Origin of the sequence: Citreicella sp. C3M06 (assembly GCF_018860705.1) — a bacterium.
Lineage (GTDB): Bacteria > Pseudomonadota > Alphaproteobacteria > Rhodobacterales > Rhodobacteraceae > Salipiger.
The window spans coordinates 1-56,088 of record NZ_JAHKQA010000045.1 but is presented as its reverse complement, the minus strand read 5'-3'; the positions used below and the strand labels follow the sequence as shown (position 1 = coordinate 56,088).

Annotated in this window: 55 protein-coding genes, 2 tRNA genes and 1 pseudogene (1 of these 58 only partly in view); 31 read left to right on the top strand and 27 right to left on the bottom strand. The window is 63.9% G+C overall.

Annotation, left to right across the window (positions count from 1 at the left end):
- The 3 genes from KO516_RS10245 to KO516_RS10235 all read left to right on the top strand — a co-directional run.
- Positions 1 to 1,407, top strand: partial view of a hypothetical protein gene (locus KO516_RS10245; RefSeq protein ID WP_216003688.1) — the 3' portion only. The gene continues 30 nt to the left of window position 1, outside the view; the window shows 1,407 of its 1,437 coding nt (coding positions 31-1,437); its start codon lies off the left edge, out of view; its stop codon occupies positions 1,405 to 1,407.
- Positions 1,408 to 1,793: 386 nt separating this feature from the next.
- On the top strand, positions 1,794 to 2,225 hold the full coding sequence (locus tag KO516_RS10240) for a hypothetical protein (protein WP_216003687.1): 432 nt from the start codon (positions 1,794 to 1,796) through the stop codon (positions 2,223 to 2,225).
- Positions 2,226 to 2,300: 75 nt separating this feature from the next.
- Complete coding sequence (locus KO516_RS10235; protein WP_216003686.1) at positions 2,301 to 2,741, top strand: hypothetical protein; 441 nt, start codon at positions 2,301 to 2,303, stop codon at positions 2,739 to 2,741.
- Positions 2,742 to 3,003: 262 nt separating this feature from the next.
- On the opposite strand, the gene KO516_RS10230 is transcribed toward KO516_RS10235, so the two are convergent.
- Both KO516_RS10230 and KO516_RS10225 read right to left on the bottom strand, forming a co-directional pair.
- Positions 3,004 to 3,258, bottom strand: coding sequence for a hypothetical protein (locus KO516_RS10230; protein ID WP_216003685.1), 255 nt, complete (start codon positions 3,256 to 3,258; stop codon positions 3,004 to 3,006).
- Between the two features lie 219 nt (positions 3,259 to 3,477).
- A complete protein-coding gene (locus KO516_RS10225; RefSeq protein WP_216003684.1) occupies positions 3,478 to 4,266 on the bottom strand; it encodes a hypothetical protein in 789 nt (262 codons plus the stop codon).
- Here KO516_RS10225 and KO516_RS10220 point away from each other — a divergent pair.
- Positions 4,259 to 4,486, top strand: a complete 228-nt coding sequence (locus KO516_RS10220; RefSeq protein WP_216003683.1) for a hypothetical protein — start codon at positions 4,259 to 4,261, stop codon at positions 4,484 to 4,486. The genes KO516_RS10225 and KO516_RS10220 overlap by 8 nt on opposite strands.
- Before the next feature lie 152 nt (positions 4,487 to 4,638).
- Positions 4,639 to 4,836: a hypothetical protein gene (locus KO516_RS10215; protein WP_216003682.1), complete on the top strand. Its 198-nt coding sequence runs from the start codon at positions 4,639 to 4,641 to the stop codon at positions 4,834 to 4,836.
- On the opposite strand, the gene KO516_RS10210 is transcribed toward KO516_RS10215, so the two are convergent.
- The 7 genes and pseudogenes from KO516_RS10210 to KO516_RS10185 all read right to left on the bottom strand — a co-directional run bounded on the left by KO516_RS10210 (position 4,829) and on the right by KO516_RS10185 (position 8,744).
- Positions 4,829 to 5,533 carry a hypothetical protein gene (locus KO516_RS10210; RefSeq protein WP_216003681.1) on the bottom strand — a complete coding sequence of 235 codons (705 nt, stop codon included), beginning with the start codon at positions 5,531 to 5,533 and terminating at the stop codon, positions 4,829 to 4,831. The genes KO516_RS10215 and KO516_RS10210 overlap by 8 nt on opposite strands.
- Positions 5,534 to 5,560: 27 nt before the next feature.
- Positions 5,561 to 5,848, bottom strand: a pseudogene (locus KO516_RS24735) (DUF6538 domain-containing protein); the annotation flags it as partial.
- A tRNA-Gln gene (locus KO516_RS10205) sits at positions 5,849 to 5,923 on the bottom strand.
- An 81-nt stretch (positions 5,924 to 6,004) separates the two neighbouring features.
- Positions 6,005 to 6,994, bottom strand: a complete 990-nt coding sequence (locus tag KO516_RS10200) for a diguanylate cyclase domain-containing protein (protein WP_216003680.1) — start codon at positions 6,992 to 6,994, stop codon at positions 6,005 to 6,007.
- Positions 6,991 to 7,611, bottom strand: a complete 621-nt coding sequence (locus KO516_RS10195; protein WP_216003679.1) for a heme NO-binding domain-containing protein — start codon at positions 7,609 to 7,611, stop codon at positions 6,991 to 6,993. Before KO516_RS10195 ends, KO516_RS10200 begins: the two co-directional genes overlap by 4 nt.
- Positions 7,612 to 7,767: 156 nt before the next feature.
- Positions 7,768 to 8,463 carry an HAD family hydrolase gene (locus KO516_RS10190; RefSeq protein WP_216003678.1) on the bottom strand — a complete coding sequence of 232 codons (696 nt, stop codon included), beginning with the start codon at positions 8,461 to 8,463 and terminating at the stop codon, positions 7,768 to 7,770.
- Positions 8,460 to 8,744, bottom strand: coding sequence for a DUF3572 domain-containing protein (locus KO516_RS10185; protein ID WP_216003677.1), 285 nt, complete (start codon positions 8,742 to 8,744; stop codon positions 8,460 to 8,462). The genes KO516_RS10190 and KO516_RS10185 overlap by 4 nt, the downstream gene beginning before the upstream one ends.
- A 103-nt stretch (positions 8,745 to 8,847) precedes the next feature.
- Between KO516_RS10185 and KO516_RS10180 the strand changes: the two genes are divergently transcribed.
- A complete protein-coding gene (locus KO516_RS10180) occupies positions 8,848 to 10,278 on the top strand; it encodes a diguanylate cyclase (RefSeq protein WP_216003676.1) in 1,431 nt (476 codons plus the stop codon).
- A gap of 3 nt (positions 10,279 to 10,281) precedes the next feature.
- On the opposite strand, the gene KO516_RS10175 is transcribed toward KO516_RS10180, so the two are convergent.
- The 4 genes from KO516_RS10175 to KO516_RS10160 all read right to left on the bottom strand — a co-directional run bounded on the left by KO516_RS10175 (position 10,282) and on the right by KO516_RS10160 (position 12,532).
- Positions 10,282 to 10,761 (bottom strand): periplasmic heavy metal sensor, encoded by a 480-nt coding sequence (locus tag KO516_RS10175; RefSeq protein WP_252737521.1) that lies wholly within the window; start codon positions 10,759 to 10,761, stop codon positions 10,282 to 10,284.
- 29 nt (positions 10,762 to 10,790) lie between these two features.
- The gene (locus tag KO516_RS10170; RefSeq protein ID WP_252737520.1) at positions 10,791 to 11,138 is read right to left on the bottom strand and encodes a hypothetical protein; all 348 of its coding nucleotides are present in this window, start codon (positions 11,136 to 11,138) and stop codon (positions 10,791 to 10,793) included.
- A 7-nt stretch (positions 11,139 to 11,145) separates the two neighbouring features.
- Positions 11,146 to 11,730: an RNA polymerase sigma factor gene (locus KO516_RS10165; protein ID WP_371742067.1), complete on the bottom strand. Its 585-nt coding sequence runs from the start codon at positions 11,728 to 11,730 to the stop codon at positions 11,146 to 11,148.
- Between the two features lie 82 nt (positions 11,731 to 11,812).
- The gene (locus KO516_RS10160; RefSeq protein WP_216003673.1) at positions 11,813 to 12,532 is read right to left on the bottom strand and encodes an EF-hand domain-containing protein; all 720 of its coding nucleotides are present in this window, start codon (positions 12,530 to 12,532) and stop codon (positions 11,813 to 11,815) included.
- Between the two features lie 251 nt (positions 12,533 to 12,783).
- Between KO516_RS10160 and KO516_RS10155 the strand changes: the two genes are divergently transcribed.
- Positions 12,784 to 13,242, top strand: a complete 459-nt coding sequence (locus tag KO516_RS10155) for a DUF983 domain-containing protein (protein WP_216003672.1) — start codon at positions 12,784 to 12,786, stop codon at positions 13,240 to 13,242.
- Between the two features lie 62 nt (positions 13,243 to 13,304).
- Positions 13,305 to 13,949, top strand: a complete 645-nt coding sequence (locus KO516_RS10150; protein ID WP_252737524.1) for an NUDIX domain-containing protein — start codon at positions 13,305 to 13,307, stop codon at positions 13,947 to 13,949.
- A 33-nt stretch (positions 13,950 to 13,982) separates the two neighbouring features.
- Here the strand turns inward: KO516_RS10150 and KO516_RS10145 are convergent, their stop codons facing one another.
- Positions 13,983 to 14,360 (bottom strand): hypothetical protein, encoded by a 378-nt coding sequence (locus KO516_RS10145; protein ID WP_216003670.1) that lies wholly within the window; start codon positions 14,358 to 14,360, stop codon positions 13,983 to 13,985.
- Positions 14,361 to 14,480: 120 nt separating this feature from the next.
- Between KO516_RS10145 and KO516_RS10140 the strand changes: the two genes are divergently transcribed.
- Complete coding sequence (locus KO516_RS10140; protein WP_216003669.1) at positions 14,481 to 15,248, top strand: alpha/beta fold hydrolase; 768 nt, start codon at positions 14,481 to 14,483, stop codon at positions 15,246 to 15,248.
- An 84-nt stretch (positions 15,249 to 15,332) separates the two neighbouring features.
- Here KO516_RS10140 and KO516_RS10135 read toward each other — a convergent pair whose 3' ends face one another.
- The 3 genes from KO516_RS10135 to KO516_RS10125 are packed head-to-tail and all read right to left on the bottom strand — an operon-like array spanning position 15,333 to position 16,914.
- On the bottom strand, positions 15,333 to 16,301 hold the full coding sequence (locus tag KO516_RS10135; RefSeq protein WP_216003693.1) for a LysR family transcriptional regulator: 969 nt from the start codon (positions 16,299 to 16,301) through the stop codon (positions 15,333 to 15,335).
- Between the two features lie 30 nt (positions 16,302 to 16,331).
- Positions 16,332 to 16,535 carry a hypothetical protein gene (locus KO516_RS10130; RefSeq protein WP_216003668.1) on the bottom strand — a complete coding sequence of 68 codons (204 nt, stop codon included), beginning with the start codon at positions 16,533 to 16,535 and terminating at the stop codon, positions 16,332 to 16,334.
- A gap of 43 nt (positions 16,536 to 16,578) precedes the next feature.
- A complete protein-coding gene (locus KO516_RS10125; protein WP_216003667.1) occupies positions 16,579 to 16,914 on the bottom strand; it encodes a hypothetical protein in 336 nt (111 codons plus the stop codon).
- Positions 16,915 to 17,225: 311 nt separating this feature from the next.
- Here KO516_RS10125 and KO516_RS10120 point away from each other — a divergent pair, with 311 nt between their 5' ends.
- Positions 17,226 to 18,512, top strand: a complete 1,287-nt coding sequence (locus KO516_RS10120; protein WP_216003666.1) for an NAD(P)/FAD-dependent oxidoreductase — start codon at positions 17,226 to 17,228, stop codon at positions 18,510 to 18,512.
- 149 nt (positions 18,513 to 18,661) lie between these two features.
- Here KO516_RS10120 and KO516_RS10115 read toward each other — a convergent pair whose 3' ends face one another.
- From KO516_RS10115 to KO516_RS10105, 3 genes are read right to left on the bottom strand one after another with little or no spacing between them, the layout of a single operon-like run.
- Entirely contained in the window at positions 18,662 to 20,158 is a 1,497-nt protein-coding gene (locus KO516_RS10115; RefSeq protein ID WP_216003665.1) for a UxaA family hydrolase, read from the bottom strand.
- 1 nt (position 20,159) lies between these two features.
- Positions 20,160 to 21,257, bottom strand: coding sequence for a mannitol dehydrogenase family protein (locus tag KO516_RS10110; RefSeq protein WP_216003664.1), 1,098 nt, complete (start codon positions 21,255 to 21,257; stop codon positions 20,160 to 20,162).
- A complete protein-coding gene (locus KO516_RS10105) occupies positions 21,254 to 22,249 on the bottom strand; it encodes a zinc-binding alcohol dehydrogenase family protein (protein WP_216003663.1) in 996 nt (331 codons plus the stop codon). Before KO516_RS10105 ends, KO516_RS10110 begins: the two co-directional genes overlap by 4 nt.
- 107 nt (positions 22,250 to 22,356) lie before the next feature.
- Here KO516_RS10105 and KO516_RS10100 point away from each other — a divergent pair, with 107 nt between their 5' ends.
- The 6 genes from KO516_RS10100 to KO516_RS10075 all read left to right on the top strand — a co-directional run bounded on the left by KO516_RS10100 (position 22,357) and on the right by KO516_RS10075 (position 27,443).
- The gene (locus tag KO516_RS10100; protein ID WP_216003662.1) at positions 22,357 to 23,241 is read left to right on the top strand and encodes a GntR family transcriptional regulator; all 885 of its coding nucleotides are present in this window, start codon (positions 22,357 to 22,359) and stop codon (positions 23,239 to 23,241) included.
- A gap of 105 nt (positions 23,242 to 23,346) precedes the next feature.
- The gene (locus KO516_RS10095; protein ID WP_216003661.1) at positions 23,347 to 24,105 is read left to right on the top strand and encodes an FCD domain-containing protein; all 759 of its coding nucleotides are present in this window, start codon (positions 23,347 to 23,349) and stop codon (positions 24,103 to 24,105) included.
- Complete coding sequence (locus KO516_RS10090) at positions 24,102 to 25,076, top strand: C4-dicarboxylate TRAP transporter substrate-binding protein (RefSeq protein WP_216003660.1); 975 nt, start codon at positions 24,102 to 24,104, stop codon at positions 25,074 to 25,076. The genes KO516_RS10095 and KO516_RS10090 overlap by 4 nt, the downstream gene beginning before the upstream one ends.
- 82 nt (positions 25,077 to 25,158) lie before the next feature.
- A complete protein-coding gene (locus tag KO516_RS10085) occupies positions 25,159 to 25,653 on the top strand; it encodes a TRAP transporter small permease (protein ID WP_216003659.1) in 495 nt (164 codons plus the stop codon).
- A gap of 12 nt (positions 25,654 to 25,665) precedes the next feature.
- Positions 25,666 to 26,937 (top strand): TRAP transporter large permease, encoded by a 1,272-nt coding sequence (locus KO516_RS10080; RefSeq protein WP_216003658.1) that lies wholly within the window; start codon positions 25,666 to 25,668, stop codon positions 26,935 to 26,937.
- Positions 26,938 to 27,167: 230 nt separating this feature from the next.
- The gene (locus KO516_RS10075) at positions 27,168 to 27,443 is read left to right on the top strand and encodes a hypothetical protein (protein WP_216003657.1); all 276 of its coding nucleotides are present in this window, start codon (positions 27,168 to 27,170) and stop codon (positions 27,441 to 27,443) included.
- A gap of 1 nt (position 27,444) precedes the next feature.
- On the opposite strand, the gene KO516_RS10070 is transcribed toward KO516_RS10075, so the two are convergent.
- A complete protein-coding gene (locus tag KO516_RS10070) occupies positions 27,445 to 29,481 on the bottom strand; it encodes an NADH:flavin oxidoreductase (RefSeq protein WP_216003656.1) in 2,037 nt (678 codons plus the stop codon).
- Positions 29,482 to 29,605: 124 nt separating this feature from the next.
- Here KO516_RS10070 and KO516_RS10065 point away from each other — a divergent pair, with 124 nt between their 5' ends.
- On the top strand, positions 29,606 to 30,226 hold the full coding sequence (locus tag KO516_RS10065; protein ID WP_216003655.1) for a TetR/AcrR family transcriptional regulator: 621 nt from the start codon (positions 29,606 to 29,608) through the stop codon (positions 30,224 to 30,226).
- Positions 30,227 to 30,229: 3 nt separating this feature from the next.
- On the opposite strand, the gene KO516_RS10060 is transcribed toward KO516_RS10065, so the two are convergent.
- The 5 genes from KO516_RS10060 to KO516_RS10040 form a co-directional block, all read right to left on the bottom strand.
- Positions 30,230 to 31,879, bottom strand: coding sequence for a thiamine pyrophosphate-dependent enzyme (locus tag KO516_RS10060; RefSeq protein ID WP_216003654.1), 1,650 nt, complete (start codon positions 31,877 to 31,879; stop codon positions 30,230 to 30,232).
- A 485-nt stretch (positions 31,880 to 32,364) separates the two neighbouring features.
- Positions 32,365 to 33,087, bottom strand: a complete 723-nt coding sequence (locus KO516_RS10055) for a peptidase (protein WP_216003653.1) — start codon at positions 33,085 to 33,087, stop codon at positions 32,365 to 32,367.
- 86 nt (positions 33,088 to 33,173) lie between these two features.
- The gene (locus KO516_RS10050; RefSeq protein WP_216003652.1) at positions 33,174 to 34,004 is read right to left on the bottom strand and encodes a transglutaminase family protein; all 831 of its coding nucleotides are present in this window, start codon (positions 34,002 to 34,004) and stop codon (positions 33,174 to 33,176) included.
- Positions 34,001 to 34,954 (bottom strand): alpha-E domain-containing protein, encoded by a 954-nt coding sequence (locus KO516_RS10045; RefSeq protein WP_216003651.1) that lies wholly within the window; start codon positions 34,952 to 34,954, stop codon positions 34,001 to 34,003. The genes KO516_RS10050 and KO516_RS10045 overlap by 4 nt, the downstream gene beginning before the upstream one ends.
- Positions 34,955 to 34,972: 18 nt before the next feature.
- Complete coding sequence (locus tag KO516_RS10040; RefSeq protein WP_216003650.1) at positions 34,973 to 36,397, bottom strand: circularly permuted type 2 ATP-grasp protein; 1,425 nt, start codon at positions 36,395 to 36,397, stop codon at positions 34,973 to 34,975.
- Positions 36,398 to 36,859: 462 nt separating this feature from the next.
- Between KO516_RS10040 and urtA the strand changes: the two genes are divergently transcribed.
- The 10 genes from urtA to selD all read left to right on the top strand — a co-directional run bounded on the left by urtA (position 36,860) and on the right by selD (position 50,562).
- The gene (gene urtA, locus KO516_RS10035; protein WP_216003649.1) at positions 36,860 to 38,149 is read left to right on the top strand and encodes an urea ABC transporter substrate-binding protein; all 1,290 of its coding nucleotides are present in this window, start codon (positions 36,860 to 36,862) and stop codon (positions 38,147 to 38,149) included.
- A gap of 79 nt (positions 38,150 to 38,228) precedes the next feature.
- Entirely contained in the window at positions 38,229 to 40,172 is a 1,944-nt protein-coding gene (urtB, locus tag KO516_RS10030) for an urea ABC transporter permease subunit UrtB (protein ID WP_216003648.1), read from the top strand.
- 184 nt (positions 40,173 to 40,356) lie between these two features.
- A complete protein-coding gene (gene urtC / locus KO516_RS10025; protein ID WP_216003647.1) occupies positions 40,357 to 41,601 on the top strand; it encodes an urea ABC transporter permease subunit UrtC in 1,245 nt (414 codons plus the stop codon).
- Entirely contained in the window at positions 41,598 to 42,338 is a 741-nt protein-coding gene (gene urtD / locus KO516_RS10020; protein ID WP_216003646.1) for an urea ABC transporter ATP-binding protein UrtD, read from the top strand. The genes urtC and urtD overlap by 4 nt, the downstream gene beginning before the upstream one ends.
- A 15-nt stretch (positions 42,339 to 42,353) precedes the next feature.
- A complete protein-coding gene (gene urtE, locus KO516_RS10015) occupies positions 42,354 to 43,049 on the top strand; it encodes an urea ABC transporter ATP-binding subunit UrtE (protein ID WP_216003645.1) in 696 nt (231 codons plus the stop codon).
- Between the two features lie 256 nt (positions 43,050 to 43,305).
- Positions 43,306 to 44,655, top strand: coding sequence for an ABC transporter substrate-binding protein (locus tag KO516_RS10010; RefSeq protein ID WP_216003644.1), 1,350 nt, complete (start codon positions 43,306 to 43,308; stop codon positions 44,653 to 44,655).
- Positions 44,656 to 44,708: 53 nt separating this feature from the next.
- Positions 44,709 to 45,950, top strand: coding sequence for a carbohydrate ABC transporter permease (locus KO516_RS10005; protein ID WP_216003643.1), 1,242 nt, complete (start codon positions 44,709 to 44,711; stop codon positions 45,948 to 45,950).
- 88 nt (positions 45,951 to 46,038) lie between these two features.
- Complete coding sequence (locus tag KO516_RS10000) at positions 46,039 to 47,238, top strand: carbohydrate ABC transporter permease (RefSeq protein WP_216003692.1); 1,200 nt, start codon at positions 46,039 to 46,041, stop codon at positions 47,236 to 47,238.
- A 4-nt stretch (positions 47,239 to 47,242) separates the two neighbouring features.
- Entirely contained in the window at positions 47,243 to 48,271 is a 1,029-nt protein-coding gene (locus tag KO516_RS09995) for an ABC transporter ATP-binding protein (protein ID WP_216003642.1), read from the top strand.
- 137 nt (positions 48,272 to 48,408) lie between these two features.
- Positions 48,409 to 50,562: a selenide, water dikinase SelD gene (gene selD, locus KO516_RS09990; protein WP_371742066.1), complete on the top strand. Its 2,154-nt coding sequence runs from the start codon at positions 48,409 to 48,411 to the stop codon at positions 50,560 to 50,562.
- On the opposite strand, the gene mnmH is transcribed toward selD, so the two are convergent.
- The gene (gene mnmH / locus KO516_RS09985) at positions 50,544 to 51,602 is read right to left on the bottom strand and encodes a tRNA 2-selenouridine(34) synthase MnmH (RefSeq protein WP_216003641.1); all 1,059 of its coding nucleotides are present in this window, start codon (positions 51,600 to 51,602) and stop codon (positions 50,544 to 50,546) included. The two genes, selD and mnmH, sit on opposite strands and share 19 nt — an antisense overlap.
- 151 nt (positions 51,603 to 51,753) lie before the next feature.
- On the opposite strand from mnmH, the gene KO516_RS09980 reads away from it, so the two are divergent.
- From KO516_RS09980 to KO516_RS09965, 4 genes are all read left to right on the top strand, one after another.
- Positions 51,754 to 51,828, top strand: a tRNA-Phe gene (locus KO516_RS09980).
- A gap of 151 nt (positions 51,829 to 51,979) precedes the next feature.
- Positions 51,980 to 53,200, top strand: coding sequence for an integrase arm-type DNA-binding domain-containing protein (locus KO516_RS09975; RefSeq protein WP_216003640.1), 1,221 nt, complete (start codon positions 51,980 to 51,982; stop codon positions 53,198 to 53,200).
- A 181-nt stretch (positions 53,201 to 53,381) separates the two neighbouring features.
- Positions 53,382 to 55,469, top strand: coding sequence for an AAA family ATPase (locus KO516_RS09970; RefSeq protein ID WP_216003639.1), 2,088 nt, complete (start codon positions 53,382 to 53,384; stop codon positions 55,467 to 55,469).
- Positions 55,462 to 56,004 carry a hypothetical protein gene (locus tag KO516_RS09965; protein WP_216003638.1) on the top strand — a complete coding sequence of 181 codons (543 nt, stop codon included), beginning with the start codon at positions 55,462 to 55,464 and terminating at the stop codon, positions 56,002 to 56,004. The genes KO516_RS09970 and KO516_RS09965 overlap by 8 nt, the downstream gene beginning before the upstream one ends.
- Positions 56,005 to 56,088: the final 84 nt, after the last annotated feature.

Below are 56,088 nucleotides of genomic sequence, written 5' to 3'. Positions count from 1 at the left end.
GACGCCTGGCCGGACGTCCTGCGCGTCCGGTTCGATGCGCTTTCGCTTACGGAACATCAAAGACACCGCCTCGGCCAAGCACTTGGGCGGTGGGTCCTGCTCGCGCCGGACCCTCTCGAGGTGACGCGGCAGACGTGCGAAGCCGTAATCGCACCAATCCAGCGGGCGCGGAGGGATGTGGCAGCGAGCATGCGGCAGGTCCTCGGGCTCGTCTTCCCCGAGGCCGCGCCCATGCTCTATTCCCTGCGCGAACCGAGGCGTCGCAACCCGCGCGACCCGCGGGCCGATTTCGCGGAGCATCTGAAACGACATCTGAGACGATGCCCGCAGGAGTGGCAGGATCGCGCCGCGCCGATGTTGATCATCGACCCGGACGGTCTCGAAGATGGGCTGCTGGTTCAGGCATGGGCTGCCTCGACGCTGAAGAGGTGCGTGGAAGCGGCTGGCAGATACTTCGACTGCTGTCGCGAATCCAGCCTGCCATGCGTCCTTCATTCTGCCGGGGTGAAGGCCCGTCTGAGAAAAATGCAGGAAGCTGGTAGCAGACCGGCAGCCGCAACTATTGAGATCGCGAGCCTGCTTGCGTTCTCGAGTGCCCTGTTCCCGGAAAAGGATCATGGCTGGCTCGAAAGGACCCATCGGAGCCTGAAGAAAATCGCTGCGGCCTCCCCGTCACGCAATGCCGGCCGGGCTCTTCCCACCGACGATCTCAGGCATTTTGGCCTGGAGATCTTTGAGCTGGCAGATCGAAAATTCGACGAGGCACGCCTTCGACGCGACTTCGAAGAGGCCCACATGTTGGCGCGGACAGCCCTGGCACTCGTGTTGCTGACGGAAGCTCCGATGCGCGTCGGTGCGCTCGCCTCGGTCGATGTCACACCCGGCCTTCTGTCACGTCTTGTCCTGATACATGTGGAGGGGTGCGACACGAAAACAGGCGAGGCGGAGACCAGGCTCTTCAGCAGCGAGGCCGTACGGTGCCTGTCCTTCTACATTTCCCGGCTCCGCGCCGCGATGGCACTACCCACGGAGAACAAGCTCTTCGTCGGCGACAACGGTCTCGCCGTTCTCGGTGCTACGCTCTCGGAAAACATCGGACGCCTGACCGAAGATCGGCTCGGCCGCCGTGTCACGGCGCACCCGATCCGCCATTCGGCCGCGAATTTCATCGTCGCACGCGCGCCGGAGGAGGCCGCCCTCGCGTCGGTCATTCTCGGTCACCGCACGCGCGGTGTGACACCGGTCTACACGCGCCGGGCCGGTCAGGTCCTGGCGAGCAAGACCCATGCGGAGGCGGCAAGGCGCACCGCCGAGCGGCTCGGCGCGGATACGGAGGTATTTCGTCGAAAAGGGGCGAAAAACCCGCGCAGAAAGCGGCACGACCGGGCTCTCCGAAAGAAGCGGTAGAATGCATCCGAAGCGGCGCCGCGGTTGTCCGTGCCCGGGTTGATCAACGTGCATGCGGCCACGCGGCGTTGGAGGGGAATTCGATACCCGCGTCGGGGTGGTAGTCAGGACAAGGCGACCCGCCGGCACGGCCCTGGGCGCGAAGGCTTACCAGTCCGAAGCCAGATTGCTGCGGGAGCGCCCAGTCGGACCCAATGGTGAGGCATTCGGAACGGGAAGTTGGGAAGCTGCTGCCGGCGATCTCGGCGCGCCCCTTCTCGCGAGGGCGCACCGGTCTCAGCCGGACAGCGCGGAATGAAACGAGGGTCGGCCAATGAAATTCCTTCGGCTGCTACCGGGAACGCCTACCTGAAACCCCGTCCAAGGAAAGGAGGTGAGGACGCTTGATGCGGTCACGACTGTCCGTGCAAGGAACGCCAACATCAGATGGCAAGCACAGCGAAGCCGCGGTGCGAGCCGCCGAACAGTTCGTCACGCGAAAATATCAGGTGCTCGTCCATGGGGCGGGACTCCTAGGAGGCGTCGGCGCGCAGGGCCGGTGCGTGAGGTTGACCGCGCGCTTGCGGCGGGCCGATCGCATGGACCGACATTGCTGGCGCGAACTGCGGTGGCTGCGCGATCTATTCTGTCTGCAGATCGGCGATGATCCCGAAGCACCTGGCGCGGCGCATTTCTGTGCGCTCTCTCCGGACGACCCGGCGGTGCATGATCTGTGCCTGCTGGCGGAAGCGCTTGGCGACCTGCTCGCCGAAATCGACATCGCGCAGACGCAAGTCGTTTCGGAGGAGACCGCCAATGCGGGCCGCGACGCGGCCTGACCTCTCCGCCGGCGTGCGCGCCGGCGACTTGAATGGCGGTCGCATGGTGCGCCGCCGGAAAACCAAGGAGTGGTCATGCGCAATACATATCTTCAGATTTCGCTGGAGGAACTCTTTACACATATCCTGCTGGAAACCCGGCAGATCAGTGACGGCCTCCGGTATGCCGACATCTTTTCCTCCGCAGTCGAAAGGGCATGCTATCTGCGCGACCTCGCGATGCTTTCCGGCAATAGATGGATCGATACCGATGCGGTCAGGAACCTCGAGCCACTCATCCGTCGTCTCGACGCGGAACTGGAAGACGAGACGATCGTCATCGTGCAGGTGTTACACGGCCACAACGATCCCGAGCACGGTGCCGTGGGATCTGTAGAGAAGCGACGGGATCTGACCGAGAAGGGGAAGACCGTTCTATCGCTGCTGCAGGGCCTCCGGCGGCTGCGATGGATGCTCGAGGTCGCGGATGCGCGGATCAATGCGGAAAGGCTCGTGAATCGGCGCCTGCACGTCTGATTCCATCTCGGGAGCTGCGGAGACCCGCCCTCGGAAGGGTGGGTCTCGGCTTCTGTCTTTCTGTCGTTCTGTCTTTGACCTGTCCCCGCCGCGCGCAGGGCGCGTGTGATCATGCATCCAGTTTCCTGATGCCCTTTCGTGCCAATGGCGCTTCCTGTCCGGTCGCGGCCAGCCACGCACGAGATTTTCCGATCGGTGCCGGGACAGCACTGGGCCGGGCACGATCCGCGCAGCGAGAACTTCGACGACAAAGCTCTGACAGCTATCGCGGACAAGGTGGCCGCACGCTCTTGCTGCGCTTCCTTTCCACCACCAGTGGACGCGGCTTCCTGAGCGGTTCCTCGACCGGCTCCGGAGAGACGTCACCGGCGTGGACGAGGGTTTCCCTGAGCCTTGCTTCGGCGCTCCTGCCGATGCGCCCCAAGCGACGATGCAGCCTGGCTGTATCCGCCTCGGGCACGAGGAAGCGCCGCCGCAAATTGAAGCGCGTCGGAAAGTCGAGCTTGGCTTCGGCCATCTCGACGGCCTGCGCAATCGCGAGCTCATGCGGTGCCGGACCCCCAGTCTCGATCGGGCAACCCCAGGCGATATCGAGAAATTTCCGGCCAGCCATTGTCCGGGTGTGCACGACAATTCCCGGACGCGCAGTCGACTTGGTGAGGCCAGCGCGCCGGCTCGGAAGAGCGCACACCACAAGATCCCCCGCCACGAGATCGACAGGCCGACAGCCTGGCTCCTAGACCACCGGCTCAGCAGCAGCCACAGGCGCGTTTTCGATTTCCTCCGATTCCTTGGTGACGCTGTGCTTCGCGGCGGGAGCGTAGAATGGTTTGTCATCGACCAGGAACAGCAGATGTTCGACCGCTGCCGTGGCCTCTTCGCTGGCCGGCATCGTGAGCGAATACTGTCGCCTGAGCGTGATGATCTGGGACGCGACCTCTTTCTCATCGAGTGCGCTGCATTCATTCCACGGATAAGCCGACGGCGCCTTGCGGCCGGAGATGGCGGCTTCGAACACGATCTCGTCCGTTTCCGCGTCCCGGAGTTGAACGGCGGAAACCTCGCGCCGATCGGTCAAGGCCACCTCGACATCGAGAGCCGACTGCATTGCGGTGCGATTGCCCACGATGATCGGAAAGCCAAACCGCCTATCGTTGCCGACTTCGATGCCGTAGTCGACGGCATCGAGCATGTCTTTTAACTCCAGAAGGCCATGATCCGAATAATGCCGGTCAATGGTCTTTCCCTCGAGGTGGCCGAGGATCCGCTGACGCGTGCCGGTATCGATGCCGAGACCCATCAGCTTGGAGGACAGGGTGCGCCGCATGGCGTAGATATCTTCACGGGCGTCTTGAAGCTTCAGCGTCTTCAGGGGTTTCCGCAACCGATCGCCGAAGATCTGTGAGCGCCGTCCATGACTCTTGTCTGGCTGAACTTCAGGGAAAAGCCAGGTTTCACCACTCTTCCTTTTCGCGACGACCCATTCCCGGAAGCCCAGATCGAGAAGGGTTTGCGGGATGGGCAAGGACGCGTCGAGATTGTTCGTTCTTCAGCATGGCGTCCTCCTCGTCTCCGACGAAGAGGCAGAGGATCCCGTCCCGGCGGACTACGTCCGGGATCGCGGCCTGAAGGATTTCCTCTGGGCGGACGCCCATGGTGATCATGACGAGCGGGACCCAATAGATCGCGTCGCGGATGATGATGCATTTGCGCGCGGTGGCTTTCCGGCCGCGCTGCTTCGGTGACGATGTGCCGAGATAGATCGGCGAGCGCAGGAGCCTCAACACATGCTCGAGCGACCAAGACATCCGCCGCTTTGGCGCGACACGCGTTTCGGAAGCTTGCAGGGTGTCTTCTGAGACTTGTGCCACGCGCGCAACCGGTTCTTCAGTTGCACATGGGAGGGTACGAGGCGATCATCGTCATCGACATCCCTTCCGACACGTTTCCGCCCGAGCGCGGCGCGAAATATGCGATTGAGCATGTCGCGCTGGACGAAAAGGTATCCGTCGGTGAGCCGCGGTATCAGTTCCTGCACAAGCCGGCGGCGCTTATCAGGCACCGACAGCGTGTCGAGATTCAGGATTTCATATAGAAGTTGAGCGTCTCTCGCATCGGCGTCGCGGATCTCCTGCAAAGGGGCACAAGTCTTTGCCGATCTTCTCATGCCTGTTCCGGCCGTGGCCTTTTCCCCAGCCTTTCGGCAGCATCCATACCTTGAAGAGGAACTCGAAAGACCGCTCGAGCACGATCGATGCCACGGGCACGTCGCCGAAATACGCCAAGGCGAGTTTTCCGATGACCCGGATCTTGGTCTCCACGTCTTGCGGGGCCTCTTCGCAGGCCTTCTCGATCGCCTCCGACAGCAGCATGGGCGGCTTCATAGCCTCCCGGTTCGGCGACAGACCATGATCGATCAGCAGATCCCGCCCGACATCGAGCGGGTCATCGAAGTCCCGCTCGACTCGCGCGCGCAAATCGTTGAGGCGGCGTAGAAGGGAGAGCACTTGCCGGGCAACTGCGGGTGCCTCGAGGGCCGCTGGGTCGAGGCCATTCTGCCGAGCGATCTCACCGGCGAACGTGGACGCAACAGACCAGTCCCTTGTCCGCTGAGCGTCCCGGATGTGGCCAGCCTCTGTATCGATCCGGTCCAGATAGGACTCGGAAATCTCGGTCACAGACTCGCTCTCCTGCCGGGCGATCATGCCAGCCACAGCCCGCCGCACAATCTCTTTCAGCATCGCCTGGACCCGGGCCTCGCTGACGGGGCTGTCCTGTAGTTCTTCGAGCACGTGCTTCTCTCCTGCCTCGACCGCGGAGAGCAAGTCGGCCGACCGCTTTACCGCTTCGGCGAGGAGGTGGGTGCGGAGCGAAACCGACAGAAACGCGGGCGCGCCGAGACACCGGATTTTTTCGGGCCAGCGCCGCCGGAAGTAGAAGATCCCGTTTCTGCGAACGAGGTGAAGCCCCCATTTTCTCGACGGTTCGCGCGTCCTGCACCGCGCACGATGTGAACCAGTTTGTGAACCACCACGACGTGGAAACGGGAGGCTGGCCGCTTGATCAACGGCTATCCCATTGGGAAGTACGCAATTTTTCGAGGACATTGGCTGGGGTGGTAGGATTCGAACCTACGGTACACGGTACCAAAAACCGATGCCTTACCACTTGGCCACACCCCAACCGTGCGGCGGGGTTTACGATACGCATACGCTATGCGCAAGACCCCTATTTCGAAAAAATTGCGAATTTCTGAGACTGCTTCAGCGATCCTCTTTCTCGGGTTCCGAGACCGAAAACGCGTGTTGCGCTCTGCCATGGCGTTTGGCGGAATACAGTGCCTCATCAGCCCGTTCGAGCAGTTCTTCGGCCGTTTCCAAGGGGGTTGCATCCGGATGATTGAAGGCAATTCCGATGCTCGCGGACACTTGGCACAGATCGCCATCGACCTCGATCGGTTGCTCGATCCGCCCGATCAGACGATCCGCAAGGTCGGCGAGCCGAGTTCGATCTCGCAGCCCGGACAGGATCAGCACAAATTCATCGCCCCCGACCCGCGCGACCAGGTCGCTCTTGCGAGTCAGCTCCAGCATGATCTTCGCCACTACCCGCAGGACGTGATCTCCGGCCGCATGCCCCTTGGTGTCATTGACCTGCTTGAAAAAGTCGAGATCGAGATGCAACAGGGCAAAACACTCACCGCCGCGGATCAGCCGTTTGAGCGCCTCGTCCATTGCCCGGCGGTTCCGCAACCCGGTGAGAGCATCGGTAAACGAACGCTGCTCGGCAACAAGCATCGCGCCCTGAAGCCTCCGGTTCAGCGTGCGTGACGCTTCCATTGCGGCGGATTTTGCCTCGACCAGATAAAGCATGTCGATCGCAAGATCCGTCACGGCGAAATCGGTGCTGGTCAGAGTGTGCATCCGCACCGCGTCGACCACGCCGATCCCGAAGGACAGATTCACGATCGCCCCGCCGTCGCCATCGGGCACCACAAGACCCTTGAGCGTGGCCTTCGCACGACAGCGCAACCGGGTCTGCAACCGGCGACCCGCAAGGTCCAGCAGCATCGGCACTGTCTCGGCCCGCTTCGGGCGGTACACCTCGAGAACATCGGTGAAATGTCTGCCCTCGCTACAGACGTGGTGCATCAGCTTGAGCAACGTCGGCCCGACGTGCCGCACCTTGCCGTCGGCGGAAATCGACAGATGCATCGGCATCAGGGCATCAAGCGCATCGGACGACAGTTTCACGATGCTTTCTCCCGCCGGACCGGTGGAGGCGCCGCGGCCAGTTCGAAACTGCGCCCTTCGGCGAAATCGGTTTCGACGACGGTGATGTCGATCACCTCGGCCTGCCCGAGCGCGCCGCGATGATCAAGAATCACCAGCGCGCCGTAATCATCCGCCATCGCGCGCAACACGCCGACCAAAACATGGCCAAAACCCGGCATCTCGGACAGGCTTCCATGACAGGACAGCAGGAATTGCCCCGGCACGGAATCGGTCAACTCGAGCTCGGGCAGTTGCAGATCGGCCACCGCCAGCCGCGTGCGCCCCGGCAGATCCTCGAGCGAATGCAGGAAGTCAAAGAAATCGACGCCGCCATAGCGCATCAGACGCCGCAACCCTTCGTTGTTGGGATGCGTGATCAGATAGGTACCAATGTCTTCGAGCAGCGCATCACGCGGTTTCTCGAGGCACATGCTGGCCGCCTCCAGCACCTGTTCGACGGTGCGGATGTCGTAGTCGAGCATGGCTTCGAAATCGTCGAAGTCGAGCTTTGCAAGCTCGGCGATCTTCTGCCAGATGCTCAAACCGTAGGTGTCTTGCAGGAAGCACTGCAAAGTCCTGGCGATCAAGCCGTGCATGTTTCTGTTCCGCCTATGCGTTCAAAGACTCTGTTCATGTGAAGAGTCGTCTAATCTTGAGAGCCCAAATCGGTTGTCGTGCCCAAACTAGGCCCGACCCTGCCGATCCCGGATTAAGAAGACCGCAAAGAAGCGAATTTTACCGAAATATTCGGCTCAGGCCGCAAGCCATGACGGCAGGTGCCCGATGTCGGGCAGCACCACATCGGCGTGCGGCGCAAGGCGATCCTCGCGGATCGGCCCGGTCAGGACGGCGACGGTCTGCATCCCTGCCCCGCGCCCCGCGACCAGATCATGTTCGCTGTCACCGACCATCACGATCCGCGCGGGCGCGATCCCCGTCGCCGTAGAAAAGGCCAGCAAAGGCGCCGGATCGGGCTTGGCACCGTGGCCGCTGTCGAACCCGGCGATGAAGGCGAATTGCTGCTCGACACCGGCTTTGCGCAGATGGATGCGCGCCGCGGCCTCGGCATCATTGGTCATGACACCAAGCGCCAGCCCCAGCGCCCGCAGATCCGACAGCAAGGGCAGAAGCGGCACCGCTTGCACCAGCGGCGCATCGTCGGCCGTGCCCAGAAGATGCGCTTCCACCTCGTCGGCACTGCGGTGCGGCAGCGCCGAAGCAAGGCATTCGGCGGCCTGCCGATTGGTGCCAGCGATCACCGGGCTGTCGGCGGTAAAGTGTTGATTTACGAGATCGAAGCCCGAGGCCTGCGCCAGCGCTGTCATCAGCGCCGCATCGCCCCCCGAGAGCGCCATCAGCGTCTTGCGGCCCCATGCATCCCAAGTGGCGCCGAATTCGAACAGCGTGCCATCCTTGTCGAACAGCACCGCATCGGCGCGCAGGCTCATGTCCAGTGCACCTCGCCGCCGCCCGGAAGATGGGCGCGGGCCGCGCGCGGCGTATCATAAGGCAGGCCCTGCGCGTCGCAGAATCGCGCCACCCATGCATCGTCCATCAGGATGAAATCCAGTACAGCACCCTGAAAGCCCGGATCTTCGAGCGCGTCCCGGAAATCCTGCTCGGATGCGCCGGTCGCACCAAGAAACACCGGCAGGAGATCGTCCTGCCCTGCCATCCAGGCCACCGCCTGAAGCCCGACCAAGTCGGCAAGTTCTCGCGATACCGTCATTTTCACCAGACGTATGAAAGAGTTTGTTAACCAGTTTATCCGAAGAGTAAACGCAGAGGATGCAACACCTGCATCTGCCTAACCGAACGTTGAGGCGCGCGCAATGACAGGTCGGATTCTGATCGCGGACGGGGTTCCCACCAACCGGATCGTGCTGCGAGTGAAGCTCACCGCAGCTTATTACGAAGTGCTGCAAGCGGGCAGCGGCGCGGATGCGTTGCGCCTTGTTGCGCGCGACAAGCCGGACCTTGTGATCGTCGCGGCGGATCTCGCCGACATGAGCGGTGCGGAATTCTGCCGCCGTCTGCGTTCCAGGCCCGAAGCGGTGGAGACACCGGTCATTGTGGTGCCCCCCGACAGCGACCGCGCCGACCGGCTGACCCTGCTGGCCGCTGGCGCCGACGAGGTGTTGCCCCGCCCTGTCGATGAACTTGTGCTGCTGGCACGGCTGCGCAGCCTGCTGCGCGCCCGCAACGCCGAAGACGAGCTGCGCATGCGCGAAGTCACGCAAAAGGCGCTTGGCATGGCCGAGGACACCGCCGGATTCGAAGCCCCGGCGCGGGTGACGGTGGTGCCGGTGCAACCCGAGATCCCCGTGCGCAGCGCCGTCGCCACCTTGCGCACCCGCCTGCGGGACCGGATCGAAGCGGTGACGCCCGACATGGCGCTGCGCCACGATTGCGCCGGGACCGATGTCTTTGTCATCGTCGATACCGGCACGCGGGCCGGGTCCGGCCTGTCGCTGCTGACCCAGCTGCGCGCCTCGCCGCTGTTCCGGCAGGCGGCGATCGTCTATGTCAGCCGCCCGGAGTGTCGGCGCGAAGCGGCCAGTGCGCTGGATCTTGGCGCCGGCGATCTGCTCTCGCAGGGCTTTGACGCCGAAGAGCTGGTGCTGCGCCTGCCGCGGCAGATCGCCCGCAAGCGCACCGAGGACCGGCTGCGCGACACCATGCGCAACAGTCTGCGCGCCGCGGTGACCGACCCGCTGACCGGACTTTACAACCGGCGCTATGCATTGCCCTACCTGTCGCGCCTCGCCGAACGGGCGGCGGCGCATACCCGCCCCTATGCGCTGCTTCTGGCCGACATCGACTATTTCAAGCGCATCAACGACACCCACGGCCATGCCTCCGGCGACGTCGTTCTGGTCGAGGTTGCACAGCGCATCTCGCAGAACCTGCGGGCGGCGGATCTTGTCGCGCGGATCGGCGGAGAGGAATTCCTCATCGCCATTCCCGATGCGGCCCCCGGCGTTGCCAGCCGCACCGCAGAGCGGTTGCGCCATGTCATCGGAAGCGTCCCCTTCAGCCTGCCCGGGCCGGGGACAAAGGCGATTGACGTCACGCTCAGCATCGGCGTCGCGGTGGCGATGCCCGGAAGCGGCGAGATGCCCGAAACCCTGCTGGATCATGCCGATCGGGCGCTTTATGCCGCCAAGGGTGCCGGGCGCAATCAGGTGATGCTCGCGCCCGGTGCGCCGCCAAAGCTCATCAGCCCCGAAGCCTCGCTGCGCGCCGTTTCCGGCGGGCGCTGAGGCTCAGGGCCTCGGGCCGTCGTGCTTGCGGATGCGCTGCGCCATGTCGGTGATCCGGGCCTCGAGCCGGTCGGCATAGGCAGCCCGCTCTGCCGGTGGCAGTTCGGCGATGAAGGCCACCATCATCTCGCGGCCCAGCGCCTGGCGCGCCTCGGCCTTCTGGTCCTGGCGCCCGACCGCCGCCCCGAAGGCCACCGGATCGAACGGGTCGTCACGCAGCAAACCAAGCGCTTCGTGGTAATTGGCCAGCATGTCGGGCGGCCCGCCACGCTCAGGCCGTTTGTCGAACGTCCCGCGCAGCTTGCGGCCGAAATCCTGCCTTTGCTGGTCGGAAAACGCCCCGGTGTAAGCGAAAGCATAATCGCGCCCGCGCGGTGCGCGGTGGTCATCGGGGCGCAGCAGCACCGCGCCAAGCCCGACCCCAAGCACCGCGACGTTCAGCGCGAGCGAGCCAAAGAGCAACGCCCGCATCCCTTTCGACATCCCCGCCATTTTCCTGTCATCGCCCATCATCAAAGCCCCAGCATCGCGTAATCATAGGCACTGGCCGGTTCAGCCGCGCTGATCAAACTGTCCGTTGTTCCCATTCCTGTCCAGTCAGACGGCGCAACCGCCCCGAGCCAGACCCCTGCCACGCAGGCTGCCGCCAACCCCGCCATCGCGGGCCAGCCGCCAAGCTGTCCAAGCGCCTCGCGCAGCCAACCGGACCGTCGTTCCGGCACGGGCCGGGATACGGCGCGCGGTACAGGCTGCTCGGCCAGCGCCATCGCCTCCATCCGGGCCAGCCAGTCGCCCGAAGCAAGGGGCGCGTCATCGCGGGCAGCGTCAAACCAGGGGGCGAGCGGCCCGTCGTCACTCATCTTTCTGTCAGTCATCATCATACCCCAGCTCATCGCGCCGCGGAGCCAGAAGCCCCTCAAGCGCCTTTCGGCCGCGCGCGGTAAGGCTTTCGACAGCACGCACCCCGATGTCCATGATCTCGGCGATCTCGGGGTTCGAAAGCCCCTCGAGATGCCGCAGCACAACCGCCTGTTTCTGCCGCTCTGGCAGCGCATCAAGCGCAGCCTCAAGCGCCTGCCCGCGCGCCGTGTCTTGCAAGGCGCTGGCCGCCGAAGGCGCGGGATCCTCGGGTTCGGCCACAGACTCAAGATCGGCAAACCCGCCGCGCCGCCGTCGCATCCGGTCGATGCACAGGTTCGACACCACGCGGTAGAGCCATGTCGACACCTGCGCCTCGCCCGTGCGCCAACCGGGGGCCGCTCGCCACAAGCGCAGCAGCGCCTCCTGCGCCACGTCTTCGGCCTCGGCACGATCCTTCAGCATCCGCATCGCGACGCTGAACGCCTTCGGAGCAAGCCGAAGCGTCAGGGCACGCGCCGCCGCAGGCTCGCCAGCCGCATAGGCCGCAAGCAGGGCCTCGTCGTTTTGATCGCTCATCGCGTCATATGGCATTCGGTCCATCCCGATGCGCTAGCCCGAAGCTGCGCCCGAAGCAATGGCCGGGGCAGCGCAAGGCCGCCCCGGCATGGTCCTGTCACTCCGCCGGCTGGGCGGGCGGCATCGGAGCGTCACCTTCCGGCATCGGCGGACGGTGCATGTCCCTTGGCCCGTGCTCGCCGCGCGGGCCGTGCTCACCATGCATCCGTGCCTCGCGGTCGCCCTTGTGACCATGGCGCGGGCCGTGGTCGCCGTCGCGACGGCCATGCTCACCGTGACGCGGGCCATGATCGCCGTGGCGCATGCGCTCGCCGTCCTTGCCTTCGCCGCGCATCCGCGGCTGCATCTGCTCGAGCGCCGCCAGCTCTTCGGCACTGACCGTGCCGTCCTCGTCCACGTCAAGCCGCGTGAACAGACGCTCGGGGCCGCGGCGATCACCGGCCGTGAGCTCTTCAAGGCTCAGCTTGCCATCCTTGTCGGCATCGAACCGTTGCAGCATCTGCTGCTGGCGGCGCGCCTCGCGGGCGGCCTCCTGTGCCTGACGAAAGGCGGTCAGTTCGTCCGCTTCCAGCGCGCCATCGCCGTTGGCATCGGCCTCGGCAAAGGCGCCGGCCGGCCCGGCAGCCGTGAGCTCATCCTGCGTGATGGTGCCATCACCGTCAGCGTCGAGCGATTTGAACATCTCGACCATCATCGGCGCTCCGCCGGCGCGGGGGCCTTGCCCCTGCTGCTGATCTCCGGGAGCGGCGATCACGAAGCCGCTGGTCCCGATCACCGTCAGAGCGGCGCCGATAAGAAGCTTTGCCTTGCGTGTCATTGCTGCGATCTCCTGTTTCTCGCATCCTGTCGGCACCCTGTCCGGCCGCCGATCTGTAGCTTCCACGCCGGGGCCACGCGGTTCCGTCGCAACGGAGCGGAAAAGTTTGCACGACGTAACGTCAGGCGCTGTGAGCAGCGCAACGATGCCTTCTTTTCGCGACAAGGCGCCGCAAGGGGCAACTGCCCCCTTCCCTTGTGCGCCGTCCTGCCCCACCTTGGCGCCGGACGATGGGGAGGATCGTTTCCGACATGACAGACCAACCAATGACATCAAGCGATGACCCCGCCGAAGCGCCGCTGGACGGCGCACCGCGGCTTTACACCCCGGACGCCCTGACAGAGCGCCCGACGTGGCCCTCGGTCTGGAAAGGCCTGCGCAAGCGCTGCCCGAACTGTGGCAATGGCCCGCTTCTGCGCGGCTATCTCAAGGTGCGCGACCATTGCCCGGTGTGCCGCGAGCCGCTGCACCATCACCGCGCCGATGACGGGCCCGCTTACCTGACGATCCTGCTGGTCGGTCATGCGATGGCCCCCGCGCTGCATATCGGCTTTGTGGTCTGGAGACCGGAGCCACTGATCCTGCTCACCGTGCTGGGAACCGGTGCAACCGCGCTGACGCTTTTTCTTCTGCCCCGGCTCAAGGGCGCGATCATCGCGTTTCAATGGGCGCGGCGCATGCACGGCTTTTCGCAGACGGAGACAACGTGACTGAGGATACGACACCCCCCATCGACAAGACGGCGATCCGGGATGCGGCCACGGTGATCGTGATGCGCAACAGGGGCGGCAGCCCTCGGGTGCTGATGGGGCAGCGCGGCGCGAGTGCCGCCTTCATGCCCAACAAGTTCGTCTTTCCGGGCGGCGCAGTCGATGCGGGCGATGCGGACATTCCCTTGCCCAAGGCGCTCAGCTCGGCCTGCCGAGACCGCATCGAGGAACAGTCCCGCCCCGGTCTGTCGGGGGCGCTGGCCGCAGCGGCGGTGCGCGAACTGTGGGAAGAGACCGGCCAGATCCTCGGCACGCGGGGCAACTGGGCCGCGCCCCCGCCCGACTGGCGGGGCTTTGCCGACACCGGGCATGTGCCCGACGCATCGAACCTGCGATTCGTGTTCCGCGCGATCACCCCGCCCGGCAGGCCGCGCCGCTTTGATGCGCGATTCTTTCTGGTCGACGCCGAGGCGCTTGCTTCGGACCCCGACGATTTCTCTGCCGCGTCGGACGAGTTGAGCCACCTGCAATGGATCGCGCTGGACGAGATCCGGCATTTCGACCTGCCCTTCATCACCGAAGTTGTGCTGGCCGAGGTTGCTGCCCGCGCCGGTCAGGACAACACCCCCGAGTCGGTGCCGTTCTTTCGCAATGACGATGAAGAGAGCCTGTTCCTGCGGCTTCACGGGCGCGCCATGCGCGAGTGACGCCCGAAATCCGGCCTTGAGAGCCGGGCTCTCTCAGACGAATCGGCGCCAGACCAGCAGGCCGAGCACCACCGCGATCACCAACAGCGCATCAAACATCAGGCTGGCCAGCAGCGCCAGAAGCCTGCCCTTGCGGCGATCGGCAAGGTCGAGCCGCTTCAGATGGGTTTCGATCCGCTCTGCCGAGCGCAGCACTTCGGGGCCATCAAGCACACGCGCCTGTTTGGGGTGCCCGACCATGCGCCGCGCTTCGATCACCCTTGCAAGATCGGCGCGCAAGCCGCGTGGCAACATCCGGCGCGCCTGCCGCGCACGCTGTTCGAACCCGCCGCGCCGCAGCCTCAGCTTGTCTTCGAAGACCTGCTCAAGACGCGCCACCGCGTCCCCGATATCGTGTTCTGCCATCATCATGCCGACCCGTAGATGTGCCCAGATGCCGCCCCGATGCAAGGCGCCCCGCACAATCGGTTTCGAAACATCGCACAATTGTCGGCATTCCCTTTGGCGCCCAGCTGTCTTAGATCTTCGGACATGCTGAACACTCTTTCCCACGGTGCTGCCACCGACCTGCCGCCCCTCGTCATCGTCCATGGTCTTTTCGGCTCGGCGCGCAATTGGGGCGTCATCGCCAAACGCCTGTCGGATGTGCGGCAGGTGATCGCCGTCGACCAGCGCAACCACGGCGATTCGCCATGGACGCAGACCCACGGCTACGAAGACATGGCCGCCGATCTGGCCGAGGTGATCGAAGCCAACGGCGGGCGGGCCGATGTGCTTGGCCATTCCATGGGCGGCAAGGCGGCGATGATGCTGGCGCTCAGCCGGCCCGAACTGGTGAACCGCCTCATCGTCGCCGACATCGCGCCTGTGACCTATAATCACACCCAGACCCAAAACATCGAGGCGATGCGCGCCGTCGATCTGTCGCGGGTCGAGCGGCGCTCGGATGCGGCGCAGCAGCTCGAAGCTGTGTTGCCCGATGCGGGGCTGCGCGCCTTTTTCCTGCAATCTCTCGACATCAAAGAGCGCCGCTGGAAGCTGAATCTGGATCTGCTGGCCAGCGAGATGCCAAAGATTCTGGCGTTTCCCGACCCCGGATCGGCGCTGTTCGACGGGCCGACGCTTTTTCTGTCCGGCGCCGACAGCGATTACGTGCAGCGCGGCCACCGAGATCGCATCCGGGCGCTGTTCCCGCAGGCCCGCTTTGCCAAGATTCCCGGCACCGGCCACTGGCTACATGCCGAAAAACCGCGTGAATTCGAGGCGGCGGTGCGCACCTATCTGGCAGCCACGGGCTGACAGTTTCGATTTTTTCGAATCTGTCGCGGCGGGATCTGCACCCCGCCCACCATGGCTTGCAAACCTTATGGCCCGGCTATCGCGTCAGTCCGCCGCCAGCACGCGCAGCTCGGGCTCGAGCCATGGCAGCAGGCGCAATGCCGGGGTGATGACGAGGCCTGTCACCAGCTTGCGCATGCTGCGCGCCACGTCACGCGGCACCCTGTCAGACCAGTCCGATGCGGCAAACAGCGAGATGGTGCGTGAAAAGGCCTGCATCGGCAACGGATGCGCTTCGAGCCGGTCGTGCAACCGCCCCGCGCGCATGTAGCCCAGCGGCGTGGTGATGCCCCAGCCAACACCGCGCGCCACCAGCGTCATCAGCGCCAGATGCGCGCCGATCTCGAACCGCTCGGGATACTCCAGTTTCAGGCGGGCCAGATGCGTCTCGATCTGGCGTCCGATCAGCTGGTCGCGATCATAGCGCAACATCGGCAGGCCACGCATCAAGGCCTCGGCCCCGCCAGCCTCGGCCAACGCGCCGCGCGCGCAGACCAGCATGAACGGATCGCGCACCAGCGGGTATTCGATCACCCCGTCCATCACCGCGCCGGAACTTGCCGCGATGGCGATGTGTAACCGCCGCTCGCACATCGCCTGCGCAATCTCGTGGCTCGGCGCGGTGACCAGCTTGAATCGGCAGCGGGTCATGTTCTCGGCAAGGATGGTCACCAGCTGCGGCGTCAGATCGTTGTCGAAATCGTCAATCACCCCAAGGTTGAGCGTCGACAGATGCGTCAGGTCCATCACCGTCAGCTCGTTCTGCGCCAGTCGCAGCTGGCCCAGCACGCTTTGCGTGCGCAGCAGGAACGAGCGCCCGGCCTGAGTCAGCTGCATCGGGCGCCGTCCGTGATCGACCAGATCCGCGCCAAGCGCCGCTTCGAGATTGCGCATCTGCTGGCTGACAGCCGGCTGGCTGAGGCCGGTCTTCTCGGCGGCCTGCGCCACCGATCCGCTTGCCGCAAGCGCTTCGAACACCTCGAGCCCGCGCAGGGTGACCCCCTTCATCAGCATCATCCGCCCTCTCTCTGCCGCACGGCACATTCAACTTTTCCGAAACTCCTCCTTGCAGGTCAAGCATTGTTCCGCGGACCGTCCCCCATCGGAAAACCGCCCCTGCCCTTCCAGCGTCACAGACATCGCGATCCGGTTCGCATCGGGATTGCGCAGCGGGGCCACGACCGCGAAAAGGATGCGCCTGCCGCGCAGCGCGAGGGCGCCCATGCCATGCCAGAACTCACCGCCCATCGCCGGCGCCAAAGCGGCGCTGCGGCCCGGATCGCGTTCGGGCTTATAGCCCTTTGCACATCCGTTCGGACCGGTCGACATAGGCCGAATAGCGTTTCCAGAAGTCTTCGTCGCGCTTGCGGTCCGATTGGCGAACCTCCTGTGCGCTGTGCGGGTCCCTGTAAAAAGCCACCGCGCGGCTCTGATCAGAGCTCGACAGCTCGACATTCGCCGCAGCCTGAATGCAGCCGCACAGGCTCGGATTGCTTGCCCGCCGCTCGCTGGCATTGCAGGCGTTGCTGATCGGCCCGACAGCGTAACGCACAGATGTCGTCTCGCGCTGGCCGCCTCCACAACCGGCGACCACGCTCAGCGCCAGAACGCAGCTCAAAGCTCTCATGGGTGTCTTCCTTCCGCTCGAACGCTCCGTACGGGGCTTTGCGCCCTCCTCATGCAGGAGCTTTCGGACAGAATGCCTCAAGTGGCAGCAGGATACAATTCACCTGAGCGTCAGGTTATCCCGATATCTTGTGCTGCATACAACGGCATCCAGCACATTGAATTACCGCATGATTATGAGAAAAGCTCAATGCGACGCTCACGTTTTGCTGAGCAATGCTGCCATGCGGCGAACCCCTCTGGCCTTTCGCGCGGCTCTGCCCTAGCCCAGCGCCAGGGGAGGTGGCAGCAGTATCGGAGCATTGGGTCAACATGGACAAGAAGCATCATGTCGTGGTGGTTGGTGGCGGTTTTGGCGGGCTTGCCTGCGTACGCGACCTGAAGGGTGACAACCTGCGCATCACGCTGGTGGACAGCCGCAATCACCATCTTTTCCAGCCGCTGCTCTATCAGGTCGCCACATCGATCCTGCCCACCTCGGAAATCGCATGGCCGCTGCGCCACCTGCTGCGGGACCGCCCCGAAGTCGAAACGCTGATGGCCGAAGTGACCGGCGTCGATGCCGCAACGCAGACCCTGCGCTTTGAGGACGGCGGCTCCATCCATTACGATACGCTGGTGCTCGCCACCGGCGCGCGCCATTCCTATTTCGGCCATGACGATTGGGAGACCGCCGCACCGGGGCTGAAAACCCTTGAGGACGCAACCGCAATCCGCCGCCGCATGCTGTCGGCCTTCGAGGCCGCCGAGCGCAGCACCGACCCGCAAGAGCGCGCCGCGCTGCTGACCTTTGCAGTGGTTGGCGCCGGGCCGACCGGGGTCGAGCTGGTGGGCATCATCGCCGAGCTGGCGCAGCGCATCCTGCCGCGCGAATTCCGCCACATCGACACCCGCGAAGCCCGGGTCATGCTGGTCGAGGCCGGGCCGCGCGTGCTTGCTGCATTCCCCGAGGATCTGTCGGCCTACACCAAGCAGGCGCTGGAAAAGCTGGGGGTCGAGGTGCTGTGCGGCACCGCCGTGACCGCTTGCGACGAAGACGCCATCACCATCGGCGACGCACGCATCCCCGCCCGCACCTCGATCTGGGCCGCCGGGGTCAAGGCCAGCCGCGCGGCGCAATGGCTCAACATCGAAGGCGATCGCGCGGGCCGTGTGCCCGTCGGATCAGACCTGACGGTCGCCGGGCATCCCGAGATCTTTGTCATCGGCGACACAGCTGCGGTCACCAACGTCGACGGCAAGCCGGTGCCGGGGGTTGCGCCTGCCGCCAAACAGCAGGGCGAATACGTCGCCCGGCTTCTGGCGCATCGGATCTGTGGAAAGTCGGCGCCGGGGCCGTTCCGCTACCGGCATAAAGGCAGCCTTGCCACCATCGGCCGCAAGGCTGCGGTGGCCGATTTCGGCCGGATCAAGCTGAAGGGTACGCTGGCGTGGTGGGTCTGGGGCCTTGCCCATATCTACTTCCTGATCGGCACCCGCAACCGCGTCGCCGTGGTCTGGAGCTGGTTCTGGTCGCATACGACCGGGCAAAGCTCTGCGCGATTGATCACGCAGGGCAAGCAGGGGCTGGCGGTACCAAAAGCCCCTAGCATGGAATAAGCCCGCTGAACGTCAGGCGCGCGGCACGCCCGCGCCTGACCGCATCTGCACCAATAGATCACCGGGCGTGGGGTACAACCCGCGCTGCTTCAAAACCAAAAGGCGGCGCCTTTCAGCACCGCCCCGGTCTGTATCTTCTGGCCTGACGCTCAGAGCACCGCGCCGATCTTCCACGGCACGAATTCGTTGTCGCCGTAGCCGAATTCCTCGGAGGCGGTCTTTTGCCCCGACGCGGTGTCGAGCAGCAGATCGTAGATATGTTGCCCCATCTCGCTCAACGAGGTGCCCTCTTCGACCACCACACCGCAATCTATGTCGATATCCTCAGGCATGGAACGCGCAAGATCACTGTTCGACGCCAGCTTGATCGACGGCGCCGGCTTGGCCCCGAAGCACGAGCCGCGCCCGGTGGTAAAGGCGATCAGGTTCGCCCCAGCCGCCACCTGCCCCGTCGCCGCAACCGGATCATAGCCGGGGCTGTCCATGTAAACGAACCCGTTGGTGTCGATCTTTTCGCTATAGGCATAGGCGCCGGACAGCGGCGCCATGCCGCCCTTGGCCACCGCGCCCAGCGATTTTTCAAGGATGGTGGTCAGGCCACCCTTCTTGTTCCCCGGGCTGGGGTTGTTATCAAGCGAGGCGCCGTTCTTTTCGGCATAGTCGCGCCACCAGTCGATCATCGCCTCGATCTTCGCGCCGGTTTCGGGCGCGGCGCGGGCGATCAGCAGATGCTCTGCCCCGAAGATCTCGGGTGTTTCCGACAGAATCGAGGTGCCGCCCGCCGCGACCAGCATATCCGAGGCCACGCCAAGCGCCGGGTTGGCGGTGATGCCGGAAAACCCGTCAGAGCCGCCGCATTGCATGCCCAGCGTCAGCTTCGACACCGGCTGTTCGGTCCGCACGTCCTTTGACGCCGCCGCCGCGATGGGTTCAAGCAGTTCGACAGCGCGCCGCACCGCCGAACGCGAGCCGCCGACCTCTTGAATGTTGAAGGTATGAAAGCGCTCGCGCGTCCAGTCGCTGGGTTGGTACAGCGTCAGCTGGTTGACCTCGCAGCCCAGACCAACGATCAGCACACCGCCAAAATTGGGGTGATCGCGATAGCCCTTCAGCGTGCGCACCAGCGCATCGAAGCCTTCGCCCTTGTTGGACATGCCGCAGCCCTGATCGTGCACGATGGGGGCGAACCCGTCGATGCCGGGATATTTGGGCAGCAGCAGGCGATTGGCCTCGGCGGCGATGGCGTCGCAGACGGTGCTTGAACAGTTGACCGACGCCATGATGCCAATGAAATTGCGGGTACCCACGCGCCCATCGGGGCGGGCATAGCCCATGAAGGTCTGGCGCGACGGGGCTTGGGGCAGCCGCGCGGCGATCGCGCTATGGGCATGGCTGCCCTCGGGCAGCGCGCAATTATGCGAATGCACGTGATCGCCCGCCTTGATCGGCGCAGAGGCCACAGCCATCAGCTGCCCGTATTTCAGGATCGGCGCCCCTTGCGCGATGTCAACGCGCGCAACCTTGTGGCCGCGCGGAATGTCGGCGCCCGCGGTGATGCCCTCGCGGGTCTCACCGACTGCCATGTCGGACAGCACCACCGCAACGGTATCGGCGGGATCGAGGATCATGATCGTCGGCGCAGCCATGTCAGGCATCCTCTCTGGCGCAAAGCGCATCAAGCGTCGGCGCGGCAAAGGCAGGGTCCACCTCGCGCACCCAAGCCAAGAAGGCGCCGATGCGACGCTCCAGCTTTTGCGCGTGGTTCTGCGCGATATCCGCGATGCGGTGATCGAGGAACGGGTTGGCGAAGCGTTCCAGCGTCACGGTCATATAGGCGCGCGCTTCGTCTCCAAGGCCGCGCAGGGCGAAGCCGGGCAGCACCTCGGTTTCCATCACCGCCTTGACCTTGCCGCCAACCTCGCCCGCAAGCAGCTCGCGCACGATGGCATCAGGATCGGCATCGCCCGCCATCCAGAAGGCCGCCATGGCCGTGTGCCCAAGGTTGAGGATATGCAGTTTCAACCGCTCGATCTGTTCCAGATCCGGAACCATTTGCACCGACGGGTGATCCACCGGGGTAACCAGCCCCTCTTGCGCCTCGATGGCCCAAAGCGCGTAGGGCTCGGCCACCGCGCCCACCGGATCAATGGGTTCGGAGACGATGCGGTCCACAAGGCTGTCGACCCAGAGGCAAGCGCTCAGCCAGTCGATCAGCGTCGCGTCGGCGCCTTGCTGCGCGGCGATCTCCAGCACGCGGGCGCGCAGGATGGTGCCGTTCTCGGGGATCAGTTCCATCGGATAGATCGTCAACGGCGCTTTGCCCGCCGCAAAGCGCGCGGCAAGCAGATGGAACAGCTTGGCCGGATAGCTCATCGCCTGACTCGGGCGCGCATCAGCATCGGCGGGCTGCGCATCGAAGCCCGAGTCAGAGGTGTTCGACAGGATGATCTCGGCTTCTTCCGTAATGACGCGGGACAGCTCTGCCCAGTCAAGCGCGGTCGACAAAGTGCGCTTGACGCTGGTCACCCGGCGTTCCTCGTCGAGCACCGCGCCGTCCATCATGCCGCGCACCCGCACCGGGAAGCCCTCGGGCGCGGCCAGCGCCCCAAGCCGCGCGGCGCGGGCACTGTCGCCCGAGCTTTGCACCACGGTGATCGACCGCGCCGGCGTGCCTTCGCAGAAGAACAGATCGGCGTGGGCTTGAAGGAACCGCGAGGTTCCAAATTGCACGATGGGGGTGATCATGCGGCCACCTCGATGATCGCCTTGACCACGGTGCCCCGATCGGCCGCCCATTTCGGCAGATCACTGACCGCGCCGTCGATGCTGGTGCTGTGGGTGGCGATCTTGTCGACAGGGACTAACCCCTTGGCCATGCAATCCATCACGTGCTGGAAATCGACGTCCAGCGCGTTGCGCGAGGCGAACAGCGTGGTTTCGCGCTTGTGGAATTCGGGGTCGGCAAAGCTCAGATCACCCTTCACCACCGACAGCAGCACGTAATTGCCGCCATGGGCGAGATAGTTCAGCCCGGCGTTCATCGCGCCGATGTTGCCAGTCGCGTCAAACAGCGTGTCGTAAACGGTGTCGCTCGCCTCGGACACCAGTTCGATTTGCGCCGACTGCACGATCTCCTGCGCCAGCCGCAGCCGGTCGGGCGAGGTATCGCGCAGGGTGACGCTGGCCCCGGCGATGGCGGCGAACAGCGCCGCGCCCACGCCGATCGGGCCCGCGCCGACAATCAGCGCCGTGCCGCCCGAAACGCCGCTGCGCCGCACGCCATGCGCGCCGATGGCAAGGAATTCGACCATCGCGGCGGCCTTGGGCGACAGATCACCGGCGGGGATCAGGTTCGCCTCGGGCACGACGATTTCCTCGCACATGCCGCCATCGGTGTGCACGCCCAGCACGGCGATGTTCTCGCAGCAATTGGGCTTGCCGATCTCGCAGGCGCGACAGGTTCCGCAGGTCAGATAGGGGTTCACCACCACCAGATCGCCGGTCTTGATGCGGCCATCGGCGCTGTCGGCCATGGCGCGCGCGCTCAGCTCGTGGCCCATCACGCGGGGGTACTGAAGAAACGGCTGGTTGCCGCCATAGATGTGATAATCGGTGCCGCAGATGCCAATGGCCTGAATTGCAAGGCGCAGATGGCCCGGCTTGTCTTGCGGCCGAGGGCGGCGCACCACGGTCAGGGTTCCGGGCTCGTCGCACAGAAGAGCGGTCATCTCGGTCATCGGGGATCCTCCATAGGCACCGGGCGCAGACGGAGTCGCGCCACCTTTACGGTCTTTTATAAATAAAATACCATACCTCGCAAGATCCAATGAACAGGAGCCGAGTCATGTCGCGCGAGAACCGGACCCTCAAAGCGGCGGTGAATGCCGCACTGGACCATCTTGGCACGCGCACGCCGGGCGACGCGCTTGGCTCCGAGGCGGATCTGGCGGCGCGCCTGTCGATCAGTCGCACCACGGCGCGCGGGGTTCTGGCGCATCTTGCCGGGGCCGGTGTGATCGCGTGGGAGGGGCGCGACAAGACATTGCTGCGCGCCCCCTGCCCCGAGGATCGCTTTGCCCCCGAGGAAACCGCCCCCGCGCAGGAACGCGCCGAAGCGCGGTTTCTGGAATGGATCCTGCGCACAGACCTGGCCCCCGGCGCGCGCATCAACGAAACCGATCTCGCCCGGCAGATCAAGGTGCCCACCGCCACCGTGCGCGACCTGCTGCTGAATTTCAGGACCAGCGGGTTGATCGAGAAGAACCCGAACAAACACTGGACATTTCTGGGATTTACCCGCGACTATGCGGTCGAGATGTGTGACATGCGCGAACTGATCGAACGCGCCGCGCTGGCCTGCCTGACCGCTGATCCCGCCCACCCGTCGCTGCCCGAGATCCGCGAGATGGAACGGCTGCACATCGCGCTTCTGGCCCGCGACGATTCGGCGATGTCCGAGTTTCCCGCCCTTGACGCCCGGTTTCATCGCATCGTCTGCGAGGCCGCGAACAACCGCTTCTTCGACGAATTCTCGCATCGGATCTCGATCATCGTGCATTACCACTACCAGTGGAACAAGCGCGACGAGATCACCCGGAACCGGGCGGCGATCCGCGAACATCTGTCGGTGATTCAGGCCATCCTGCAAGGCGACAGCAACGCCGCCCGTGGCTTTTTCGACGACCATCTCACAACCGCGCGCAAGACCCTTCTCGCCTCGATGACGTGACCCCTGAGGCGGCGATGTTGGCGAAAACCGCACAAACCCCGCTTGACGCCCCATTTGACTTGGCCCTATGGTCCAACCAAAGTCACGACGCTTGAGGAGGAGCCGGTGGCACGATCGACCGTGGAGGACATTCGCGATACGCTGCGCCGCGAGATTGCCGACGGGCTCCGCCCCGGCGATCTGCTGCCCAACGAGCGCGAACTGGCAGAGCGGTTCGACGTCTCCCGCAACACCATTCGCGAAGCGACCATCCATCTGGAAGCGCTGTCGCTGATTGAACGCACCAAGCGCGGCGCCCGTGTGCGCAAACCCGATTTCGGCGTGATGTTCCAAGAGCTGACACAGTTCTTCGACACCTCGGCGCGCAGCTTTACCGATGTGCTGAACTTTCGCCGCATCAACGAGACCGGCGCCGCCCCGCTGATGGTCTGCCACGCCACCGATAGCCAGATCGCCGCGATCCGCGCCGCCAATGAACGCATCGGCACCGCGCTGACCGCCGCCGAAGCCGCGCAGGCGGACTACGATTTCCACTACGGGCTGGTGCTGGCGGCGAACAACGAGGTGCTCAAGCGCATGTACGACGTGCTGGCGACCCCGCTGCGCTACTACCTCGAGGTCGGCAAGACGCAAAAGCAGGACACCGACAAATCCATGGCCGACCATGACCGGATCATCGCCGCGCTTGTCGCCCGCGATGACAGCGCGCTCAGCGCCGCCCTGTCAGGCCATTTCCAGCATTCGGGCGAGGTGCTGGCCAGCTGGCTGGCATCGCGCGATTGCCGCCCCGAGCCGCTTTCGATCTGGCCGGTGCAGGCACGAATACCCACGACACAAGACAAAAATACCGGAGGAGAACCATGAAACATCTGACCAAATCCCTGCTGGGCGCCACCACCGCGATGCTGCTTGCCATGCCCGCGATGGCCGAGACCACCGTGCGCATCGCCTATGAGAACAACCCCGGCGAGCCCGCCGACATGGTGATGAACCACTGGAAAGATCTTGTCGCCGAAGCCTCGGACGGCGACGTGGTGCTGGAGCTCTACCCCTCCTCGCAGCTGGGCGCGAAGAAGGACGTGATCGAGCAGGCGATGCTGGGCGTCAATGTCATCACCATCGCCGATGTCGGCTTCCTGACCGATTACGACCCCGACCTTGGCATTCTGTTCGGGCCGTTCCTGACCGATGACGCCGAGAGCCTGTTCAAGATCTACGAATCCGACTGGTTCAAGCAAAAAGAGGCGGCGCTGCAAGAGCAGGGCATCCACATCGTCATCAAGAACTACCTGTATGGCACCCGCCAGCTGCTTGCGACGAAAAAGGTCGAAACCCCCGAAGATCTGCAGGGCATGAAGATCCGCACGCCCAACAACATCATGCAGATCCGCGCCATCGAGGCGATGGGCGGCACCCCCACCCCGATGGCGCTGGGCGATGTCTACCCGGCGCTGACGCAGGGCGTGATCGACGGCGTGGAAAACCCGCTGCCGGTTCTCTACGGCCAGAAGCTGCACGAGCAGGCCAAGGAACTGTCGATGATCTCTTATCTGCAGAACACCTCGCTGTGGCTTGGCGGTCAGGCCTATTTCGACACGCTCGACCCCGAAGTGATCGAGATGCTGCACGAAACCGGCCATCAGGCCGGCATCTACAGTCAGGAAGTCGCCGCCGCGCAGGATGAAAAGATCCTTGAAGAGATGACGGCAGCGGGCGTCACCGTGACCTACCCCGACACCGCGCCGTTCAAGGAAAAGGCGATGGCGGTCTACGGCATGTTCCCCGAATGGTCCGACGGCCTGTACGACCAGATTCAGGCGCAGCTCGCAGAGTAAACGCCTGAAACCGTCCGCGCGGCACAGCCATCCCCACGCCGCGCGGACACCCATCCCCCCCCCTCTGCAAGATAGGTCGGCCATGAAGCTTTCCTTCAATATCGTCTCCTGGCTTGCCGGCCTTCTGGTGCTGGCCCTGATCGGCATCACCGCCGCAGCCGTAGTGGCGCGCTACGTCCTTGGCACCCCGTTCCAGTGGGTCGAGGAAATGTCGGGATTCCTGATGATCTGGATCGTCTTCCTTGGCGCCATCGGCTGCGAGATCGAGGACAGCCATCTTCGGATCGACGTCGGCACCATGCTGCTGCCCGACAGCGTGAACCGCTGGATTGAGGCTGGGGTGGGGCTCGTCTCGGTGGGCTTGCTCGGCTACATGGCCTGGCTTGGGTATCAGCTGGCCGACAAGGCCGCCCTGAAGAAAACGCAGATCCTGCGGATCAGCTGGTTCTGGATCGACATCGCCGTCACCGTGGGCGCCATCGCGCTGGCTCTGGTGATGCTGGTGCGGGTCTGGCGCTTGCTGCGCGCAGACCCGTCCACGGGGCTGATCGCCTCTGATTCCAGCGACAAGATCTAAGGCAAGACACCCATGGAATGGTTCCTCATCATCCCCTTCATGTTCGTGCTGTTCGCACTGAACATGCGGATCTATCTCGCGATGTTCGCGGCGATCCTCGCCTATTTCACCATTTTTGCGCAGATGCCGATCCAGATCGCCGTGCAGCGGCTGATCGCGCCAACGCAGAACCCGTCGCTGCTGGCCATCCCGTTCTTCATCCTGCTCGGCACGTTGCTGGGCACCACCGGCATCGCCTCGCGGCTGCTGCGGGTTGCCGACCTGATCGTCGGGCGGCTGCCCGGTGGGCTAGGCCATACCAACGTCATGCTTTCGACGCTGATGGGCGGGCTGTCGGCGTCCAACCTTGCTGATGCGGCAATGATGTGCCGGATGCTGGTGCCCGATATGATCAAGGCTGGCTATAACCGGGGCACTGCCGCGGCGATCACCGCCGCTTCGGCGCTGATCACGCCGATCCTGCCGCCGGGCATCGCGCTGATCATCTATGGGCTCGTGGCCGATGTGTCGATCGGATCGATGTTCGTGGCGGGGATCCTTCCGGGGCTGCTCTGCGCGGCGCTGCTGATCGGGGCGGTGTATCTGGTTGCCAAAAAGGAAGGCCACAAGCCGTCGCGCACCACGCGGCCCACAGCAAAGGAAACCGGCAGCACGCTGGCGGCGGCCTGGCCGGCCTTCCTGCTGATCGTTGTGATCATCGGCGGCATTCGCCTTGCGATTTTCACCCCGACCGAGGCCGGGGCCATCGCCACCGTCGCCACGGTGATCATCGGACTGTTCGTCTACCGCGAGATGAAATTCTCGGATCTGACCAGCGCCTTTGGCCAGACCGCCCGGCAGACCTCTGCCGTGCTGCTGGTGATCATGATGTCTTCGGCGCTGGCGTGGATCTTTTCGCTGGAACAGGCCGGGGTGGCGCTGGCCGACTGGATCATGTCGCTGACGCAGAACCCGTGGCTGTTCCTGCTGATCGTCAACGTGATCCTGCTGGTCTTCGGCATGTTCATCGAAGGCAACGCGCTGCTGATCATCCTTGTGCCGCTGCTCAAGCCCGTTGTGCTGCAGCTGGGCATCGACCCGGTGCATTTCGGCATCATCATGATCCTCAATCTGGCGCTTGGCACGCTGACGCCGCCGGTGGGCACGGTGATGCTGCTGACCTGCAACCTGACAGACACGCCGTTCGGCGAGTTCATGCGCCGCGGCTGGCCCTTCATTCTGGCGGTCTTCATCGCGCTGATGCTGGTGACCTTCGTGCCATTCATCTCGCTGGCGCTGGTCTGACATCTTAGGCACCTGCGCCGCGTCCTGAACTACGCCGCGTCCCGAATGGGGCGCGGCGTTTTGCTGGGCGGGCTGGATTTTAACCTCACTTTAAGCACGTCGGCCGATGCTGCTCCCGTCATGATGCGGGAGAAGACACCATGCGATTGCGTTGCGTTCCGGCACAGGGTGCACAGTGACTGACAGCTCATGGCCTGCGCCCGCCCGACCAGCGCACGAGGCAGGCGCTGATGATCGCCCTTGCCGCGCCGCTTGCGCCTGTGCCCATGGCCATCGGGGCGGCAGCGCTGCTGCCCGGCGGCATCGCAGAACGGCTCGACCTGCTGGGCATCTGCATCCTGACCGGGCTGACCGCGGCGCTTTGCGCGGCATTGGGCGTGCTCTACGTACTGACCCTGCCCCCGCCGCAAGAGCTCGGGCGCAGCAAGCGGCGAAGCGTTGTTCAGACGCTGGACGGCAACACATCGTTCCTGCCCGACCCTGAACCCCTGCGCCGCGCCGGTTAGCTCAAAGCACCCGCACCAGCCTCAGCGCATCGAGGATCGCCGCGTGCGTGTTGCGCGACGAGACCGCATCGCCGATGCGGAACAGCTTGTAGCGCCCCTCGGGATTGCGCAGCACCGTCTGCGGCGCCAGTGCGACAAGCGCCTCGTAATCCACCTCTCCAAGATTCGCCGATCCCGGTTTCAACTCGAAATACAGATCATCCAAGGGCCGCGTGCCAAGATTGGTCACCACCTGCGTCACCCGCCGCTCGCAGCTCATGTCGCCGAAATCGCTTCCCAAGCTGGCGATCAGCGCATTACCATCGCGCCGCACCGCCTCCAGCCGCCATGTCGGCGTAAAACGCACGTCGCGCCGTTGCAGCTCGCGCAGCGACGGGGTGAGCGACATCGACATCACCTCGCTCGCGATGTTGCGGTCGCGGGTGACGATCTCGACCGACGCGCCGGTGGCGGCGATCTTCTCGGCGGCCTGCAACGCGGCAAAATCGCCCGCGTCATCCCAGATCAGCACCGAGCTTCCGGGCTGCGCGTCTCCTGACAGGATATCCCACGCGGTGACGCAAAGCTCGTTGCCCGCGCGCAGCCCCTCCTCTGCCGCCATTCCGCCGGTCGCGACGATCACCACGTCCGGCTCATGCGCCAGCACCGTCGCAGCCTCGGCATAGCTGTTGTAGTGAAACTGCACGCCGCCGCGATCGCATTCCGCCAGCCGCCAGTCGATCAGCGACATCATCTCGGCGCGGCGCGCGGTCTGCGCCGTCAGCCGCACCTGCCCGCCCGCGCCCGGCGCGGCCTCATGCACGATCACCTCATGTCCACGCAAGCTCGCCACCCGCGCCGCCTCAAGCCCCCCCGGCCCCGCGCCGATCACCACCACGCGGCGCGGCGCATCAGAGCGCGCAACCGCATGCGGCAGTTCCAGCTCGCGCCCGGTCGACGGGTTGTGCAAGCACAGCGCCGATCCGCCCATGTAGATCCGGTCGAGACAGTAGTTCGCGCCAACGCAGGGCCGGATGCGATCCTCTTCGCCGCGCCGGATCTTGGCGACGATATGCGGGTCGGCAATATGCGCCCGCGTCATCCCCACCATGTCCAGCAGACCCGACGCCACCGCATGCCGCGCCGTCGCCACGTCCTGAATCTTGGCCGCGTGAAAGGTCGGCAGCCCGGTCGCCGCTCGCACCTGCCCAGCGAAATCAAGATGCGGCGCGCTGCGCATGCCCTGCACCGGGATCACGTCGGTCAGCGCGGCATCGGTGTCGATCCGCCCGCGAATAACGTTGAGGAAATCGACCAGCCCGCTGTCATGCAATCGCCGGGTGATCTCGCGGCCCTCTTCGGCGCTCACCCCGCCGGCCTCGCATTCATCCGCCGAATAGCGGATGCCAACGATGAAATCCGAACCGACACGCGCGCGGATGGCCCCCAGCACCTCGAGCGCAAAGCGCATCCGGTTGCCCAGATCACCGCCCCAGGGCGGCTCCATCCGGTTGACCAGCGGCGTCCAGAACTGGTCCATCAGGTGGCCGTAAGCCTCCAGCTCGATACCGTCGAGCCCGGCTGCCTGCATCCGCTCCGCCGCATCGGCATAATCGCGGATCAGCCGCGCGATGTCCCAGTCTTCGGCAACCTTGGGAAAGGCACGGTGCGCCACCTCGCGATCCGGCCCCGCCGAAACCGAGGGCAGCCAGTCGCCCCGATCCCAGCGCGTGCGCCGCCCCAGATGCGTCAGCTGGATCATCACCGCGCAGCCATGGTCGTGGCATTCGTCGGTCAGCGCCTTCATCCAGCCGACTACCTCGTCCTTCCACGCAAGGATATTGTTGAACGCCGGAGGGCTGTCACGCGACACGCTTGCCGAGCCCGCCGTCATGGTCAGCGCCACGCCGCCGCGTGCCCGCTCTGCATGGTAGGCCCGGTAGCGTTCCTTGGGCATGCCATCTTCGGCATAGGCCGGTTCGTGCGAGCTGAGCATGAGGCGGTTCTTCAGCTCGAGATGCTTGAGCTTGTAGGGCTGAAAAAGCGGGTCGGCGGACATCGGGGCGCTCTCCTTGGCGGCTATCGGGATCAGGGTTGCGAGGAGTGTTCACCTATGTCAAGTTTCAGTTCATATCTGTCTATTGTTCGTTGAAGCCGAGGCGCGGCAGGTCTAACCTGTGGGCATGGGCAAGACAGATCAGGACAAGACCGGATGGCGCGGATCGCGCGAATTGTGGCTTGAAGCCGCGCGGCAAGCCTTTGTCGAGCGCGGGATCGACGCGGTTCGCATACAGCCGCTCGCACGCGGGCTTGGCCTGTCACGGACCAGTTTCTATTGGTTTTTCGCTGACCGGCAGGCGCTGCTGGATGCCCTGCTGGAGCTGTGGGAAACCCAGACCACCGGCGTGCTTCTGGCCGCCTGCGAGGCCTATGCCGAGACCTTGCCCGAAGCGGTGCTGAACCTGCTCACGCCGTTCCTCGACGAGGCGCTCTTCCCGCCCCGTTTTGACTTCGCGATGCGCGGATGGGCGCATGGCGATGACCGGATCGCCGCGCGGGTGCGGTCGGCGGATGACACGCGGCTTGCGGCGATCTGCGAGATGTTCGAGCGCTTTGGAGTGCCTGCGGCCACGGCCGACGTGCGCGCCCGCACGGTCTATCTTGCGCAGATGGGGTATATTTCGCTTGGGGTCAGCGAAACGACAGACATCCGCCTGTCACGGGTGCCCGATTACGTGGCGATTTACGCCGGTGTGTGCGCCGAACCGCATCATATCGCGCGGTTCGAAGCGCATTTTCGCTAGGGATCAGCTGCGCTCGCGGATCTGGGTCAGCGTGCGATAAGGCGTCAGCGCCTCTTTCGATACGGTCAGTTCCAGCAGCGCACCATGCGGTGCGGCCAGCGCCCGCTCGAAGGCGTCTGCAAACCGTTCTGTGCTCGACACCCTTTCGCCATGCATGCCGCAAGCCGTTGCGACGGCCGCGAAATCCGGGTTCAACAGGTCGGTCGCGCTGACCCGCGCCGGAAACTCGCGCTCTTGATGGGCGCGGATCGTGCCGTAGGTGCCGTTGTTGACAACAATCACGATGATGGCCGCGCCGGCCTGCCGCGCGGTGGCCAGTTCCATCATCGTCATCTGCACATCACCATCCCCGGCAAAGCAGATGACGGTGCTTTGCGGACGCTCGAGCTTGGCGGCGACCGCCGCTGGCAAGCCATAGCCCATCGATCCCGATTGCGGCGCCAGCAAACGCATTCCCGGCCGGAACCGGAAAAAGCGCGAGGACCAGACGGTAAAGTTCCCCGCCCCGTTGGTCAGCACCAGATCGGCGTCTTTCAGACGTTCGCGCAGATGCGCAGTGACGGCCACCATATCGACAGGCCCCGGCTGTTGCGGTGCCTTGTCGATGACATCGAGATAGGCGGTGCGGGCGGTTTCCAACCAATCGCTCCAAGGGCCCTGAAGGCCCGCGCCAAGCGCGAGGGAAAACCGCTGCGGGCAAGCGTGAACGCCGATCTCCGGGCGATAGACCTTGCCGATTTCCGCTTCGGACACATGCACATGGATGATCTTCTGCGCTGGCTGCGGCACCTGTAGCAGGCTGTAGCCGTCGGTCATGTTTTCCCCGAAACGCGTGCCCAGCGCCAAAATCACGTCGGCCTCGCGCAGCAGGCTTTTGACACCCGCGGCCATCCCCACCCCCGCGTCGCCGCAGAAGGTCGGCGAGAGGTTGTCGTATTGGTCCTGATAGCGGAAGGACGAGATCACCGGGATGCCCGACGCCTCGGCAAACTGTTGCAGGGCGGCGCTGGCCGCGCGCTCCCAAGGCGCGCCGCCAAGGAGGATCAATGGCCGCTGTGCGCCGGACAATAGCGCCCTCGCATCGCTGAGCGCCTGCGCCGCGGGTTCCGGAGCATGAACGCGGATCGGCCCGGCGATGGGGCCTGCGTCGGTGGTCTCCATCAGCATGTTCTCGGGCAGCGCAATGACCACCGGTCCGGGGCGGCCGCTGGTTGAAACTGTCCAGGCGCGCGACAGCAGTTCGGGGATGCGCGCGATCTCGTCGATCTCGGTGACCCATTTTGCCATGGTCCCGAAAACGGCGCGGTAATTCACCTCCTGAAAGGCTTCGCGCTCGCGCATGTCGGTGCCGATCTGCCCGACCAGCAGCAGCATCGGCGCGCTGTCCTGCGCCGCCGTATGCACGCCGATCGCCGCGTTGGTGGCCCCCGGCCCGCGTGTCACCATGCAGATCCCCGGCTGCCCGGTCAGCTTGCCATGGGCGGCGGCCATGAACGACGCCCCGCCTTCGTGGCGGCAATTCACAAAGGCGATCTCGCTGTCATGCAGCGCGTCGAGCACCGCCAGATAGCTTTCGCCCGGCACCCCAAAGGCACGGCGCGCGCCCAGCGCCTCGAGGCAGCTCACCACCATCTGTCCACCGTTGCGTGTCATGTCAGGCTCCTTTTGCGTTGCCTCATTTCTGAGACCTTCGGGCGTGCACTGCAACCCGCTGCGGGTGACCGGGAGCCTAGACCGGATTGCACTCCCCCGCACGTCGTCCGCCCGCGACCCCAGCAGGGACTTGCGCTATTCGCGGCGCTGCTTGAACCTTCCGCAGCGCTCTCGAACGCCTTGGCCGCGCATACGAAATCTTCGGGTTCGAAGCGGTCGACCACCTGCCGGACGCATCGCCCCCTGTGCAACGATACCGCGTTCCAGCAAAGGCCCGGCGGGATGGCACGAGTCGCTGGCGTTTGCTCACACCAGCCGGGGGCAAAACGGTTGCAGGACAGAGGCGTTCTTCCGAGCAATCCAACCACAAGGATGGGGGATATGCCCCCGTCTTGCTGCCTCGCCTATCGGGCACAAGGTCGTGCCTCTGCGATGGCATTGCGGATCGCCAGCCTGCTCAGGCCGGGCGCCTGCAACGCCCCTTGTCAGATCGGATCGATCTGCTGGAACGCATTGCGCAGCGCGTCTGACCAGGCGTGGCTCATCTGCGCGAACCCTTCGTCATCGGCCTCGATCCGACGCCGCACGCCGATCTTGAAGCTATCCGCCTCGATGATGGCAAAATCGAGCGGCATCCCGACGCTCAGGTTCGATCGCAGCGTCGAATCCATCGATAGCAGAACCGCCTTTTCCGCATCGAGGATGGACGTTGAAGGTTCGATCACCCGGTCAAGGATCGGCTTGCCATATTTGTGCTCGCCGATCTGCAGATACGGCGTGTCGGGCGTGGCTTCGATGAAATTGCCTTCGGGATAGATCAGGAACATCCGCATCGGGCCGCCTTTGCGCTGCCCGGCCACGATCATCGATGCCGAAGCGGTCTGGCTCATCCGCTCCATCTTGGCCGAAACCTCCGAGGTCACGTCGGACAGCATGGTGCCCACGACCTCGGCCACCTTCAGCATCGTCGGCACCCGCAGGATCGACTGGTCGTTGTCGGGATCCTCGATGGCATCGTTGAGCCGCGCCATGGTGGTCTGGGTGATCGACAGCGAGCCAGCGGTCATGATGCAGATGGCGCGTTCGCCCGGTGTCTCGAACAGGAACATCTTGCGATAGGTCGCAATGTTATCAAGACCCGCATTGGTACGGGTATCGGACAGCAGAACAATGCCTGCGTCCAGCAGCAATCCTACGCAATAGGTCATCGCGACTCCCCTGAACGACCAGCACCGGACAGGCTATAAAGAGCCGATACGCATCGAGCAATGCCGATGCGTATCACAAGAGTGCGCTATTGCTGCTGCTGCTGCTCGGCAGTGACCTCTACCTCGACTTCAAGATGCTCGTCCGGGCTGCTTCCCTGCACCAACCCGCGGATCGGCGCGGCATCCTGCGCATCGTATCCCGAGCCAAGGCGGATGTAGCGTTCATCCGGGCAACAGCGATTTGCGGCATCGAATCCGACCCAGCCAAGATCGGAAACGAACAGTTCGGCCCATGCGTGGCTGGCCTCGTGCGGGCTGCCCGCCTCGCTCGATTGCAGATAGCCCATGACATAGCGGGCAGGAATCCCCGCCACATGCGCCACCGAGATCAGCGCGTGGGTGTGATCCTGACAAACCCCCTTGCCACCGGCCAGCGCCTCGGCAGCGGTGGTGTGGGCGCGGGTTTCGCCGGGCACGTATTCGATGGCGTCGGCGATGGCCCCCGCCAGCGCATGGGCACGGCTGAGATCGCTTGCGGTGTTCATACCCGCAAGCGCCACTGCCGACAGCTCGCGCAGGTCGTTGTCGGCCTTGATATGGCGCGTGGCGCGCAGGTACAGCGAGGCGGGCCCCTTTTCCCGGTGAGCGCGCAGCACACCGGACAGATCGGAGGTCTCGACCTCGCCGCTTACTTCGACGCTCAGCGCGTCGATCGGGCCGCGCCAGCTTGCCAGCGCGGTGCGATCGCCTGCCCCGTCGGTGAATTCGGCGCCGCGCAGGGCACCTTCGGTCACGACGTTCCAGCGCAGCACCTTTTGCGAGGCGCAATCGCAGGGCCACAGCCGCAGCGACTGGACAACTCCCCGCACCGGCTCTGTAAAGCGATATCGTGTGGTATGGCGAACGGTCAGTTTCACGCCGGAATCCCCCTCAGGTACACGTCCTGCACGGTATTCGCGAGCCCGGCATTGCGCGCGAGGAACCGCGCGAGGAACTCGTGCAGCCCCTCGTCAAAGATATCGTCGACGGTGGCGCGCGACAGATCCTCGAGCAGCTGATGCGCCATCTCCTGCGCCTGCGTTCCGGTGCTGTAATTCTGCGCGATATCGTCGAGGTGATCGCAGGTCCATTTCACGCAAGACATCAGCGAGCGCGGGAACTTGCGGTTGAGGATCAGCAGATGCGCGATCTTTTGCGCGGTGATTTCGCCCGAATAGGACCAGTTGAACGCCCGCTGCGCCGTCATGGATTGCAGCAGCAACGCCCATTGCGTCTGGTCCAGCCCCGAGCCGACATAGCTAAGCGACGGCAGCAGCACGTAGTATTTCACATCGATCAGCCGGGCGGTGTTGTCGGCCCGCTCAAGCGAGGTGCCGATGCCCATGAAGGCATAGCCGTCGTTGCGCAGCTGCGTCGCCGACTGGCATCCGCTCACCAGATGGCAGGTGCGCAGCGTCCATTCTGTCAGCTCGGAGGTCATCAGCTTGCTGCGCTCGACGCGCTGAAGCTGCCGGAGCTCTTGATACCCGGTGTTGATCGCGTCCCAGACCGGCACGGTCAGCGCGGTGCGCACCACCCGCGCGTTTTCACGCGCGGCGTTGATGCAGGACAGCACCGACGACGGGTTCTCGGCATCGAAAAACAGCCAAGTTTCGATGTTTCGCTGGTTGGTTTCGCCGTATTTTTCCTTGAACTGGTCCAGCGTGCCTTTCGATTGCAGCACCGCCTCCCATTCGTTGCGATACCCGCCCGAGGGCGCGGGCAGCAGCGCGGTGCGCGCGCCGACTTCCAGCAGGCGGGCGGTGGTTTCGGCGCGCTCCATGTAGCGCGCCAGCCAGTACAGGTGATCTGCGGTGCGGCTCAGCATGTTGTTTTCCTTCCGCCCTTATTCCGCCAGAACCCAGGTGTCCTTGACACCTCCGCCCTGCGACGAGTTCACCACCAGCGAGCCTTCGGTCAGGGCCACGCGGGTCAGCCCGCCCGGCACCAGCTCGATCTTTTCGCCGACAAGGCAATAGGGTCGCAGATCGACGTGGCGCGGCGCAATCCCCTCCTCGACAAAGGTCGGCACCGCCGACAGGGCCAGCGTCGGCTGGGCAATGTAGTTTTCCGGGTTCGACCGGATCTTGTGGGCAAAGGCCTCGATGCTCGACTTGTCCGCCTTGGGGCCGACCAGCATGCCGTAGCCGCCAGAGCCATGCACCTCCTTGACCACCAGCTCGTGCAGGTTTTCCAGCACGTATTTGCAATCGTCGGTCTTGGCGCATTGCCAAGTCGGCACATTTTCCAGCACCGGCTCTTCGCCAAGGTAAAAGCGGATCATCTCGGGGACATAGGTATAGATGGCCTTGTCATCGGCCACGCCAGCCCCTGGCGCGGAACAGATCGTCACCCCGCCCGAGCGGTAGACATTCATCAGCCCCGGCACACCCAGCATCGAATCCGGGCGGAAACACAGCGGATCAAGGAAACTGTCGTCGATCCGCCGATAGATCACATCGACCTTTTTCGGGCCTTCGGTGGTCTTCATCCAGACGAAATCGCCTTCGACGAACAGATCCTGCCCCTCGACCAGTTCGACCCCCATGAGGTCGGCCAGAAAGCTGTGCTCGTAATAGGCCGAATTGAATTGGCCCGGCGTCAGGATGACAATGTTCGGCTCGGACATGCATTTCTTTGGCGCGACCGAGGCGAGGGTCGATTTCAGCGCATTGGCATAGCCATCGACCGGCGCAATGCGGTTTTCCATGAACAGCTGCGGATACATGCGCATCATGATCTCGCGGTTCTGCAACATGTAGCTGACGCCCGACGGTGTGCGGCAATTGTCTTCGAGCACGTAGAACTGGTCTGGCCCGGTGCGCACCAGATCGACGCCGACGATATGGCTGAACACGCCGCGCGGCGGCATGAAGCCAATGGCGGCCTTTTCATAAGCCTCGTTGTTGGTGACCAGATGTTCGGGGATCCTGCCCGCCCGGATGATCTCGCGCCGTCCGTAAACGTCGCACAGAAACGCGTTCAGCGCCGCGGCCCGTTGCCGGATACCCTTGTCGAGCTTGCGCCATTCCTCGGCAGTCATGACCCGCGGGAACATGTCAAAGGGGATCAGCCTCTCGGGGTCCTCCCCCTCGCCGTAGACGGCAAAGGTGATGCCGATCCTGCGGAACAGCGCCTCTGCCTCCGATTGCCTGAGGTTGCGTAATTCGGGCGGCATCGAACGGTACCACTTCTCGAGATTGGCATAGGCGGCGCGAACATCGCCGCCATTCATCATCTCGTTGAAGATCTGGGCTTGATTGGCGCTCATTGTCTTCCCTTCATTCTCCAGCCTCAAATTCCACGTTTCGCCGGGGAGAGGAAAGCCCCCATCCGAAAAATCATTTCAGCGGCAATGGCGTCGCCCAAAAAATGAGCGATGTGACCCATTGTCGAATCCTGTCCTGCGAAAAGGGCCTTTCGTCGAAGACTTCACCAGTCTGTGATTTCAAGTGTGCACCTTTTCAAAGCAATTTCCACGATTTTCGCTCAGAAACTAACCGTGCGCGCGCGTCGCCGCGAGACCGGCGCCATTTCAAGTGGGTCCGCGCCGCCCCTCGGCTATGAGGGTTTCGCACCGCCCTTGAGGGGTGCAAACGGGGACGTCGCGGCGCCAGAGGAGCGGCGCGATAAAAATAAGAAATGCGACGAACAGGCCGGGCCAACGACCATCATCCGCTTCCGGCGGATCGGATGTGGCTTGCCGAGGGTCGCGCAAAAGGGATTTGAATTGATGATCAAGATGCTGAAGTTTTCAGGTGTCGCCACCGCCGCGCTGGTCGCCGCCGGTGCCGTTCAGGCGCAAGAGGTCGATTGCCCGATCAAGGTTGGCGTGCTGCATTCGCTTTCCGGCACCATGGCGATTTCGGAAACCACTCTGAAAGACACCATGCTGATGCTCATCGAAAAGCAGAACGCCGCGGGCGGGCTGCTGGGATGTCAGCTTGAAGCCGTGGTCAAGGACCCGGCATCCGATTGGCCGCTGTTCGCCGAAAAGGCGCGCGAGCTGATCTCCAACGACGAAGTCGACGTGACCTTCGGCTCGTGGACCTCATCGAGCCGCAAGGCCGTGCTGCCAGTGTTCGAAGAGCTGAACGCGCTGTATTTCTACCCCGTCCAGTACGAGGGCGAGGAAAGCTCGAAGAACGTCTTCTACACCGGCGCCGCGCCGAACCAGCAGGCGATCCCGGCCGTCGATTACTTCCTCGAGGAACTGGGCGTCGAGAAATTCGCGCTGCTCGGCACCGATTACGTTTACCCGCGCACCACCAACAACATCCTTGAATCCTACCTGACGTCCAAGGGCATCGCGCCCGAAGACATCTTCGTCAACTACACCCCCTTTGGTCAATCCGACTGGTCGACCATCGTCTCCGATGTCGTGGCGCTTGGCGAAGACGGCAAGCAGGTCGGCGTGATCTCGACCATCAACGGCGATGCCAACATCGGTTTCTACAAGGAACTGGCGGCAGCGGATGTTTCGGCAGATGACATCCCCGTCGTCGCCTTCTCGGTCGGCGAAGAGGAACTGTCGGGGCTTGATACGTCGAACCTCGTCGGCCACCTCGCCGCATGGAACTACTTCATGACCGCCGACACCCCGGCGAACGCCGAGTTCATCAAGGAATGGCACGCGTTCATCGGCGATGACAGCCGCGTCACCAACGATCCGATGGAAGCCCATTACATCGGCTTCAACATGTGGGTGCAGGCGGTCGAAGCCGCTGGCACCACCGATGTCGACGCCGTGCGCGAAAACATGTGGGGGCTGGAATTCCCGAACCTGACCGGCGGCATGGCCGTCATGGGCACCAACCACCACCTGTCCAAGCCGGTGCTGATCGGCGAAATCCGCGCCGACGGCCAGTTCGACATCATCTCGCAGACCGAGCCGGTTCCCGGCGATGCCTGGACCGATTACCTGCCGGACTCGGCGGTGCTCACCTCCGACTGGAAAGAGCTCGACTGCGGCATGTACAACACCGACACCTCGACCTGCGTGCAGCAGAAGTCGAACTACTGATCCGGTCTTCGGCGGGCGCCATTGTCGGTGCCCGCCGCTTTCCTGACGACCCCTCCGAAATTTCCGGGAAGGCTTGCCGATGCCGCGCGCGCTCTTTCTCGCCCTCACGCTGGCGTTCTGCCTTGCCCTGCCCGCCCACCGGGCGCAGGCGCAACAGACCGGCCCGTTGCAGGCGGTTCTTCAGACACATGCCGCCGAGGTGGCACGCCCCAGCCGGACCAGCGTCGCCACGCTGATCGACGCGCTGGTGGCCTCGAACTTGCCGCAAGTGCCGGATTTCCTGACCCGCTGGTCGGATCGCGAGGTGGTGCAGGACAGCGCAAGCGGGTTGTTCTATTACGACGGAGAGCCCCCTGTCGACATCGACACCGGCGCCCCGACGCAACTGGATGGTGCGACGCTTTCGGCGATCCGCCCGAATGGCGGTGTGCGCCGGGTGATCTCGACAGCGCTGGTGCAGTTCCAGCTGTCCGCGCCGGATATCGCCGCGCGCACCGCCGCGCTGGACGCCATTGCCCGCGCCCCCGAGGAAGACCAGCTCGAACCGCTGCGCGCCTCGATCGCAACCGAACCCGATCCAGCCCTGAAGGCACGCAAGGAACAGCTGGCGGGGATGCTCGCCGCCCGCTACGGCGATACGACCGAAGAACGGGTCGCGGCGCTTCAGGCGCTGTCGGGTGCCCTGTCGGTCGAAATCCGCGCGGTATTGAATCAGGTGCTGACCACGACCTCGGGCGTCGCCGAAACGCTGCCGCAGGATGCCAACATCGCCCGCCAACTGCGCGTGGGCAAGGATATCACCAGCGCCGAAGCCTACGCCCGCCTTGTCGAGTCCGGTCTTGCCGCCGCGCCGCAAACCCGTGAGCAGATCAAGGCAGCGCTGACCGAGAACATCTCCGATGGCACGGTCGGCGGCGTGCCCGTTGGCGCGCTCAACACCGAGGCCGACCGCCTGCGCGCCTATCAGGCGCTTGCAACGGCTGGCACTGTCCCGCCGCTGGTCACAGAGGCCAGCATGGCTGACGCCGTCAGCGCCCATGTCTTCTTCGACGCCTATACCGAACAGGATGTCGCCATCACCGACGCCGCCCGCGAGGCGCTGGACGAGGTCGAAAACCGCGTCTTCCTGAACCAGATGTTCGACCTGACTCTGGACGCGCTGTCGCTGGCCTCGATCTACTTCCTAGCAGCCATCGGTCTTGCCATCACCTTCGGCGTGATGGGGGTCATCAACATGGCCCATGGCGAATTCATCATGATGGGCGCCTATACCGGCTACGTGGTGCAGCAGATCATCCCCGACTACACGATATCGCTGATCGTGGCGCTCCCGCTGGCCTTCGCGGTAACCTTCGCCGCCGGTGTCGCGATGGAGCGACTGGTGATCCGCTGGCTCTACCACCGCCCGCTGGAAACGTTGCTTGCCACCTTCGGCATCTCGATCGCGCTGCAACAACTGGCCAAGAACATCTTCGGCACACAGGCCCGCCCGCTGACCTCACCGTCATGGCTCGACGGTGCATGGGTGCTGAATGACGTGGTCAGCATCGCCAACATCCGCATTGCCATTTTCGTTCTGGCGCTGATTTTCCTCGGGCTGATCCTGTTCGTGCTGAACAAGACCCGCATCGGGCTCGAGGTCCGGGCCGTGACGCAAAATCCCGGCATGGCAGCCTCGATGGGCATCAACCCCGACAAGATCAACATGCTGACCTTCGGTATCGGCTCTGGCATCGCGGGCATCGCCGGCGTCGCTATCGGGCTCTACGCCAAAGTCACTTCGGAAATGGGCGCCGATTACATCGTGCAAAGCTTCATGACCGTGGTCGTGGGCGGCGTCGGCAATGTCTGGGGAACGCTCGCGGGCGCCACCCTCATTGGCGGTCTCCAGAAGGGCATCGAGTATTTCAACCCGTCCAACACGCTGGCGGCGCAGACCTATATGATCCTCTTCATCATTCTCTTCATCCAGTTCCGCCCCAAGGGCATCGTCGCCCTCAAAGGCCGCGCGGCAGGAGACTGAGCATGCACAGCCCTACCCCGAATACCGCGCCCGCCCGCAATGATCGGCCTGCCTCCGGCGGGGATATTTTTCGCCAGAAGAGGCCACAGGCACCGCGCCCTGGCTTCTTCTGGCACCAAGTATCCCGGGGGGAGCCGAAGGCGGGGGGCTGGCCCCCCTTCCACCTCGACACAGGGGATTACGCATGAAACCGCAGACCTTCTTCAGCCAGAACCGCTCTGTTTTCTGGTTTCTGCTGTCGCTGACGATCTTTGCCCTTGTCGTTACCGTGATGTCTGACGCCATGGGCAATGGCATGATCTCGACCAGCTTCGTCAAGACACTCGGCAAGACGCTGTGCCTCATGCTCGTTGCCGTCGCGATGGATGTGGTCTGGGGCTACACGGGTATCCTCAGCCTTGGGCACATGGCCTTCTTCGGGCTTGGCGGATATATGATCGGCATGTGGCTGATGTACGCCCGGACCGAGATCATCGTGACCGAAAGCCTGCGCGCCGCGGCCCTGCCGCCCACGCCGCAGGAAATCCACGAGTCGGTCGGCACGCAGATCTTTGGCGTCGTCGGCAGTTCAGACTTTCCGGCGATCTGGGTCTTTGCGCACAGCCTGCCACTGCAACTAGCGATGGTGGTGCTGGTGCCCGGCCTGCTGGCGCTGGTGTTTGGCTGGCTGGCATTCCGCAGCCGGGTCACCGGCGTTTACCTGTCGATCCTGACGCAGGCGATGACTCTGGCGCTGTCGCTCTACCTCTTCCAGAACGAGGCCGGCCTGCGGGGCAACAACGGCCTGTCGGGGCTTCAGAACCTGCCCGGCCTCGATGATTTGCCGCAAAGCACGCTGTCGATCATCTTCTTCTGGGCTTCGGCGGTGGCGCTGGGGGCCGGATACGTGCTGTTTGCCTGGGTTGTCTCGGGCAAGATGGGCTCTGTCATCCGCGGCATCCGCGACAACGAAGGCCGAGTGCGCTTTCTTGGCTACCATGTGGAAAGCTACAAGCTGTTCATCTTCACCCTGACCGGGGTTGTCGCGGCCATCGCGGGCGCGCTGTATTACCCGCAGGCCGGCATAATCAACCCCAACGAAATCGCGCCCATCGCGTCGATCTATCTGGCGGTCTGGGTCGCCATCGGCGGGCGCGGACGGCTCTATGGCGCGGCGCTTGGCGCGGCGGTCGTCTCGCTGCTGTCGAGCTGGTTCACCGGGGGCGGCGCGCCGAACATCCCGCTTGGGGTCTATACCATCCAGTGGACCGACTGGTGGCTGGTTCTGCTGGGCCTGAGCTTTGTCGCGGTCACGCTGCTGGCCCCCAAGGGCATCGGCGGGCTGTTCGATCTGGTCTCGAAGCGGCACCCGGTTGCGATCAGTTCCAGCCCAGCGGTCGGGCCTGACGTCGGCGCGCGCCGCACCGTCGAAGGGGAGGAGGAAAAATGAAGACGCTTCTCGAGATGTCCGGGGTCTCTGTCAGCTTCGACGGGTTCAAGGCGATCAACAACCTGTCCTTCCGCATCGGCGAGCCAGAGATGCGCGCCATCATCGGCCCCAACGGTGCGGGCAAGACCACCTTCATGGACATCATCACCGGCAAGACCCGGCCCGACAGCGGCACGGTGATCTATGGCGAGAAATCCATCTCGCTGCTCAAGATGTCCGAGTCGGAAATCGCCATGGCCGGGGTGGGCCGCAAATTCCAGAAGCCGACCGTGTTCGAAGCGCAGACCGTTCGGGAAAACCTTGCGATGGCGCTCAAGAACAAGCGCGGGCCCTTCGATGTGCTACTCTATCGCAAGACGCGGGCCGGGGCCGAACGGATCGACGAGCTCGCCGAGATCATCGGCCTGACGGACTCGCTGCCCCGCATTGCCGGAGAGCTGAGCCACGGCCAGAAGCAATGGCTGGAAATCGGCATGTTGCTGGCGCAGGACCCACGCCTTCTGCTGGTGGATGAACCCGCCGCCGGCATGACCCCGGCCGAGCGCGAGCACACCACTGACCTGCTCAAACGCGCCGCACAGAAACACGCCGTCGTTGTGGTCGAGCATGACATGGAATTCATCCGCCGCCTCGATTGCCGCGTCACCGTTCTTTGCGAAGGCTCGGTGCTGGCCGAAGGCTCGCTCGATCACGTGACCTCGAACCCCGAGGTCATCGAAGTCTATCTTGGCCGCTAGGCCCCGGAGGGAACCATGCTGAGCGTCGACAACCTGACCCTGCACTACGGGCAAAGCCAGATCCTGCACGGCATTTCGCTGACCGCCGAGCCGGGCAAGGTCACCGCCGTCACCGGAACCAATGGCGTGGGCAAGACCTCGCTGCTCAAGGCGATCGCCGGGCGGCACCCCTATTCGGGGGGCACCATCACGCTGGACGGGCAGCCGCTCAAGCATCTCAGCGCCTATCAGGCCGGGCGCGCAGGCATCGCCTATGTGCCGCAAGGGCGCGAGGTGTTCCCGCTGATGACTGTGCAGGAAAACCTCGAGACCGGCTTTGCCTGCCTGCCCCGCAGCGAACACAAGGTGCCCGAGCACATCTTCGAGCTGTTCCCCATCCTCAAGGATTTCCTGCATCGCCGGGGCGGCGATCTGTCTGGCGGGCAGCAGCAGCAGCTTGCCATTGCGCGGGCGCTGATCTCACGGCCCCGCGTGCTGCTTCTGGACGAGCCGACCGAGGGCATCCAGCCCAACATCATCCAGCAGATCGGGCGGGTGATCTCGCAGCTGCGCGCGCAGGGCGACATGGCGATTATTCTGGTCGAGCAATACTTCGATTTCATGTGGGAACTGGCCGACAGCTTTGTCGCGGTGCAGCGCGGCGCCGTGTCGATGGCGGGCCGCGCCGGAGAGATCGACCGCGACGCACTGCTGGCAAAGGTCTCAATCTGACGTTACGTCGGGCTAAATTATTGCGCTAACAGGCATTTTCCACTTGCTCAAAGCGCTTTTAGCGCCAATCCTCCCGCAATGGAAAACCGTTTGCATGCGACCAAGGCAGACAGAACCGATCGCGCCGGCCGCCCCGCCCCTTATGGAGCGGGCTTTTTTTGCGGGACCGGCCCTTTCTCTCAATTCCACAACCACGCCGGATGCATTGCATCCGACCTGACCAGTTTTGTGACGTGACATTCGACAGGAGGACCCCATGACATCCATCAGATTGCCACTGCTTGGCAGCGCTGCGATGGCGCTTGCGCTCACCGCAGGTGCCGCCAGCGCCGAAACCATCCGCTTCTGGACCACCGAGGAACAGCCCGAGCGCCTTGCCAAACAGCAGGCCATGGCCGATGCCTTTGAAGAGGCGACCGGCAACGAGGTCGAAGTGGTGCCCGTCACCGAATCCGAACTGGGCACCCGTGCCACCGCAGCCTATGCGGCGGGTGATCTGCCCGACGTGATCTATTTCCCCAACAGCTACGCGCTGCCCTGGGCTCAGGCGGGCATCCTCGATCCCGATGCGGCTGCCGACGCGATCGAGGATCTGGGCGCCGACACCTTCGCCCCCGGCGCGCTGAAGATCGCCGCGATGGACAGCGGCTATGCCGCCGTGCCGGCCGATGGCTGGACGCAGATGATCCTCTATCGCAAGGATCTGTTCGACGCGGCGGGCCTGTCCGCACCCACATCCTATGCCAATGTCGAGGCGGCGCTGGAAAAGCTGCACAACCCGCCCGAGATGTACGGCTTTGTCGCCGCCACCAAGGTCGACGAGGACTTCATGAGCCAGGTTCTGGAACATGTCTTCCTTGCCAATGGCGTCTCGCCGGTCGGTCCGGACGGCTTCGCGCCGCTGGACGAGGCAAAGACCACCGAAGTGCTGGATTTCTACAAGAGCATCGCGGCGGCCTCGCCTCCGGGCGATCTGTACTGGGACCAGTCGCGCACGCTGTATTTCTCGGGCAACGCGGCGATGATCATCTGGTCGCCGTTCATCCTTGACGAGCTCGCAGGGCTGCGCGACAGCGCCCCGCCCACCATCACCGACGATCCGACCTCGGCCGAGCTGGCCTCCAAGACCGGCATCGTGACCACCTTTGCCGGCCCGTCGAACCCCGATGGCGCGGCCTGGGCGCTGATCAACATGTTCGGCATCACCGGCGATGCATCGACCGACGAGGCCATCGATTTCGTGAAGTATTCCCTGGATCAGGGCTATGTCGACACGCTGTCCATCGCCCCCGAAGGCAAGTTCCCGGTGCGGCGCGGCACGGCGGACGACCCCGAGTTCTTTGTCGGGAAATGGGCAGAGCTGCCGGTGGGTGTCGATCGCAAGGCCCCGCTGGGTGATCTGTATCCGCAAGAGATGATCGACGAAATCGTCAGCGGCCTTGATACCGCGCAGCGTTGGGGGGTCGAAGACGGCCAGTTGGCGCTGGCGTCCAAGATGATCAACTCGCAGGCCGTCAATCGCGTTGTGCGTGAATACATCGACGGCCAGATCGACGCCCCCGCGGCGGTGGCCAAGATGAATGACGAGCTGGCCAAGATCCAGTAAGCCCCCCGCCCCCGCCCCATGCCGGGCGGGGGCTATTCCTGCGGAGACGACCGATGACCGACCTCACCCCTCCAACCGGCGCCGGCCCACTTGGCCGCCGCGAGGCGCGGCTGGCCTGGGGCCTGCTGGCGCCAACGCTGATCGCCGTGTCGCTGGTGGTGCTCTTGCCGCTGCTGGCGGTTTTCTGGATCAGCGTAAAGCCGGTGGGCCTTGCCGATCTGCGCCCGCCAACCCCGATCGTGCGCGAGGATATCCGCGGCGATCTTGAAGCCGAAGGCGATGAGGCCGTGCTGCGCTACCGGCTGCGCAATTCCTCGCAGGATCAGACGATCACCGATGTCGTGCTCAGCGATGCGTGGCCAGACGGGCTGCTGCCCGGCGCGCTCGATCCGCGCTGCACCATCGCTGACGCCCGCCTGAGCTGCGATTTTGGCGACTGGGAGGGCGGTACCCGCGACGAGATCCGCATTCCAGTGACCGCCACGGCCGCCTACCTGTCCGGTCCGGGCGCCGAAGCGTCAGACCCGGTTCTGAGCGGCGACGCGTCCAATATCCTGACCAATTTCGATTTCACGCTGGAGAATTTCACCCAGATCTTCGATGGCGGAGAGTTCTGGGCCGTCTTCGGCATCACGCTGTTCTACACGGTCTTTGGCACGCTGGGCGCGCTGATCATGGGGCTGTTCGCGGCGATGCTGCTGAACAAATCCTTCCGGGGACAAGGCATTCTGCGTGGGCTGTACCTGTTCCCCTATGTCGCCCCGGTGATCGCGGTGGCCTTTGCATGGATCCTGCTGTTCGATCCGTTCTCGGGCTCGGCCAATGCGCTGTTGCTGCAGATGGGCGTCAGCAGCGAGGCGATCAACTTCTTCGGTGAGCGCCCACTGGCGCTGATCATGGTGACGCTGTTCGAGATCTGGCGCTATTTCCCGCTGTCCTTCCTGTTCATCCTTGCGCGAATGCAGTCGATCGACACCGACATGTACGAGGCAGCCGACATGGACGGCGCTTCGCCTTTCCAGAAATTCCGCTACCTGTCGCTGCCGCAGCTGCTGGGTATCCTGTCGGTGCTGTTCCTGCTGCGCTTCATTTGGACCTTCAACAAGTTCGACGACATCTTCCTGCTGACGGGGGGCAACGCGGGCACACGCGTGCTGACGGTAAACGTCTATGAACAGGCCTTTGCGCTGTCGAACATCGGCGCCGGGGCGGCTGTGGCGGTGGTGATCTTCTGCTGCCTGCTGCTGTTCTCGGTGTTCTTCTTCAAGTTGATCAGCCGGGAGGAAGGCTTGTGAACATCGCACCTGTCGGGGGCTCTGCCCCCGTCGCCATTCGGCGACTCCCCCGGGATATTTTTGGCCAGAAGAAACTAAGGGGCGCATGATGAAGGCGGTACGTTTCGGATATGTCACCGCGCCGGTTCTGGGCGCGCTGTGGTGTTTTGTGATCGCAGTGACGGTGGCGGTCGCCATGAGCTTTGCCACCGGCGCGCCGTTCCGCCCGACGTTGCTGGCGTTGCCCTGGGGGGCGGTGCTGGGTGTGGCGGCGCTTTTTGGGCGGACGGTATTTTCGGCCGCAGCCTTGGCGGTCGCGCTGCTTGGGGTGCTCGGCCTTGGACCGATGGCATCGGACGCGGTGGGCATCATCGCGCTGGCAATCGGCCACGGGGCGGTGGCGACCTTCACCGCTCTCGGGCTGGGCAAGATGACCGGGGAATTGCGCATGGGCGCGCTGACCCGCCACGAATTCGAAGAAGCGGTGATCCGTTTTCTGACCGGCTTCGGCTACATCTTCTTCACGGCGATCGTGGTTATTCCCTTTTATGTCATGGTGATGACCAGCCTGAAGAACCAGTCCGCGCTGATGGCAAACCCGCTGGATTTCTCGCTTGACCTGTCGCGCGGCTGGCACCTGTTCGACAGTTATTTCGAGTTGATGACGCAGTATAATTTCGGCAGTTACCTGTGGACCAGCTTCTACATCTCGGTGCTGACGGTGCTGATCACGCTGGCTTTCGCCATCCCCGGTGCCTACGCGGTCGCGCGGCTGCGGTTTCGCGGACAGGCGATGTTCTCGCGCTCGATCCTGCTGATCTACATGGTTCCGATGATCGTTCTGGCGCTGCCGATCTACATCGCGTTTTCGATGACGGGCCTGCGCAACACCATCTTCGGTATCGTGATGATCTACCCGGTGACGACGATCCCGGTGGCCTTGTACATGCTTCAGGGCTATTTCCGCGGGCTGCCCTCCGAAGTCGAAGAGGCCGGCCTGATGGACGGGCTGAGCCGCCTCGCCGTCATCTGGAAAATCACCCTGCCGCTGTCGCTGCCGGCACTGGCTTCGGTGTCTTTGTATGTCTTCATGATCGCCTGGAACGAGTTCCTGCTGGCGTTCATGCTGCTCGACGATCCGTCGAAATTCACCCTCACGCGGGGCATTGCCTCGCTCAATTCGTCCGAGATTCCGCGTCAGCATCTGATGGCGGGCTCGGTGATCGCGACCGTGCCGATCATGCTGCTCTTCCTCGGGCTCGAGCGGTTCATGACAAAGGGACTGACCGCCGGATCGGTCAAAGGATAAGAAAATGGCAAGCATTGAACTGAAATCCGTCGAAAAATGGTACGGAGAGGCACAGGTAATCAAGGGCGTCGATCTGAGCATCGAGGAAGGCGAGTTCATCATCTTCGTCGGCCCTTCGGGCTGCGGTAAATCTACCCTGCTGCGGATGATTGCCGGGCTCGAGGAAACCTCGCGCGGGCAGATCATCATCGCGGACAAGGACGCCACCGCCGAGCCGCCCGCCCGCCGGGGCCTTGCCATGGTGTTCCAGAGCTATGCGCTTTATCCGCATATGTCCGTGCGCGAAAACATGGGCTTCTCACTGAAGGCCGCCGGTGTGCCCAAGACAGACATGGACGCCAAGGTCGACGAGGCCGCCCGCGTGCTGAAGCTGGAACCGCTGCTGGATCGCCGCCCCAAGGATCTATCGGGCGGCCAGCGCCAGCGGGTCGCGATCGGGCGCTCCATCGTGCGCGACCCGACGGCGTTCCTGTTCGACGAGCCGCTGTCCAACCTCGACGCCGCCTTGCGGGTGGAAATGCGCTACGAGATCGCCAAGCTGCACCAGTCGCTGAAATCGACGATGATCTACGTCACCCACGATCAGGTCGAGGCGATGACCCTCGCCGACCGCATCGTCGTGCTCGAGGCCGGGCGCGTCAGTCAGGTTGGCAGCCCGCGTGAGCTCTACGAAAATCCCGGAAACCTCTTCGTCGCGCAGTTCATCGGCTCGCCCAAGATGAACGTCTTCCCGGCAAATACGCCCGAACTGCGTCTGCCGACCCCCCTGCCCCCAAACGCCGCTCATTTCGGCATCCGTCCCGAACACATCACCCTCGGCGCGCCCGGCAGCGGCCAGATCGACGGCACGGTCGATGTGCTCGAATACCTCGGCGCCGATACCTACGTGATCGCCGATTGCGGCAGCGCCGGAAAGCTCACCATCCGTGGCCACGGCGAGACCTCGCTTGCGCCCGGCCAATCCGTCAGCCTCGCCTTCGAGGACGGCAAAACCCATCTCTTCGACGAGGCCGGGCTGGCGCTGCGCTACTAGCCCCTTCTTCTGGCCTCAAATATCCCGGGGGGTGAGGGGGGCAGCGCCCCCCCTTGCAACGCTGCAGTCCCGCGCATGGGCAACCGGCGCGCGCCATGCTAAGGGCCGCGTGTCCCCGCCGTAACAGGAGCCGCCCGATGATGCACCTTCCCCTCACCAAGGATCTCGTGCTGATCGGCGGCGGCCACTCGCACGCGCTTGTGCTGCGCATGTGGGGCATGTCCCCCCTGCCCGGAGCCCGCGTCACCGTCATCAACCCGGGACCGACAGCGCCCTATTCCGGAATGCTCCCCGGATTCGTCGCCGGGCACTACACCCGCGATGAGCTCGACATCGATCTGGTGAAACTGGCGCGTTTCGCCGGGGCGCGGGTGATCCTTGGCAGCGCCGTCGGCATCGACCGTACGACTCGAGAAATACACGTGCCGGGCCGCCCGCCCATCGGCTACGACGTTGCCTCGATCGACATCGGCATCACCTCCGCGATGCCAGACCTGCCGGGCTTTGCAGATCACGCCACCCCGGCCAAACCGCTTGGCCCGTTCGCCGCCCGCTGGGCCGCCTTTCGCGATGGCCCCTTTGCCTCGGTTGCGGTCATCGGGGGCGGCGTCGCCGGTGCCGAACTCGCCGCCGCCATGGCCCATGCCCTGCGCGCAAAGGGCCGCGACGCCGTGGTCCACCTGATCGATCGCGCCGAGGCGCTGAGTGCGCTGCGCCCAGCTGCCGCGGCAAAGATGCGACAGGCACTCAGGGCGCAGGGCGTCACCCTGCATGAGCACACCGCCATCACGAAGATCACCGTCGGCGGCGTGCACCTCGCCTCTGGCGAGGTTCTTGAAGCACAATTCATCACCGGCGCGGCAGGCGCCCTGCCCGCCGCGTGGCTGGCGCAGACCGGCCTTGATACCCATGACGGCTTCGTCACCGTCTCTCCAACCCTGCAAAGCTCGGACCCCGACATCTTTGCCGCCGGAGATTGCGCCCATCTGGCCCACGCCCCCCGCCCCAAGGCCGGCGTCTTCGCGGTGCGCGAAGCGCCGCTTTTGCATGACAACCTGCGTCGCCGCCTCGCCGAGACCGACAATCTTCGCCCCTATCGCCCGCAGAAAGACTACCTGAAGCTCATCTCCCTCGGGCGCAAATCCGCCCTCGCGGATCGCTTTGGCCTCGCCCCCCAAGGCACGCTGTTGTGGCGCTGGAAAGACCGCATCGACCGGACCTTCATGCGCAAGTTCACCGACCTGCCGCAGATGGCGCCGCCGCCCCTGCCCACACCTCGCGCCGCAGGCACCATCGAGGCGCTTGGCGACAAGCCGATGTGCGGCGGCTGCGGTGCCAAGGTCGGACGCGAAGCGCTTGGCACGGCCCTTGCCCGCCTGCCCGCCCCAATCCGCGCCGATGTCGTGCCGCTGCCCGGCGACGATGCCGCGCTGCTGCTGACTGGCGGAACACGGCAGGTGATGACCACCGACCATCTGCGCGCCTTTATCGCCGATCCGGTGCTGATGGCCCGCATCGCCGCCGTGCATGCGCTTGGCGACATCTGGGCCATGGGGGCCGCCCCGCAGGCCGCCACCGCCAGCATCACCCTGCCGCGCATGTCCGAAGCGCTGGCGAGCCGGACCCTGTCGGAAATCCTCGACGCCTCGGCCGAGATCCTGCGCGGTGCCGGGGCCGAAATCGTCGGCGGCCATAGCGCCATGGGCGACGAGCTGACCATCGGCTTCGCCCTCACCGGCCTGTGCGAAAGCGATCCCATCACCCTGTCTGGCGCACGCGCGGGCGACGATTTGATCCTGACCAAACCCATAGGGTCAGGCGTCATTATGGCCGCCGAAATGCAGGGCCGCGCCAGCGGCGATCACGTGGCAGCGGCGCTTTCCAGCATGTCACGCCCGCAAGGCGATGCCGCCGCGCTGCTGCGCGAGGCCCACGCCATGACCGATGTCACCGGCTTTGGTCTTGCCGGGCATCTGCACGGGATGCTGACGGCCTCCAAGGTCGGGGCAGAGCTGACCCTCGATGCGATCCCCCTGCTGCCGGGAGCCGAGGCGCTTGCCGCCCAGGGCATCCGCTCGACGCTGTTTCCAAAGAACCTCGCCGCGGTGCCCGGCGTCGCACCGAAATCACCGCGCGAAGATCTCCTGTTCGATCCGCAAACCGCCGGCGGCCTACTGGCCGCGCTACCGGACGGAGCCGCAAAGGTCGCGCAGCTGCGCGCGCTTGGCTATGACGCCGCCGTCATTGGCTGCATATCCGGCACATGGCCCGGTCACATCGAGATCGTCTGAATCCGCGCCGCGATCCGATCCGCAAGCGCCTCGAGCGCCGCATCGTCCAGCGCAGGCGTCTCGAAGCGCTCAAGCACGTTCGGCGTCATGGCCGACATGGATTTCTCATATGCCGGATCGTAGTGATCCGCCGCCAGAGACCGGCACAGCGCCAGCCGCTCACCGGCGTCGATCATCGCCTCCCAGCTGTCGATCAGCGCATGGCCGCGATGATAGCGCAGCGGCGTCAGCAGCGCTTTCAGCCGCGCGCCATCCGACAGGATGTCATCATAGGCCGCATCCAGATAGGCGGTCCGCGCCTCCAGCGGCGCGCCGACCTCGATCCATTGGGCCGTCTTCATGCCCTCCCAGATCGATGGCGGAATCAGCAGCTGACCGATCTTGCTGCTTTCCGCCTCGACCAGCACGGGCCGCGCCGGATCAAGCGCATCGAGCTGCTGCACCAGTTGCGTCTCGAACCCCTTCTGCGCGGGCTGCCCACCCGGCATGCCCCCCAGAAGCGATCCCCGGTGCCGCGCCAGCCCCTCGAGGTCAATCACCTGAACGCCCCGCGCCGCAAGGCGCGGCAGCAGCGCAGTCTTGGCGGTGCCGGTATAGCCGCCCAGTTGCAGGAACCGGAACGGCAGCGACTCGTCATACAGTGTCTTGGTGACCAGCCGCCGCCACGAGCGGTAGCCCCCCTCGACGACCTCGGCCCGCCAGCCGATCTGCTGCAACATCCAGGTGAACGAGCCAGAGCGCTGCCCGCCGCGCCAGCAATATATCAGCGGTCGCCAGCCGCCATCGTGATGCGCCAACGGCCCTTCGATATGTGCCGACGCGTTGCGGAACACCAGCGCCGCGCCGATCTTGCGGGCCAGAAATGGGCTTTGCTGCTTGTAGATCGTGCCGACGCGGGCTCGCTCTTCATTGTCGAGGACCGGCAGGTTGATCGCACCGGGCACGTGATCCTCGGCAAATTCGGCCGGGCTGCGCACGTCGATGACGGTGTCGAAGCCATGCGACAACATCTCGGAGGGGGATGAGAACAAGAGAGCCATGGGCGCATGACCTACCCCACAGCGCAGCCCTGTGGAAGCGCCATCCTTGGCAGAGCCAACGAAGTTGATTTTTCTTGCAAAAGCCTCTGGACACCGCGCTGAGCCTCGGCTATTTCCGCCAACACCCGAGGGGCCGCGCCCCTCCCCAAGTGCCCGGGTAGCTCAGGGGTAGAGCAGTGGATTGAAAATCCTCGTGTCGGTGGTTCGATTCCGCCCCCGGGCACCACAACTAACTTACAGCGCATTTTCGCACTAGAAAATTGAGTAAAATCAACTTTCTTGGTATCCACGTGTCTCAGCACGTCTCACTACGTCTCAGCCTTTGGCGGTAAAACTGACGGTAGAGACAGCAAGAGGCTTACCGTCACGAGGATACCATGTCGCTCACTGATCTGTCCTGTCGAAATGCCAAACCTGCCCTGAAGCCTCGGAAGATGACTGATGGCGCTGGGCTGTATCTCTATATCTCGCCTGCGGGATCAAAAACTTGGCGTGTAGACTACCGCCACGAGGGTAAGCGGCAGACCGCGACTCTGGGTCAATATCCCCGCGTTTCTCTAGCGACCGCCCGAGCGATGCGGGATGAATTGAAGCGCAATCTGACCGAAGGCGTCGCTCCTGCAAAAGGCGATGCGCTGGCCGTTCAGAACGCGTTTCAACGTGTCGCCAACGAATGGTTGGAAGCGCAGCGCGGGGCTTGGTCCGAAAAGCACTATGAGCGCATCGCATCTCGGTTCCGCCGCGACGTGTTCCCGTTCATCGGAAAGCGTGACATTGCCGAGATTGAAGCCCCCGAACTCTTGAAAATCATTCGTGCTGTAGAAGCCCGGGGCGCGCTAGACGTGGCGTCGCGAATTCACCAGACGCTCGGGGCGATTTTCCGCTATGGGATTGCCTGCGGCCTGTGCAAACGCGATCCGGCGGCGGACCTTCGTGGAGCCTTGCGCCCAGCGCCTCGGGTCAAGCACGTCGCCGCGCTGGGCGCGTCCGAGATGCCCGCCTTCCTCAATGCACTGTCAAATGCTGACTGCGAGCCACAGAGCCGTCTTGCGCTTCTGCTGGCCATTCATACGGCCTGCCGCACAAACGAAATTCGGTTCGGACGCTGGGATGAAATTGACGGTGATGTGTGGCGCATTCCCGGGGAACGGATGAAGATGGGCGCGGACCATGTGGTGCCCCTGTCTCGGCAGGTCCTAGCGATCCTCGATCAGTTGCGGGAAATGGCGGACGGCGGCGGATACATCGTGCCGGGAGACAAGCCGGTGAAGCCGATTTCCGAGAACCGGATGCTCTATCTGGTCTATCGGCTGGGCTTCTACACCAAGGCGACGGTTCACGGCTTCCGCTCCACCTTCTCGACCGTGGCGAACGAGTCTGAATTATGGTCCCCGGATGCGATTGAAAAGGCTTTGGCGCATTCTCCCAAGAACGCGGTGCGGGCGGCGTACTATCGCGGGATGCGCCTGGAAGAGCGGCGGCGGCTAATGCAGTGGTGGAGCGACAAACTGGATGAATGGGAAGCCGCTGGGCGGGTCAAGCAAGCGCCTGCCGCAGTCCAGATTATTGACACCGATCTGTCGGATTTGCTGGGTTAAACAAGAGCGACGGGCAAGGGGATGTCACCTATTACCTTCAAGGGGTGAGGCCACTTTTTTATTTTAATCTCAGTGTGTTGCGTGGGAAAAATACGCTATGATAAAATGAGGCCTGTTTGAAAATGCAAAGGCCCCGCAGCTTGCGACTGCGAGGCCTTGCTAACCAGAAAAGGTCTATCGAATGCCCCTCGACAATACCACTTCAAGCCCGAACGGGCAAGCGTCTCCATGCGCCACAAAAACCGATCTGTCGGATCTGCTATGTGTCCAGATGCGTCCGGATGCGTCCACATTCGAACCGTTGGACAGCAACAATATTGGCCTGTTGAACGCGGGCGCGGCGCTCCAGTGGCTGCATGAAAAAGAGAAGCGCCCTGTATCTTCGGGCTGGTCTACTGCGCCCAAATTCAGCGAATCAGAGCTACGCGAATCCTTTCGTGAAGGGCAAAACATCGGCGTCCGTCTTGGTTTGCCGTCCACGATTGGCGACGGGTATTTGCACCTAATCGACCTTGATGTGCGCGATCCGGCGAAGTCCGATGAGGCCTGGGGCAGACTTCTGGACATTTGGCCGGAAGCCAAGACGTTCCCGACTGTGATCAGCGGCAGCGGAGGCGACTCCCGTCACATCTACTTCCTTTCGCCCGAAGCCATGCCGAAGCGGAAACTGGCCAAGGGAGACGGCTGGGAAATCGACCTCATGGGGACCGGTTCGCAGGCAGTCTTGCCGCCCTCGATCCACCCCAAGACGGGGAAGCCCTATGTCTGGGAGCGCCCCTTCACCGACAAGGCCCAAATCTCGCCGGTGACACAGGGCCGGTTTGCCGAAGGTCGCGCGCCCGAAGTGTCACCCACTGACCTTTCTGACCTCCTGCGCATCCGCGCGGACCCGGCAGAGGTGCGGCGCGCGCTCGACATGATCACTGATGCAGACGACCGCGATACCTGGTTGCACGTCGGCATGGCACTCAAGGACGAATACGGCGACACCGATGCAGCGTTTGGCATGTGGTCGCACTGGTCACGGCAATCTATCAAATTCGATGAACGAGGGCAAAGGACGGCGTGGAAGTCCTTCCGAGGTGGCGCTATCGGGATCGGTACCCTGTTCCAGATTGCCAAGGCCTTTGGCTGGGAAAGGGAGACGGTAGGTTATTGCGCCGATGAATACGATGACCTGCCACCCTTTGTGGAACCGCCGAAGCCTTCAGCGTCGCGCCTGAGCTTCCTGACCCCAGACGAGTGCGATGCATCCGAGACACGGAAATACCTAATCAAGGGTCTTTTGTCGCAAGGCGATTTGGGCTGCATCTTCGGTGCACCCGGCGCGGGTAAATCCCTCGCTGGCCCGTTTCTTGGATATATGGTTGCGCTGGGCAAGGAAGCCTTCGGGATGCGGACCCGGCAAGGCAAGGTGTTCTATGTCGCCGCAGAAGATCACCACGGGATGAAGGGGCGCGTGAAGGCGCTCAAGCGTGAATACGGGAGCACCGATGGGTTCATTTTGGTGGGCGGCATTTCCCGCCTACTGCCCGCAGCCGGAGAGAAGCGCGCGCCCGATCTGCAAGCCCTGCTCGATGCCGTGGAAGCCCAGCGCCCGGACCTGATCTTCATAGACACACTGGCCGTCGCCTTTGGCAGCTTCGATGAGAACTCAGCCGAACCGATGAACCAGATTGTCCGCATTGCGCGGGCGCTCACCACTTGGGGCGCGGCGGTTGTTCTGATCCACCACGACACGAAGAGCGAAAGCGGCACCCCGCGCGGTCACAGTGTCCTGAATGGCGCGCTGGACGTGGCGCTGCACGTCAAGAAGGACGCCGAAGCCGGGATCATTAAGGGCAAGCTGACCAAGAACCGTAACGGTAGCTGCGAGCGTGATATGGCCTTCACGATCTCTGCCGACAGTTTCGGATTCGATGATGACGGCGACTCGATGGCCTTCCCGCGCTGTAATCCGATGGTCGGGGTGCCAAAGAAGATCAGACGACTTGCACCTTCCCGACAGGCTGCGCTCGATATTCTCGCGCAGGCAGGCGGCAGACTTTCCGAAAAGGAATACAAGGCACTTGTCGCGGATAGCCGCTCCGTATCCGCGTCTGATGACGCCAATTCACGCCGAACCATTGCCGGAAAGGCGATCAGCGAACTGACGCGGGCGCACCGCATCACATTTTCGAATGGCTTCTATTCGATCTGCGACGGGTTCGGGCCCTTCGAGCCAAATGAAAATGTGATCAGCCAACAGAAAGGTGAAAACAATGGGTGAAGCAAAACGGAAGCGGGAAGCTCTCAGGGCCGACCTGATCAAGTCTTGCGATGAATGGCTGTTTCCGCCAAGCAAGCAGGAAGCAGAGATTGCCTCCGAAATATCTCAACTACCAGTCGAAATTATTGAGCGTGCCTCAGACTGGCAATTGAGGCAGATTGGAATGGAACCGCGAAAATGCCACTCCAACGCGCGGTTCATGGAGAAAAATGACCCTATCAGGCAAACTAAGCAGGTCTTCGGATGGTTGGTTCAAGGAGGTGGGAATTTCGTCTTGCATTCTGTGATTCAGCAGGGGGATCACCTGTTATGCGTAACGCCGTCTCCTTTCAATCCGGAGAGCCCGTTTCCGTTTGTTCCAGATGCCTCGATTGAAGCGCGAGAAGAAGACGGCGGTGTCTTCTATCGAAAAGGTCTGCGGATCGGAGCCGTAGTGCGTTCCGACCCTGAAGTTACAATCCGCCGTTGTCTCGAAAACCGAAAAAGATTGGAGGCCGGGGGAAATCCCTACGATGCAATGCGGGTATTGATTTGAACCGGCGAGAAAAAGCGCTTCCGCCCCCTTTTCGTCGGATGTTGAGCAGGGCGGAGGCAGCCGCATGACGTTGTTGCACATATC

Coding starts and splice junctions, on each gene's coding strand:
- KO516_RS10120 (WP_216003666.1), top strand. CDS start 17,226: ATGGACAAGAAGCATCATGTCGTGGTGGTTGGTGGCGGTTTTGGCGGG.
- KO516_RS10110 (WP_216003664.1), bottom strand. CDS start 21,257: ATGATCACCCCCATCGTGCAATTTGGAACCTCGCGGTTCCTTCAAGCC.
- KO516_RS10000 (WP_216003692.1), top strand. CDS start 46,039: ATGAAGGCGGTACGTTTCGGATATGTCACCGCGCCGGTTCTGGGCGCG.
- KO516_RS10190 (WP_216003678.1), bottom strand. CDS start 8,463: ATGAGCCTGCGCGCCGATGCGGTGCTGTTCGACAAGGATGGCACGCTG.
- KO516_RS10070 (WP_216003656.1), bottom strand. CDS start 29,481: ATGTCCGCCGACCCGCTTTTTCAGCCCTACAAGCTCAAGCATCTCGAG.
- KO516_RS10125 (WP_216003667.1), bottom strand. CDS start 16,914: ATGAGAGCTTTGAGCTGCGTTCTGGCGCTGAGCGTGGTCGCCGGTTGT.
- KO516_RS10235 (WP_216003686.1), top strand. CDS start 2,301: ATGCGCAATACATATCTTCAGATTTCGCTGGAGGAACTCTTTACACAT.
- KO516_RS10130 (WP_216003668.1), bottom strand. CDS start 16,535: ATGGGCGGTGAGTTCTGGCATGGCATGGGCGCCCTCGCGCTGCGCGGC.
- KO516_RS10185 (WP_216003677.1), bottom strand. CDS start 8,744: ATGACGGTATCGCGAGAACTTGCCGACTTGGTCGGGCTTCAGGCGGTG.
- KO516_RS10065 (WP_216003655.1), top strand. CDS start 29,606: ATGGGCAAGACAGATCAGGACAAGACCGGATGGCGCGGATCGCGCGAA.
- urtB (WP_216003648.1), top strand. CDS start 38,229: ATGCCGCGCGCGCTCTTTCTCGCCCTCACGCTGGCGTTCTGCCTTGCC.
- KO516_RS10150 (WP_252737524.1), top strand. CDS start 13,305: ATGCGCAACAGGGGCGGCAGCCCTCGGGTGCTGATGGGGCAGCGCGGC.
- KO516_RS10115 (WP_216003665.1), bottom strand. CDS start 20,158: ATGGCTGCGCCGACGATCATGATCCTCGATCCCGCCGATACCGTTGCG.
- KO516_RS09995 (WP_216003642.1), top strand. CDS start 47,243: ATGGCAAGCATTGAACTGAAATCCGTCGAAAAATGGTACGGAGAGGCA.
- KO516_RS10005 (WP_216003643.1), top strand. CDS start 44,709: ATGACCGACCTCACCCCTCCAACCGGCGCCGGCCCACTTGGCCGCCGC.
- KO516_RS09975 (WP_216003640.1), top strand. CDS start 51,980: ATGTCGCTCACTGATCTGTCCTGTCGAAATGCCAAACCTGCCCTGAAG.
- KO516_RS10180 (WP_216003676.1), top strand. CDS start 8,848: ATGACAGGTCGGATTCTGATCGCGGACGGGGTTCCCACCAACCGGATC.
- KO516_RS10040 (WP_216003650.1), bottom strand. CDS start 36,397: ATGAGCGCCAATCAAGCCCAGATCTTCAACGAGATGATGAATGGCGGC.
- KO516_RS10085 (WP_216003659.1), top strand. CDS start 25,159: ATGAAGCTTTCCTTCAATATCGTCTCCTGGCTTGCCGGCCTTCTGGTG.
- urtC (WP_216003647.1), top strand. CDS start 40,357: ATGAAACCGCAGACCTTCTTCAGCCAGAACCGCTCTGTTTTCTGGTTT.
- KO516_RS10090 (WP_216003660.1), top strand. CDS start 24,102: ATGAAACATCTGACCAAATCCCTGCTGGGCGCCACCACCGCGATGCTG.
- KO516_RS09970 (WP_216003639.1), top strand. CDS start 53,382: ATGCCCCTCGACAATACCACTTCAAGCCCGAACGGGCAAGCGTCTCCA.
- KO516_RS10055 (WP_216003653.1), bottom strand. CDS start 33,087: ATGACCTATTGCGTAGGATTGCTGCTGGACGCAGGCATTGTTCTGCTG.
- KO516_RS10195 (WP_216003679.1), bottom strand. CDS start 7,611: ATGCACGGCTTGATCGCCAGGACTTTGCAGTGCTTCCTGCAAGACACC.
- KO516_RS10060 (WP_216003654.1), bottom strand. CDS start 31,879: ATGACACGCAACGGTGGACAGATGGTGGTGAGCTGCCTCGAGGCGCTG.
- KO516_RS10140 (WP_216003669.1), top strand. CDS start 14,481: ATGCTGAACACTCTTTCCCACGGTGCTGCCACCGACCTGCCGCCCCTC.
- urtE (WP_216003645.1), top strand. CDS start 42,354: ATGCTGAGCGTCGACAACCTGACCCTGCACTACGGGCAAAGCCAGATC.
- selD (WP_371742066.1), top strand. CDS start 48,409: ATGATGCACCTTCCCCTCACCAAGGATCTCGTGCTGATCGGCGGCGGC.
- KO516_RS10220 (WP_216003683.1), top strand. CDS start 4,259: ATGGGCAAGGACGCGTCGAGATTGTTCGTTCTTCAGCATGGCGTCCTC.
- KO516_RS10135 (WP_216003693.1), bottom strand. CDS start 16,301: ATGCTGATGAAGGGGGTCACCCTGCGCGGGCTCGAGGTGTTCGAAGCG.
- mnmH (WP_216003641.1), bottom strand. CDS start 51,602: ATGGCTCTCTTGTTCTCATCCCCCTCCGAGATGTTGTCGCATGGCTTC.
- KO516_RS10175 (WP_252737521.1), bottom strand. CDS start 10,761: ATGTCGAAAGGGATGCGGGCGTTGCTCTTTGGCTCGCTCGCGCTGAAC.
- KO516_RS10160 (WP_216003673.1), bottom strand. CDS start 12,532: ATGACACGCAAGGCAAAGCTTCTTATCGGCGCCGCTCTGACGGTGATC.
- KO516_RS10170 (WP_252737520.1), bottom strand. CDS start 11,138: ATGAGTGACGACGGGCCGCTCGCCCCCTGGTTTGACGCTGCCCGCGAT.
- KO516_RS10100 (WP_216003662.1), top strand. CDS start 22,357: ATGTCGCGCGAGAACCGGACCCTCAAAGCGGCGGTGAATGCCGCACTG.
- KO516_RS10010 (WP_216003644.1), top strand. CDS start 43,306: ATGACATCCATCAGATTGCCACTGCTTGGCAGCGCTGCGATGGCGCTT.
- KO516_RS09965 (WP_216003638.1), top strand. CDS start 55,462: ATGGGTGAAGCAAAACGGAAGCGGGAAGCTCTCAGGGCCGACCTGATC.
- urtD (WP_216003646.1), top strand. CDS start 41,598: ATGAAGACGCTTCTCGAGATGTCCGGGGTCTCTGTCAGCTTCGACGGG.
- KO516_RS10230 (WP_216003685.1), bottom strand. CDS start 3,258: ATGGCCGAAGCCAAGCTCGACTTTCCGACGCGCTTCAATTTGCGGCGG.
- KO516_RS10105 (WP_216003663.1), bottom strand. CDS start 22,249: ATGACCGAGATGACCGCTCTTCTGTGCGACGAGCCCGGAACCCTGACC.
- KO516_RS10165 (WP_371742067.1), bottom strand. CDS start 11,730: ATGCCATATGACGCGATGAGCGATCAAAACGACGAGGCCCTGCTTGCG.
- KO516_RS10215 (WP_216003682.1), top strand. CDS start 4,639: ATGGGAGGGTACGAGGCGATCATCGTCATCGACATCCCTTCCGACACG.
- urtA (WP_216003649.1), top strand. CDS start 36,860: ATGATCAAGATGCTGAAGTTTTCAGGTGTCGCCACCGCCGCGCTGGTC.
- KO516_RS10080 (WP_216003658.1), top strand. CDS start 25,666: ATGGAATGGTTCCTCATCATCCCCTTCATGTTCGTGCTGTTCGCACTG.
- KO516_RS10240 (WP_216003687.1), top strand. CDS start 1,794: ATGCGGTCACGACTGTCCGTGCAAGGAACGCCAACATCAGATGGCAAG.
- KO516_RS10145 (WP_216003670.1), bottom strand. CDS start 14,360: ATGATGATGGCAGAACACGATATCGGGGACGCGGTGGCGCGTCTTGAG.
- KO516_RS10045 (WP_216003651.1), bottom strand. CDS start 34,954: ATGCTGAGCCGCACCGCAGATCACCTGTACTGGCTGGCGCGCTACATG.
- KO516_RS10155 (WP_216003672.1), top strand. CDS start 12,784: ATGACAGACCAACCAATGACATCAAGCGATGACCCCGCCGAAGCGCCG.
- KO516_RS10075 (WP_216003657.1), top strand. CDS start 27,168: ATGATCGCCCTTGCCGCGCCGCTTGCGCCTGTGCCCATGGCCATCGGG.